Source organism: Corallococcus sp. BB11-1 (assembly GCF_026626625.1).
GTDB classification, from domain to species: Bacteria; Myxococcota; Myxococcia; order Myxococcales; family Myxococcaceae; genus Corallococcus; species Corallococcus soli.
This window is the reverse complement of the sequence record NZ_JAPNJY010000001.1, coordinates 230687-285673: the sequence shown is the minus strand read 5'-3', so window position 1 is coordinate 285673 and position 54987 is coordinate 230687. Positions and strand designations below refer to the sequence as shown.

Below are 54987 nucleotides of genomic sequence, written 5' to 3'. Positions count from 1 at the left end.
CGCCAGCAGGCACAGGTAGCGCAGCGTCCCGTCCGACAGCTCCGCCGCCGCCATGGGCCTCAGCAGGCCGGGCATCTGGACGAAGAGGCTGAAGCGCCCCTCCTGCGCGTGGATCTCCAGCCGCGCGCCTGGGAAGGCGTCGTCGAGGCCCTGCTCCAACGCGGCATCGTCCCCCACCTCCAGGATGGTCTGGAGCGCCGCCGCCAGGTCGCGTCCGTCGTGCGCGAGCACCGGCGTGCGCACGCCCACCTGGGGGTGCCTCAGGGGTGCGTCCGGGTCCGTGCGGAAGTGGTGGTAGAAGCGCCACGACGCCAGGGTGCGCCGCACCTCCATCAGCCGGGGGAAGCGGTGCGGATCCGAAAGCTGATCCAACACCGACTCCGCGGTCCACAGCTCCGTGGGGAACGTCACCTTCGCGCCGTCCGCGTCGCGCAGGAAGGCCGTGCGGTCCTTGCGCTCCATCAACACCCCGCGGCGGCCGCCCGAGTACGCCCACAGGTGCTCTTCCTTCACCTCTGGATCCAACGCGAAGGCCGTGCCCGACCCCGGCACGGGCCCGCATTGCAGTTCGTACCCGAGGTCGTCCAGGTCCACCGCCACCTTCAGCCGCAGCGGCTTCTTGAAGTCGCGCGGACCCGCCCACATCACGCTCGGCGTGCCGCCCTCCTCCGCCAGCGTGCGCGCGAGCCGCCCCTCCGCCGACGCCGCGAGCAGGTACAGCGCCCGGTACAGGTTCGTCTTGCCGCTGCCGTTGGGACCCACCACCACGTTCACCGGGCCCAGCTCCAGGTGGAGCTGACGCACGGAGCGGTAGCCTGCGATTTCCAGACGCGTGATGGGCATGGCGCCCACAGCCTAGCCGGCTCCACGGCGTGGAGGGTGAGGCCTGGGGGACCTGTCGCCCCCGGACCCGAAAAGCCGTCGACCGCCAGGAGGGCGCTCGGCCTGCTCATCCTGCGCGAACCTTGAGCCGGCCGCGCTCGACCTCCAGGCACGGCGTCTGGCCCGGCCCTGGCAGGTGCGTCATGATCCCCGAAAGCCCTCGCCGTCCGGAGCCCTCCCTCCCATGAAATCCCTTGCACGTCTGGCGCTGTCCACCGGCGCCCTGCTCCTGTCCGGCTGCTCCAAGGACACCCCCGAGGTTCCCGACGCGGGCCCTCCGGCCACGGGCACGGCGGTGGAGCGCACCGACTACGTGGACGTCCTCCCCGACGTGCCGTGCGCGGATCCGGACTACAGGGCGCCCCGCGCGAACTGCGAGGACCCGGGCAGCTTCAACCTGTCCGGCTGCGACCTGGCGGCCTTCGGGGCCCGGTCGCCCTACGGCACCTACCGCGCCATCCTGCGCTACCACGCCGAGAGCGCCTTTGGCGCCGGGTTCCGCCTGGGCCTCGATGGCACCCTCATGGGCCGCCCCCTGGTGCGCCAGCAGTCGGACGCCCGGGGGTTCTTCCTCACGGCGGAGTACACGATGCCCTCGAAGGCCGCGCAGCGCTACGCGCTCGCGGGCTGCCGCGTGCCGGAGCCGGGCCGCATCACCGGCTGCTTCGTGCGCTGCACGAACGGCGTGCCCGAATACGCCGGCACCTTCGACGCGCGGCGCATGAACTGGGAGAACGAGCCCAACAGCTCCTTCCCGCTGATCCCCGTCTCCGAGACGGCCGTCCCCCTGGGCGACCCGGTGGACGTCTACGTCACGAAGGACCATGCCTACGTGGTGTCCGTGCCCCGGGGCACGGAGGCGGGCGGCCTGTCCGTCTTCGACGTGACGGACAAGGCCCACCCGGTGCTGCGCACCACGCTGAACCTGCCCAATGACAGCTACTGGAACGGCGTCTGGGCGAAGGGCGACGCGCTCTACATCGCCAGCGCCAACTCCGGCGTCATCGTCTACGACATCACCGACCCGGCGGCGCCCCAGTACGTGCGCGCCCTGCCCGGCGGCGCCATCAACGTGCACACCGTGTTCGTGGAGGGGGACCGGCTGTACGCCATGTCCCCCGCGCCCAACGGGGAGACGCTCCTGTTCGACGTGGCGTCGCCGCTGGACCCGAAGCTCTTGAGCCGCATCTCCGTGCCGCGCGCGGACGCGACCAGCTACCCGCATGACGCGTTCGCCTACCAGGACCGCCTCTACGTCAATCACAGCACCGCGGGCTACGTCGTCCTGGACGTGACCCGTCCCGACGTGACGCCCGTGCTGGGCAGGTATGCCTTCGCCGGCCAGTACAGCCACGCGAACGCGGTGGGCACGATTGGCGGGCGCACCATCGCCTTCGAGGGCGGCGAGCGTTTCGGCGCGCACCTGCGCGTGCTGGACGTCACCGACCCGGCGCGCATCCGGCTGCTCGCCCAGGTGAAGAAGCGCGCAGAGACGTCCATCCACAACATGGTGCTCAAGGGCACGCGGCTCTACGTCGCCTGGTACCACGAGGGCGTGCGCGTCTTCGACGTGGCCGACCCGGCGCTCCCCCAGGAGATCGCGTCCTTCGACACCTTCGAGGAGTTCCACCCGCGCAGCACCGACAGCCTCTACCAGGGGGCCATCGGCATGCGCGTGCCGGGGGACGGGTACGTGTACGTCGTGGACCTGCCGAGCGGGCTGTTCGTGTTCCAGGAGCCCTGAGTCACAGCTCGATGCGGTTGCGGCCGTTGGACTTCGCCCGGTACAGCCGGGCGTCCGCGACGCGCAGCAGCTCCTCCAGGGTGGTGCCGTCCTGCGGCGCCACCGCGAGCCCCGCGCTGAAGGTGACGTGGAAGGACTCGCCCTGGTCGCCCTCGAAGGACATGCCCGCCAGCTCCTCCGCCGTGCGGGAGAGGATGTCGCGCGCGTTCTGCGCCGTCTCCCCCAGCAACGCGACGACGAACTCCTCCCCGCCCCAGCGGGCGCGCAGGTCCTCGCGGCGGAAGCGCGCGCCCAAGAGGCGCCCCAGCCGCATGAGCACGCGGTCCCCGGCGAGGTGGCCGTGCTCGTCGTTGACCTTCTTGAAGTGGTCCACGTCCAGGAAGCACAGCGCCAGCGGCCGGTCTACGCGGCGCGCCTCCGACAGCCGGGTGGTGACCGCCTCCACGAAGGGCCGGCGCATCATCAGGCCCGTGAGCGCGTCGCGCTCCGCCCGCTCGCGTGACAGCCGCGCCCGCTCCAGCCGCGCATGCACGCGCGCGCGCAGCTCCTCGCGCAGCACGGGCTTGGCCAGGTAGTCATCCGCGCCGGCCTGGAACGCCGCCAGCCGGAACTCCAGCCCCACCTGCGCCGTCACCAGGAGGATGGGCAGGTCCTGCCACTCCGGCGTCAGGCGCAGGATGCGGCACAGGTCGAAGCCGCTGGGCCCGGGCATCTGCACGTCCAGCAGCAGCAGGTCCGGGCGGTGCTGGGCGAGCGCGTCCAGCAGCCCGTACGCGTTCTCCAGCCCCACCACCTCCACCGCCTCGCTCACCAGCGCCTGGGAGAGGGCGCGCACCGCCTCCGGGTCGTCGTCCACCACCATCACCCGGGCGCGCTCCTGCCGCCGCGCCGTCACCAGCCGCTCCGCCGCGGTGGCGAAGTCCTGCTGCGTGAAGGGCCGGGGCAGGAACAGCGACGCGCCCGCGTGCGCCGCGACCACGCGCTCCTGGAGCCCGCCCCCCGCGCTGGAGAAGGCCAGGGGCAGCGACTGGTGCCCGTCCAGCGCCCGCAGCGCGTTCGCCGTGGTGATGCCTTCGGGGCTCATGGGCAGCAGCGCCCCGTCCACCCACTGGCGCTGGGCCACCGCGCAAGCCTCCAGGGCGGAGGTCGCCGTCACCACCCGCACGCCCTCCTGCTCCCCCATGTGCTTCGCGTCCTTCAGCAGGGCGGGGTCCCCGTCCATCACCAGCAGCGTGCCCATGGCGGCGGGGGGCTCCACGACCTCCGCCTCCGGCTCCACCTCCACCGGCAGGGCCACCACGTCCTCCAGCGCGCGGAGGGCCGCGTCCACCGCCGCCCAGTCCAGCGGGCCCCCGTTGCGCACGGGCTGCAGCACGTCCTCCAGCTTCCCCGCCGCGATGCTCACGTCCCGGAAGCCGTAGCTGCCCGCGGTGCCGTGCAGCTTGTGCACGACGCCGTAGGCCTCCTCCATCGCCGGGGCGTCCCCGCCGCGGCCCTGGCCGAGCAGCGACGCCAGCGTGGCCAGCCGCTCCGGCAACTTCGCGCCGTAGTCCGCGCTGAGCAGGGCGAGGCTCGCCGCGAAGGCGTCCTCCGGTTCGGGCGCCTCCGCCTCCAACAAGGCCTCCGGGGGCGGGGGCGGCGGCTCCGCCAGCGCGAAGAGCTGCTCCAGCCACACCGCCAGCTCCTCCGGGCGGTAGGGCTTGTGCACCACGCGCGCCACGCCCAATTGGCGCGTGAGCAGCTCGTGGCTCTTCAGGTCCTTCCAGAAGGCGGAGGCGAAGAGCACCGGCAGCGCGGGGCGCGTCTGGCGCAGCTCGCGGATGAAGTCCGCGCCCGTCATGCCCGGCAGCAGGCCGTCCACGATGGCGGCGTCCACCGGCTGGGTGCGCAGCACGTCGCGCGCCTCCGCGGCGGAGCGCGCGGGGGTGACCTGGTAGCCCTTGTCGCGCAGGAAGGTGCAGACCAGGGCCTGGAGGTCGCGGTCGTCCTCCAGGAAGAGGAGGGTCTTGTTGAGGGGACGCGCGGTGCTCATGGCAGCGCCTTTCTGGGTTCGGGGGCCGCGCTGTCACGGCGGGCCAGCAGTCCGTTGAGCAGCTCCCGCACGGAGTTCACCAGCTCCTCCTCCGAGGAGCGGGCCTTCGTCAGGTGCCGCGTGATGCCCAGCGTGAGCTGGCGCTGGTCCGTGCGCGACAGCTCCCGGCCGGTGAAGACGATGAGCGGGGTGGCGCGGCCCTTGCCCTGGCGCAGGATGTCCACCACCTCGAAGCCGTCCAGGCGGGGCAGCCCCACGTCCAGCACGATGAGGTCCGGGGGCGTGTCGCGCGCGAGCGCCACCGCGCTCTCCCCGTCCGCCGCCTCGATGCACAGCGCGCCCAGCCGTTCGAACTGCGCGCACAGCACCCGGCGCGTGGTGGCGTCGTCGTCCACCACCAGCACCCGCGCCTGCCCCGGCTGGCGCATGGCGTAGCGCAGTGTCTTCAGCAGCCGGGTCTCCTCCACGGGCCGGGGCAGCCAGTCCACCAGCAGCGGCGTGCCCACGTCCGCCGAGCCATCCCCGGCCCGGCCGGACAGCGCCAGCACGGGCAACTCACGGGTGCGCGGCTGTTCGCGCAGGCGGCGCACCCAGTCCAGCACGTTCCCGTCCGGCATCTGCGTGTCCACCACCAGCGCGTCCGGCGGCGCGGTGTCCACCGCCTGCACGGCCTCCGCGAGCGTGGCGGCGCGCACCACCCGGTAGCCCTCGTGGGACAGCAGGCCCCGCAGCAGGGCGGACAGGTCCGCGTCCGCGGTGACGATGAGCACGTTGTGGCGCGACTCGTCCCGGGGCAGCGGGGCGACGGCGCCGGGCACCGGGGCGGGGGCGCGCAGGGACTCCAGGCTGAAGTGGAAGGTGGCGCCGTGGCCGGGGCGGCTGACCACGTCGATGCGGCCCCCGTGCTGCTCCACGATGGCCTGCGAGATGGCCAGCCCCAGGCCCGTGCCGCCCTTGGAGCGGGTGTCGGAGGCGTCCAGCTGCTGGAAGCGGCCGAAGAGGCGGGAGAGCTTCTCCTCCGGGATGCCGGGGCCCTGGTCGGTGACGCTGAAGCGCACCCGGCCGTCCGCCGCCACGCTGGAGGACACCACCACGGAGGCGCCCTGGGGGGAGAACTTCACCGCGTTGGACACCAGGTTGGTGAGCACCTGGATGAGCCGGTCGCGGTCGCCCTTCACCTGCGGCGCGCCCTCCACGTCCGAGCGCAGCGTGACGTGCGCGGTGTCCGCCATGCCCTGGAGGCCCATCAGCGTGGACTCCACCAGGTCCTGCGCCGTCTGGGGTTGGAGCTTCAACTCCAGCATCCCCGACTCCATCTTCTCCAGGTCGAGGATTTCGTTGATGAGGCGGATGAGCCGTTCGGTGTTGGTGCGCGCGATGCGCACCATGTCCAGCGCCTGCGCGGGCAGGTCCCCCACGATGCCGCCCTCCAGCAGGCCCAGCGAGCCGCGGATGGAGGTGAGCGGCGTGCGCAGCTCGTGGCTCACGGTGGAGACGAACTCGTTCTTCATCCGCTCCACGGTCTTGCGCTCGGTGAGGTCGCGCACGAAGACGGTGGTGCGCGGGGGCCCGTCCGCGTGCACCCGCGCGAAGGTGAGCTCCGCGGGGAACACGTCGCCGTCCGCGCGCAGGCACGGGGACTCCACGCGCGCCGCGGGGCCGCCGTCCTGCTGGAGCGCGGCGTGGACGCCGTCGCGCTGGGCCGCCGGCAGCGTCGCGGGCAGCGCGAGCGCCAGGAAGTCCGCGCCCACCGCCCGGGCGGACGCCAGGCGGAAGTGGGCCTCCGCGGCCGGGTTGAACTCCGCCACGCGGCCGGCCTCGTCCAGCACCACGATGCCGTCCGGGGACGCCTCCAGGATGGCGGCCTTGCGCGCGTCGCTGGCGCGCGCCTCCGCGCTGGCGGCGGACAGCGCCTGGGTGCGCTCGGCCACGCGCGCCTCCAGGCCCCGGTTGAGCTCCCCCAGCGCCGCCGACGCCCGCGCCAGCCGCACCAGGACGACGAGCACGTAGAGGACCAGCAGGAACGACACGCCGAAGAGGACGATGCGCGTGCGCTCCGCGCGGGACTGGGACTGCTCCTGGAGCTGGAGGTAGGTGGTGATGAGGCGCTCGGCCTCGCTGCTGGCGCTGCGGTCCAGGAGCGTCTGGAAGGACGCGTCCGCCGAGCGCAGGAGCGCCGTCAGCTCCCGCGTCCGGGCCTCCAGCGCGTCCAGCGCGGCGACGGCGGGGGCGGACAGGGCCTGTCCTTCCCGGGCCCGGGCGATGCGCCCGAGCGTGCCCTCCACCCGCGAGCCGAAGTCCCCGCCCCGGCCCCGGGACACGGTGAGCACGTCCCCGCCCAGCACCTCCACCTGCTCGCGCAAGGGGCCCGGGGGCAGCGCGGAGGTGGCGGCGAAGACGCTCCGGGGGAAGGCCTCGCGCAGGGTGGCGAAGTGGTCGTCCTTCTGGCGGGCCTCCGCCAGCAGGGCGCGCGAGTCCTCCAGCACGCGCACGTAGGCGTCCAGGGACGCGGTCAGCGAGCGCAGGCCTTCGTCCGACAGGAAGGCGGGCGTGGTGCGCAGCACGCGGGCGCGGGCGACGAGCGCGTCGAAGTCGTCCTGGGTGGAGCCGTGGACCTCCCGCATGCCCATGCGCTGGCGCAGCACGTCCAGCTCCAGCTCCGCGGTGGCCACGCGCAGCTGGCGTAGCTGGGTGCGGTAGCGGTCGTGTTCGGCGGTGGAGCCCGGGCGCCCCAGCACGAACAGCGCGCACAGGAGCACCAGGGCGCCAGCGGCCAGCGCGGCGGAGCGTTTGGACAGGCGGGGTTCCATCAGGGCACCAGCTTGCGGATTTCCTGCGGCAGCGTCATGGGGTCGAACGGCTTGCCGATGACGCCCACCGCGCCCAGCTCCAGGTAGCGCGCGACCTCCTGCTTCTGGATCTTCGCGGTCATGAAGATGATGGGCGTGTTCGCGGTGGCGGGCTGGGCGCGCAGCCGGCCGAAGGTGGTGGGCCCGTCCATGCCGGGCATCATCACGTCCAGGAGGATGAGGTCGGGCGCCTCCGCGGCGGCCTTCTCCAGGGCCTCCGCGCCGGAGGCGGCGAGCACCGTCTGCCACTTGCCCACGCGGCTGAGGCTCAACTGACCGATGGTGCGGATGTCGTCCTCGTCGTCGACGAGCAGGACCTTCTGGATGGGGGCCATGGGAGGAGGTGCGCCTGGGGAGGGGGTTTGGATCGGCTTCAGGGGGCCGGGTCGCATTCGGGCAGGTCGAAGCAGAAGCGGGTGCCCTCCCCGGCGCGGGTGCTGAAGCGCAGGGTGCCGCCCATGCGGGCCACCAGCCCGTGGGCGATGCTCAGGCCCAGGCCGGTGCCGGGGCGCCGGCGGGTGTCGGAGGCGTCCGCCTGGGCGAACTTCTGGAAGACGCGGGCCTGGAAGGCCTCCGGGATGCCGGGGCCGTGGTCCGCCACCTCCACGCGCAGGCAGCCCTGCTCGCGCGAAAGGGAGAGGGTGACGCGCTCGCCCTGGGGGGAGAACTTGATGGCGTTGGAGAGCAGGTTGGCCAGCACCTGGTTGAAGCGGTCTTCGTCCACGCGGGCGCGGGCGCCGGGGGCGTGCACCTCCACGTCCAGGTGCACGCCGTATTCGGCCGCGTAGCCCTGGTGGGCCTGGAGCGCCTGGGCGAGCAGCGGGGCGACGTCGGTGGACTCCAGGTGGAGGTCCAGCCCGCCTGACTCCATCTTCTCCAGGTCCAGGATGTCGTTGATGAGGCGCAGCAGCCGTTCGCTGTTCTTGTGGGCGATGCCCACCATCTGCGCCACCTGCGAGTCCAGCGGGCCGGCGATGCCGCCGCACAGCAGGCCCAGCGAGCCCCGGATGGAGGTGAGCGGCGTGCGCAGCTCGTGGCTCACGGTGGAGATGAACTCGTTCTTCATGCGCTCCACGCGCTGGCGTTCCTCCTCCAGCAGGCGGGCCTGGGTGACGTCGCGGGCCACGGCGTAGAGCAGGCCCTCGTCGGGGTCCGGGACGGCGTTCCACTGGAGCCAGCGCCAGGAGCCGTCGGCGCAGCGGGCGCGGTGTTCGAACTGGAGGACGGGGGCGCCTCCGCGGGCGCGGGCCAGGTGCCGGGCGGTGGCGTCGCGGTCCTCCTCCAGGGCCAGGTCCACGAGGGAGGTGGAGTACAGCTGCGCCTCGGAGAAGCCGAGGGTGCGGCTCCAGGCCTGGGACAGGCGCAGGAAGGTGCCGTCCATGGCGGCGATGCAGAGCATGTCCACGGAGACTTCGAAGAAGCGCTCCTGCTGCTCCAGCGCCGTGCGGGCCTCGCGCTCGTTGAGGGCGTTGATTTCCACCTCAGCCCAGCCGGCCATGTCCGCGAGCGCGGCGAGGTCCGCGTCGGAGAAGTCGCGCGGGGCGTGGTCGATGAGGCACAGGGTGCCCACGCGGCTGCCGTCCGCGGCGCGCAGGGGGTGCCCGGCGTAGAAGCGCACGAAGGGGGCGCCCACCACGAGCGGGTTGTCGTGGAAGCGCGGGTCGCGCAGCGCGTCCGGCACGACGAAGCTGCTGGAGGACAGGATGGCGTGGCCGCAGAACGACACGTCGCGCGGCGTCTGGGCGGCGGCCAGGCCCTGGCGGGCCTTGAACCACTGGCGGTCCTCGTCCACCAGGGACACCAGCGCGATGGGCACGCGGAACAGGTGGGACGCGGCGCGCACGATGCGGTCGAAGCGTTCGTGCGCGGGCGTGTCCAACAGGCACAGCGAGCGCAGGGCCTGAAGCCGCCGGGGCTCATCCACTGGCGTCGGGGGAGGGAGCATGGCGTGGTCCCCGTGCTACCCCACCTGTCTGGCATTGGGGAGGGGGGCGCGCACGACGGCCCGGCCCCGGGTCCGCAGAGCGGGCGGGCAGACGGGAAATGGGTGGTGGGGCTGCACGGTGGTGGGTCGTGCGGGAACCGTCATGCAGAGATTACAGTCTTGACCCGGCCGAGTCGGCTTGTGCAGTGCTGTGCTTGCACGGATTGGATGCGAGCGTTGGCCATGCCCATGACGAAGTGCCTCTTGAACTCAGCCGTCGTCCTCCTTGGCCTGCTGCCCGGGTGTTCCTTGTTTGGTTACTACAAGTACGAACGGGCACCGCGAGGAACGCCGGAGGAAGCCGAGCGGATCGACTTCCCTGACTCGTATGAGGATGGGACACATCTCGACGGGCCCGCGCTGGCGGCCTTCATCGTCGCGCTCAACGAATTCATCCCGCCCCACAGCAAGGCGGACACTGGCAATGAAGCGCTGACGAAGTGCATGACCCGACGTGACACGTACGACGCGACCATCTTGAAGGCGAACGACGATCTCTACTTCGTCAGCTTCCTCCCCAAGGTTGAACGCTGTGGCATCCAGCTCGACATTCCCATCCTGGACGCGGGGGCGGACTACGCCATCGATCGCAACGGTCGCATCCTGGGTGAACGTTAGCGTCCACGGGCTTGCGTCCGTGAAATCAACCTAACCGGCGGGCCGGCGCTTCTTCATCGAGCCCTTCTTCGCCGCGCCCTTCTTCCGGGCCACCGGCGCGGGGGCCACCGGCACGGGCAGCACCGCCACCATCGCATTCACCACGCGCGACACGGCCTTCAGCCGCCGCGGATCCAGCTCCCGCAGCGTGCGCATGAGGCGCCGCAGCTCCGCGGGCTCCTCTTCGCGCCAGGGGGCTCGCGACAACACGGGCGTCGCGCCCCGCCCCACGCCCAGCAGCACGTCCGCGGACACCGCCAGCACGTCGCACAGCCGCCGCAGGTTCTGCGCCCGGGGCAACATCCGCCCGCGCTCCATGCGGCTGTAGACCTCCATGGCGATGCCCACCCGCTCCGCCACGTCCGCCTGCGTGAGCCCCAACCGCATCCGCGCATCCCGGGCGGCGGCTCCAAACACCGTGTTCAGCTTCTCGTTGACGGGCGCAGGCACCCCCAAAACCTTGCACCTCCCCCCTGGCACGCAAGTTTTCGCGCCAGACCCGCCAACGCTCAGCGCGCCCGGAACGCCAACACCCCCTGGATGACCAGGCCCAGCGCCTTGAGCTCCTCCTCGTTCAACGGCCGGAGCGCTCGCACCAGCCGCCGCAGCGTGGGCGGATCCTCCTCCCGGTCCGCCAGCGCCATCGTCAGCGCCTCCTGCGGCGGCGTGGGCCCGTCCAAGCCCAGGAGCGTGTCCGCGCGGATGCGCAACACCATGCTCAACCGGCGCAACGTGGTGGAGCTGGGCAGCACCCGCCCCCGCTCCATCCGGCTGTAGACCTCCATGGCGATGCCCACCTGGCTGGCCACGTCGCCCTGGGTCAGCCCCTGCCGCTCACGGGCCGCGCGCGCCGCCGTGCCCACCGTGATGGCCAGCTCCTCGTTCATTGCCGCTCACCACCTCTGACCGGAAAGCCACGTTCCTCGCGCAGTCAGGTGTCCGGCGTCCTACCCGACATTCCCCCGACACTACCCCAAGGGGCAGGTGCCATGCTATGGACCTCCCAGGTCCTACGGACCCTCCCAGCCATGCGTCCGCCCAGCCACATCCCTCCTCTTGAACTGAACCCTCCACGTCCTACAGCTGTTTCCCGCCCTGCGGGCCCTGGGAGGTGCCCGCGATGAGCATGGGAATCGAAGGCCATCCGCTGCTGCTCCAACCCCAGGAGGTGGTGGGCAGCTTCAAGCTCCTGAAGCGCCTGGCGACCGGGGGCTACGGCACCGTGTTCCTGGCGGAGACCGGGGGCGTGCCCGTGGCGCTGAAGTTCGCGCTCCACGGTCCCCAGGACGCCGAGGAGGGCTCGCAGGTGGACGCGCGCACGCTCAAGGAGGTGAGCGTCCTGCACCGCATGGCCCACCCCAACGTGGTGGCGCTGCGCGGCTACCACCGCTGGCCCCACCCCAGCACCGGCTACCTGTTCCTGGTGATGGACTACGTGGAGGGCCCCACGCTGTCCGAGTGGGCCCTGGAGTCGCGGCCGTCGCCCCGGCAGGTGGCCCGGCTGTTCGCGGAGCTGGCCCTGACGCTGGACTTCATCCACCGCGCGGGCGTGCGCCACCGCGACATCAAGGGCAGCAACATCATCGTGCGGGCGTCGGACGCGCGGCCGGTGCTGGTGGACTTCGGCTCCAGCGACCACGCCTGCGCCGCGCACATCACCGACGGCCGGCCCCCGCCGGGCACCCCCAGCTACCGCAGCCCGGAGCTGCTCCGGTACTGGCTGCGCTACCCCAAGAACCTGACCCGCTACGTCTACCAGCCCACCGACGACCTCTATTCGCTGGGGCTGGTCCTCTTCGAGGTGCTCACCGGCGACTTCCCCTACCCCACGAACGTGCCCGCGGAGGCGCTGCTGGGCCGCATCCGCGCCGCCCCCCACCGCTCCGCCCGGATGCTCAACCCGCGCGTGCCCCGCGAGCTGGATGCCATCTGCGAACGGATGCTCCGGCACGACGTCACCCAGCGCTACCCCATGGGCTCGGACCTCTACGCGGACCTGAGCACCGCCCTGGAGCGTGCCCCGTCCAGTTGGGACGTCCCCCTCTTCGAGGCCCCGCCACCCCACGACGCCGTCACGGAGGAGTCCGACGAGTTCTTCGACGGCAATGAGGAGGCCCGCGAGATGCGACGGTGGGCCCGCGCCCAGGAGATCCGCGTCCCGGGAGCGGCGCCCCACTCCAGCGCGTCCCCCGCGTCACCCGCCCCCTCCCAGGGGCTGGCCGCGCCCATCCCGCCGCCCATGCCCTGGCGCGTGGCCCGGAGGCTGGCGTGGCGGCGCCTGTGGGAGAAGTGGGCCCGGCGTCTGGGATTGCACCGGCGCCGCTGAACCCCCAGGGTCGCATGGACTTCATCCAACCCTGGAGGTTTTCCCCGCGACAGGGTTTGTGCTACCTGCGGGGTCGAGCGATTTCCGCTCGACCCTGGAGGTTGGACGCAGGACATGAAGACCCCCGATACGACGACGGAGGAGATTCCGGGCGTGCCGCGCCGGCCGCGCGTGCTGTTCACCGTGGGAGGCACGGCCTTCGAGTTCGTGCGAAAGCTGGAGGTGCGCGCCACCGGGGAGCTGTTGATGCTGGCGCGCCGGCGCTACCGGGGCGGGCTGGGCGGCCCGGTGGTCATCAAGCGGCTGCGCAACCCGTCCGGCTTCGTGGCGCGCAGGCGGCTGGTGGAGGAGGTGGAGCTGACGTTCCGGCTCAACCACCCCGGCATCGCGAAGGTCTACCACCTGAAGGCGTACCGGGGCGTGCCGCACGTGGTGATGGAGTACGTGGAGGGCCGGTCGCTGGACACGGTGCTCAACCTGGTGGCCATGCGCAGAAAGCCCATGTCCCCGGCCTTCGCCGCGTGGGTCGTCTCCGAGGTCGCGGAGGCCCTGCACCACGCGCACACGCTGCGCGACGAGTGGAACCGGCCGCTGCACATCATCCACCGCGACGTGAGCCCCCGGAACCTGAGGTTGGGCGTGCACGGCGAGGTGAAGCTCACGAACTTCACCGCCGCGTTCTCCACCCTGCCCGGCCGCGAAATCACCAGCCGGCCCCTGGTGAAGGGGGACGTGGCGTACGCGTCCCCGGAGGCCCTGCGCCGCGAGCCCATGGACGCGCGCAGCGACCTGTTCAGCCTGGGCCTGGTGCTCCTGGAGGTGCTGACGGGCACGCACCCCCTCACGCTGGGGGACGTGGCGCCCCTGCCCCCGTCGGACCTGCCGCCGGTGGAGGCGCAGGGCCCCACGTGGATGCCGATGACGGAGGTGGCCGCGCGGATGGCGCTGGTGGGCTCCCGGGAGGTGGAGCACCTGACGCGCGACGTGCCGGAGGGGCTGCGGGCCATCACCGTCCGGGCGCTGCGACAGGCGCCGTCGGAGCGCTTCGACTCCGCGGAGGCGCTGGCCGGGGCCCTGCGGGCGTGGCTGCGCGAGCACGCCCCCGGCTATGGGCGGCAGGCCGCGGCGGAGGAGGTGTCGGAGGCGGCGCGGGAGGCCACCGGCCGGCGCAACCAGGCGGAGCTGCTGGAGGGAGGCCTGCACCCGGCGGAGCTGACGTCCGACGAGGCCTCCATGGCGTCCGAGCCGGTGGCGCCGCCGCCGTTCCTGGGAGGCGACGACGTGACGCCCGACGTGAACGACGAGCGGCCGCTCCCCGTGGACATGGCGGGCCTGGACGAGCTGGCGGGGCCCGGTGAGGAGGCCCTGGACGAGGACGAGGACGACGACGGGCATGAGCCGGTGTGAGCCCGGTCGCCTGCCCTCCGGCCTCACCGTGGCCGGCTCCGAAGCAGGTTGCCGGACACGCGGACCGTTACGAAGCTCAGTCGGACGGAGGAATACATCATGGCCGACAGCACCAAGCGTCAGACGCCCCCGCAGCCCGCCGAGGACTTCTACGGGCGCCCGACCGCCGCGCCCGGGGACGAAGCCTCCGCGCCCCGCGAAGGCCAGGGCTCCACCGCCTCCTCTCCTCGCGACGAGGAGGCCGACCGCCATGCCCACCCGCGTCCCGACACGAACGATGACGAGGCAGCGCCCCGCGATGAGCTCACCGAGGCCGACGAGAAGGGCGTCCGCCCCCGGCAGGCCAGCGACGGGGACGACCCGGACCTGACGCCCCGCGACGCCAGCGGCCTGCACCCGTACGACCCGCGCGCGCGGGATTCCGGCGCCTCGCTGGACGACATGCCGGACGGCGACGGGCCCCGCAGCGACGCGGGCACCAATCCCCTCTCCGACGTGTACCGCTACGGCCACCCGGACCGGATTCCAGACCGCGACCGCTGAAGCCAGACGCCGCGCGCCAATGACAGACAGCCGGGCCAGGACCCGGGGCACGCCGCCCCGTCCTGGCCCGTGGCGCGTACGGCCTATCCCACGCGGCGCGGCGCGTGCTCCAGGCGATGGGCGTCCACCCACGCCTGCGCCTGCGTCATCGTGTCCACGAACACCGTGTCGAAGCTGGCCGCGTGCCCGGTGAGCAGCATGGCCACCGACATCGCCTTGCCCACCACCCGCTGCGTCAGGTCCGAGCCCACGTACACCACCGAGCGCATCCACTCCGCGCGCACGTTGTTGGCCAGGTACTTGCGCGACTCGGCCGGCAGCTCCGAGCCCGGCACCTCCGCCACCAGGTAGAACGGCCCGTGCGCCGCCATCTCCTCATAGACGCGCAGCACCCACTTCGCGTCCTGCAGGCCCACCAGCCCCACGTACCGCGTATGCAGGGCGTCCGGCGCCAGCATCCGGATGCGATGCGCGCCGCACGTCCATTCGCGTGATTGATCCATTCGATTCACTCCCCCCGGAAGTCTGCCCTTCCACCCTACGCCGACTGCCACCATCCCGGGAAAGGGCCCCCTCGCGAACCTGCCCTCCGGGGCAGGTGTTCCCTGTCGTTTGGATGTCAGACCCCCTCTGTACTGTGTACCCATTCCGACAGCCTTCCAGAGGGGGAATCACCGTGCCGGAAACCCGTGAACTGCCGCGAGTGTCGGTCAACAAGCTGGGCGAATACCTCATCGCGACGCCCGCCCGCAGGAAGCGCATCATCCACGACCAGAAGCACCCGCCGGACGCGCAGTACCTGCGCTACCCGGAGGCGTCGTACGCCGTCACCGACTTCCTCTGCCGCGGGCTGGACATGAACGTCCTGCGCGAAGCCCAGCGCCGCTTCGCCTGCGCGGTGCCCACGTCGGAGTTCGAGGCGCAGCGCATGCAGTTGTGTTCGGAGGCGCTGGAGCGCTTCGCGGACCTGGTGCCGTGGCTGGACCTGGACGACGCCATCATCAGCGCGGTGGGCGCGGAGCCGCCGGTGCTGGAGATGGCCGGCGTCACCATCAGCGTGCGCCCGGAGGTGGTGGTGCAGCGGCTGGACAAGCACGGCACCCCGCGCGTGGGGTTGATGAAGCTCTACTTCTCCAAGACGCACCCGCTGGACGAACGGTCCGGGCAGTACATTGGCACGCTGCTCCAGCGCTTCGCGGAGCAGCACCTGTGCCGGCTGGGCCCGGCGGACCACCGGCTGATGACCGTGGTGGACGTGTTCGCCGGGTCGCTCTTCGTCGCGCCGCGCGCGCACATCCGCCGGCTGGGCGACGTGGTGCTCGCGTGCGAGGAGATCGCCGAGCGCTGGGCCGTCCACTGAACCGGCGCAGCCCGCGCCCCCGCCCTCAGGGCAGGGCGCCGGCGGGCGGGAGCAGGTGGCGCTCCCGGTGCGACTCCAGCCACGCCCGGGCCTCCTTGGCCGTCTCCAGGAACTCCGCCTCCAGCTTCACGCGGCCGGTGAACTGGAGCGCCACCACCAGCGCGCGCAGCACCTCGCGCTGGGGGCGCTTGCCCCCGAAGAAGACGATGGCGCGGAACCACTCGGGGCGGACGTGCTCGGCCAGGTACTTGCGCGGCATCACCGACAGCGGGGGCCCGCTCGTCATGGGCCCCATGGAGCCGCCCAGGTCCACCACCAGGTAGAAGGGCCCGCCCAGGCCCGTCGCCAGCTCGTGGAAGACGCCCACCAGCTGCCGCACCTCCTCCTCCAAGAAAGCGCCTCGGATTTTCGCCCAGAGGATGTCCGAAGACTCCAGCGACACATGCTGTGCCCCGAAGGTCCATTCCCTTAGCGCTGCCATACCCTCTCCCACGCAGAGACTCCGAGGGTACTCAAAACCGGACCAACGTCACCAGCCCGTGACTCCCTCTTTCCCGGGTGACCTGGCCCCGGACGACCCTCCAGGTCCCCCGCGGCCACCCGTGCGGGTGGCCTGGTGGGAGGGGTGCGGTGGGTGCCGTCACGTCGTGGACACTCGTGCGCGGGGGAACGGCGCCGGGTGAACGCCGCGCGTCCGGCCCCCTGTTTTCCTGGGGGGGAGGGTCTGCCGGGTGGTGAACAGAAGCCGCTATGATTGCCGGCGGGCGGCCGTGCGGACGGTCGCCGGGAGGCGCGTCGCGGGCCGGTTGTCGGAACGCGCCTCCTTGCTCACTGTGAAGAGTCGCGCGCAGGCGCGGTGGATGGGGGCGTGGTGCTGGACTCCTTGTGGAACAAGCGCGCCGTGCTCGTGTCGGGCAAGGGCGGCGTGGGGAAGACGACGCTGTCCGCGGCCCTGGCCGTGGCGGCGGCGCGCTCCGGGCGTCCGGTGCTGCTGGCGGAGCTGTCCCCGGACGAGGGGGGCCCGTCCACCCTGGCGGGGCTGGTGGGGGCGAAGGAGGCCGGGGCGAAGGTGGTCGCGGTGCGGCAGCACCTGTCCTTCGTGCGCCTGTCCGCCTCCGAGGGGCACCGCCAGTTCCTGGAGGAGACGCTGCCGGCGAAGTGGCTGGCGGAGGCCGCGCTGCGCTCGCGCGCGCTGCGGCGCTTCCTGGAGGCCGGGCCCGCGCTCAAGGAGATGGGGCTGCTGTACCAGATGCTGACGCTGGTGCGGCGCACGCACCCGGACGGCCGGCCCCTGTACCCGCTGGCGGTGCTGGACCTGCCCGCCACCGGCCACGCCATGGCGCTGGCCACCCTGCCCCGGAGCCTGCTGTCGCTCATCCCGGGCGGGCCCATTGGCCGCGCGATGCGCGAGGGCCTGGACCTCTTGCAGGACCCCGAGCGCACCGGCGTGGTGCTGACGAGCCTGCCGGAGCCCCTGCCGGTGAGCGAGACGCTGTCGCTGGCCCGGGAGCTGAAGGACGTGGGGCTGCCCCTGTCCGTCGCGGTGCTCAACCGGATGCCGGAGGACCCCTTCACGCCGGAGTCGCGCGCGGCGCTGGAGCGGCTGCTGGAGGCGCATGGGCCGCACCGCGGGCAGCGCGCGCTGGAGCGGCTGGAGCGCGCCCGGGAGGCCCGGCAGCGGCTGCGGGCGGGCACGGCCGTGCCACAATGGGGGCTTCCGGACCTGCCCCTCACCGGGCAGGCGCTGGTGGAGCGGCTGTCGGAGCTGTTGGTGCCCACGTTTGAAGAGGCCGCCCGGACCGGCGGCCGGGAGGCCACGCCATGAACCTGGACGCAATGCTGCGCGACAAGCGGGTCATCGTCCTGTGCGGCGCGGGGGGCGTGGGCAAGACGACGACGGCGGCGGCGCTGGGCGTGGCCGCGGCGCGGGCGGGGCGCCACGTGCTGGTGCTCACCATCGACCCGGCGCGCCGGCTGGCGGAGGCCATGGGGCTGAAGGAGAACGGCCCGGAGCCCACCACCGTCCCGCCGGAGCGCCTGTACGCGGACGGCCCCCGGGGCGAGGGCCGCCTGGACGTGTGGATGCTGGAGCCGGGCGTCGTCTTCGAGCGCATGGTGCGCAAGCTGTCCGCCACGGAGAGCGCCGCGCGCGCCATCCTGGACCACCGGCTGTACCGCTTCCTGTCGGAGCTGGTGGCGGGCGTGCAGGAGTACGCCGCCGCGGAGGCCCTGGACGGCTTCCTCACGGACGGCCACTACGACCTCATCCTCCTGGACACCCCGCCCAGCCGCCACGCGCTGGACTTCCTGGAGGCCCCGGGCCGGCTGGCGCGCTTCCTGGACGACCGGGTGATCTCCCTCTTCGGTCCGGACTTCGGCCGCACCGGCCGGCTGTGGCAGGGCGCGCAGGCGCTGGTGGGCAAGGTGCTGGACGGCGTCTTCGGCGGGGGCTTCGCGCAGGAGATGCGCACCTTCGTGGGGGCCTTCGGCGGCCTGTTCGCCGGCATCCGCCTGCACACGGAGCGGCTGCGCACCCAGCTGGCGTCCAAGGACGCGGCCTTCCTGCTCGTCACGTCACCCGAGGCCGCCGCGCTGCGCGAGGCCACCTTCTTCAAGGAGACGCTCCAGGCGCGCGGGCTGCCCTTCGCGGGCTACGTGCTCAACCGCAGCTGGGCGCGCGAGGACGGCCTGGCGCCGGCCGGCGACCTGAAGTCCCACGCCAGCACCGCCGTGGACACCGACGCCATCGTCGCGCTGGAGCACCTGGCGGGCGTGGAGGACGCGCGCGCGAGCGCCCACCGCTCGCTGCTGGCCAGGCTGGCGGAGGGCCTGCCCCTGGGGGCCATGGCCATCGCCGCGCCGGACGCGGGCGCGGACCTGGAGGACTTCCGGGGGCTGGTGCACCTGGGCGAGGCGCTCACCGTCGCCTGAGGGCCCCCGGGCCCTTCGCGCAGGGCGGACGGGCAACCGTCGCCGCTCCCGGTCGGCTGGAGCTTTGCGCGCTCCGGAGGACTTCCCATGTTCGTCAGGCCAGGAGGCTCGCGACGCACATGGGAACCAAGGACTACAGCAACGGAAACGGCCGGCAGGACCTGGGGCGCGCGGACCGCTCCACGCCTCCCACCGACGCCATGGCCACGCACCGCGCGCCCGACACGGCCCCTCCGGGCTCGCGGGAGCGCTCCGAATCCGACGTGAGCGGGTGGAGCCCCGCGCGTGACGAGGAGGCCTCCGCGCGCCAGGGCCGCTTCCACCGCGCCGCCGCGTGGCGCCTGGGCCAGGTGCGCACCCAGGTGGACGACAGCGGCGCCTGGAGCGGGGACCGCGAAGGGGAGCGCGGCGGCTCCGCGGGCCCCTACGGCCGCGATGACCGGGACGTGCGCTCCGCCACGGGCCAGTGGCCGCGAAGCAGCGACGACCGGGACGCGCGCGCCTCCGCCGGACAGGCGCCCGGGAGGACGGCGGGCGACCAGGAGCTGGAGATGCCCCGCCAGCGCGCCGACTACCGGGACTGGGACCGCACCGGCTACGGCGGCGAGGAGCCCCTCTTGCGCGACCGCCGGCCCCAGGCCCCGCGCGAGCAGCCCGCCCGGGCCACCCCGTCCTCGGCGTCCACCCCCTCGCGGCGGCGCTGGCAGCGCGAGCCGCTCACCGCGCGCGACATCATGACCCGGGCGGTGCGCACCGCCCGGCACGACAGCACGCTGCGGGAGGTGGCGCAGTTGATGAAGGACGAGGACTGCGGCGTCGTGCCCATCGTGGACGGCGAGGGGCGCCTGCTGGGGCTCGTCACGGACCGGGACCTGGCGCTGCGGGCCTTCGCGGGCGGGCGCGCCGTGGACGGCCTGCGCGCGGCGGACGTGATGACGGAGGACATCGAGGCGGTGCTGCCGGAGGAGGCCCTGCACGGCGTCATCGACCTGATGGGCCGCAGGCAGGTGCGGCGCGTCCCCGTCGTGGAGCCCGACGACCGGCTCGTGGGCATCATCGCGCTGGGGGACATCGCCAGCCGCGCGGACCAGGACGAGGAGCTGCAGGACGCGCTGGAGCGCATCTCCTCGCGGCGCTCGTTCTGGAGCCGGCTCCGCTAGGCCGCGCCGGGAAGGGCGCGGGCCCGCGAAGCCCGCGCCTCACGCGATGGTGACGACCACCCCGGACGCATCCGCGGCCACGGTGAACTTCTTCAGGTCGCTGGTCGCGGCCCCCGTCCCCGGCGTCAGGACGCCCGTCTTGCTGAACTGGGACGCGTGGCAGGGGCACAGCAGCCCGTCCAGGCCCGACTCGAAGCCCACTTCGCAACCCTGGTGCGGACAGACGGAGTCCACCGCCGAATAGGTGCCGTCCTCCAGTTTGAAGACGAACACCGTCTTGCCGTAGCCGGTGGGCGTGCCGCTCACCATGCCGCCGGTGTCCTGGAGCGCGGGGAACTGCGCGAACGAGAGCGTCAGCGTCCCGTTCACCACGGAGGGGAAGTTGTCGTCACCGGACTTGAGCGAGATGCTCAGCACCTCGGTGCCCGCGTTGTACGTGGCCACGTACGCCTTGAGCGGCACCGTCGCGGGCGCGTTCGTCACCGCGCCCGTGAGGTCGTAGCGCGACAGGTGGCAGGGGCACACGGCCTCCTGGCCGTCGAAGCCCATGGGGCAGCCCACGTGGGTGCAGGTGGCGGACAGCACCGCGAAGACGCTGTCCGCGGGGTGCACCACCAGCAGGTTCTCCTGCCCGGAGCCGCCCGGGAAGCGCAGCGTCACGGAGCCGCCCACGCGCGCCAGGTCCGGGTAGCGCGGCACCACCAGCGCCACGATGCCGTCCTCGCCCGGGGTGGGCACGTCCAGCAGCGGCGAGGGGTCGATGTCCGGCGCGCACGCGGGGATGCCCGCGACGACGACGCCCGTGCCCAGCAGCTTCTTGAAGAAGTCGCGACGCGACGAGCTCACGTGCCCTCCTGGAAGACGAGGTGGTTCTCCAGCACCAGCTTGTCGTCCACCTTCACCATCAGCAGCGAGGGGCGCTCAATCTTGTAGCCCTCCAGGCTGATGTCGAAGGTGCCGTCCGCGGTCACCTGCCTGGCGGACGCGAAGTTCACCGTCATGGGGACCACCACGTCCTTCGTCACGCCGTGGAAGGTGAGCTTGCCCTTGAGGACCACCGACACGGTGCCCGGGAAGGTCGCGGGGGGCTTCACGCCCGTGGCCACGGCCTTCAGTTCGATGAGCGGGTACTTCGCCGCCTCCGTCACCTCCAGCATGTGCGTGTCGCGGTTGGAGTTCTGCGAGTCGAAGTCCTTCACCTGCGCGCGCACGGCCACCTGGAGGGTGCCGTCCGGCTTCAGCACGGCCTTGCCCTCGCTGGGAGCGGCCTTGCCGGACACCTCGTGCAGCTTGTGGATGAGCTTGTAGGTGAGCGAGCTGGCGTCCTTCTTCACCGAATACAGCCGTGCGGCGTCCTGCGCGGCGGCGGGGAGCGCGAGCATCAGGGCGGCAAGCGTGGCGAGTCGTCGAACAATCACGGCGTCCTCCAGAGGGGGTACGGCTCTGCTTCCGCACAACGGCCGGCGCGCGGAGACATTCACGGCAGGGGGGTGAGGTCAGAAGGTCAGCGTCACGATGCCCGCGGCGACGCAGCCCAGCGTGGCATAGCCAACCACCTGGTGCGCGGTGGCGTACTTCGGCTCGGAGAGCTCGCCGTAGCTCTGCGTGGCGAGGATGCCCAGCACGGCCTGCGCCACCATGCCGGCGGTGGCCAGGCTCATGAAGATCTTGTGGAACGTCACCGAGTCCCACTGGAAGTCGCGCTCCACCGGATCCGGCGCCAGGAGGCCCAGCGTGCCCACGGTGGCGAACAGCAGCGACGTGCCGATGACGACGCCCCGGTGCCACGCGAGCAGGGAGCGATCATCCCCGCCGCCCCGGAACGAGCGGTTGAACTGGATCTGCCCCAGCACGGTGGCCGCCGTGAGGCCGCCCGCCATGCCCAGGCCCAGGCCCTGGTGCAGCTTGAGCATGGTGCGCCGCGTCTTGAGCTGACCCTCCAGCTCTGGATCCAACAGGCCCGCCGTCGCCTCCGCCTCCGGGGTGAGCAGGTCGAAATCCAGGCCAGGCTCCGACGGGGAGCCCGCCGCGTCCTGCGGCTCCGGGGTGGCGGACACCGGCGGCGCCACGTCCGGCGTCACCGGCGGGGGCGCGGCGGGGGCGGGGGTGGGGGCCGCGGGCGCTGCCTCCTGGGGAGGGGGCGCGGGCGGGACGGGCTTGCGCTTCGAGGACTTTCGCTTCGTCGCCGCGACCAGCACGGGGGCGTCCGACGCGGGGGCCGCGCTGGCAGGGGAGGCGGCCAGGAGCAGGACGGCCAGGAGGGGGGCAATGACGCGGGTCATCATGGGATTCCCAGAGGGGGACGACGCGGCCCGTCGTAATGGGGGGCGGCCGCCCCTCCACGCTACCCCGGCTCGCGGGTCGAGTGCACGGGAGTGCACACAGGGTCCCGGAGCCACTTGCGGCAGCGATAAGCGGCCCGGGGGTGGAATCCCCTTGAACCCCCGGGCCCTGAAAGTCGCGCGGCGCGCTACGCCGGGGTGGTCGCCGGGACCTCCGACCGGGGCGCGGTGCCGTGGGAGAGTTCCTGACCCAGGGCGTGCGGGTCGAAGTAGGCGAAGAAGCGCCGGACGCGGTCGCCGTCCCACTCGATGATGGAGACGCCTTCGTAGGCGATGGCGGCGCCGTTGTCGGCCTGGCCCTGCGTCTCCCACTCCAGGGCCACGCGGTCACCGGATTCAATCACGTTGCGGAAGGTGGACTTCACCCTGCCCAGGGTGCCCTTGTATTCGGTCCAGAAGCGGCGGGCGCCGTCGAGGCCGGTGAAGACGCTGGACGAGGCGATGTTGCTCACCTGGGCGTCATCGGCGAAGAGGGCGACCAGCGACTCCACGTCACCGTCCGCCTCCAGTTTCAACAGGGCGTCCACGAACCGCTGCGCTCGTTCCATCGGCATCCGCGTCCTCACGGGGTTGGAAGGTGTTTAGGGGAAGGGTGCGCATGGGGGGGTGCAGGTGTCCGTCGCGCGCGGCCGCCCCCCTGCCCCCCAGACGGCGCCTCCACCCCCCTGCCGCCGGGCGCCTCATAGGTGGCTGAAGTCCCGCGAGCGGCCACGCCCGCTGCGAGGGGGCCGGTTGCGCCGGAGTATCGGGTCGGAGCATGACTGTCGGTGAGGAGCACCCCATGTCCCAGCAGGCCCACCGTCCCGCGCCGCCTGGCGCCGACACGACGACCGACCTTCCCGAAGCCGTGGCGGCGGACGCGATGACCGACCTGCCCACCCCGGGGGCCACGGATGCGATGACCGGACGTCCCGAGCCCGTGGACGCGGCCGCACGGATCCGACAACCCGTGCCCGTGGCCACGGAGACGTTCCCACCGCTCACGGAGCTGCTGGACGCGGTGCGCTCGCCCGGCATGGTGCGTGCGGACATCGACGCGCTCATCGCGGCGCTGGGCCGGCCCCTGCCGGCGGATGAGTCGCCTCGCGCCCGCGCCGACGTGCTGCTGTACCTGATGGACCGGGACAATCCCCTGGGCCACCACCGGGGCCGCGACAGGACGACGGTGCGGCATGCGGCGAAGGACGCCCTGTTGTCCCTGGGCTATCCGTACGCACTGGAGCTGCCGCCCGAGCTGCTGGAGACCCCCGCCCGCGCCCACCCCGTCCCATCCAAGCCCTACACGGGCCCCGGGGCAGTGGGCATCGCCGCGACGCTGCTGTCCGCGCTGTACCAGTCGGGCGTCGTCGCCGTCGCGCAGCTGGTCATGAGCTTCGGGCACTTCGACTGGGAGCGCCCGTGGACGGAGCCCTTCCTCCCCGCCCTGCTGGCGGTGTGGATCCCCACGCTGAGCGCCCTCTTCGGCCACGGCCTGGGGAATCGGACGGCGCACGTCGTCGGCTCGTGGGGACTGTGGCTGCTGGCGGCGGCCTGGAGCGTGGCGGCCCTCGTCGGGCTCTCCGCTTCGCAGCCCTTCTGGCTCTTCGTCCTGCCCTGGCACCTGGCGCTGTGGTCCGCCTGGACGATGCGCCCGGGACCTGATCCGCAGGCGAAGCCGGAACCACCCACGGAGCCACGGACGCCCCTGGCCGGGGCCTGACCGCGCGGTGATCAGCGCCGCGAGTCCTCGGCCCACTCCTCGCGCGTCCAGCCCTGCCGTTCGTAGAGGGCGCGGCGCTCCGGGGGGAGCGCGTCCCACGAGGTGCCGGGATCCAGGTCCTTCGGGCGGCTGAAGACACCGGGGACGTCGCTCCGGAGGGCCTGGGCGGCACGCTCCGGGGTGAGGCCGCGCAGGCCGTAGCCCAGCTTGAGGGTGGCGTGGTGCTGGTGGGACTTGTCGGAGAGTTCAAAGGCCACGCCGCCACCGAACTCCGCGGTGCGGGGGTTGAGGTTCGCGTGCGCCCGGGCGTGCGAGCCCGCTCCCAGGGACAGCTCCACCTTGCCCTCCGAGTCGCGCCCCACGCTGGCGATGCCCACGCTGAGCTGGAGCTCCGCCTCGGTCCTGCCGTGCGCGTCCGTCATCAGCTCCAGCTCCAGGGGTCCTCCCTTGGCGACCACGCCCCCCTGCGTCTGGACCTCGGCGGTGCCGCGCGCATCGAGGTGGGCTTCGGACTTCAGCTTGAACCGGTCGAGGGACGCGCTCGCTTCGGCGGTGAGGAACGCGCCGGCGGGCTGCTGGCCGGTGAGGACCAGCGCGCGGGCGGTGGCCTTTTCGTAGGCCTGGACCTGCGAGGCCTGGGGACGGCCAAGGCCGGTCTTCCATTCGGCTTCGTAGCGCTCGCGCCGGGGGTCGGCCCAGGTGAGCCCGAGCACTGTTTCGCGCAGGTCCAACGCCTGGGGCGGCCCGAGCGTGCGCAGTGCGCGCAGGCTGTCGGCCTGGCCCACGGCTTCGCCATAGCGGCGCAGGTAGGCGTCGTAGGCCTGGACGGCGGCGTGGCCGGCGTCGGTGGCGTGGGCGTTCACCGCGTCCCGCAGCGCCCCGGGCAGCTTCGGATCATTGACGAAGACCTCCGGTCGCCCGGGCATGCCCAGCGCCCCCGAGACGCCGCCTGGACGCCGCTGGAGGACACCGTTCGACGCGGCCTGTTCCAGGAAGGACTGGCGAGCAGGTGCATCCATCCGGGACACGTACGTGCTGAGCAGGCCGTCGCGGTCCATGCGATCCAGCGTGGCGCGGTATGCGTCCCGGAGAGCGGAGCCGAGCACGGCGTGCGTGGCCTGGACGTCGCTGTCCGTGAGGAAGGGGTTCGACAGGCTGCGCGTCAGGTGCGACTGGAGCGTGGCGTAGACGTCCTCGGGGACGGGAGCGGACGCGGGACGCAGGCGACCGCCCAGCGCGGCGAGCTCGCGGGCGGACACGGCTGGGCCCGCGAGGCCTCCCGGCGCTGGAGCCACGGGGGACTGCCCGGGAGTCCCGGGCGGACCGTCATAGGCCCGCAGCTCGTTGCGCGTCGGTGAGCCCGGGACTGCGGCGGGCTTCAGGGACGTGGGCGCGGAGCTGCTGCTCTCCGCGACGGAGGAGCGCCTGGACGCGGGTCGCGGAGCATCCAGGGCCTCACGGGGCTTCGGTCCGGGGACGTCGGGAAGAGGGCTGTCGAGGGGAACAGGGCTGCTGCCGGCAGAATCGATTCGGGACATCGGGCTCGCTCCGAAGGAGGAACCCGGACGTCTTGCAGCGGGTGCGCCGTGGGCAGGTGCCCGGAATCACGGCACCACGCCGCGTCCCCGGGCCCTTTCACGGGACCTGGCGTCCGACGTCACAGACGGGCGTTACCCTCACGCCCGTCCGCGAGGAGACGCAGTCTCCGCTCAGCCCAGCACGTCCTGCGCGCGGCGGTAGTACATCTCGCGGCTGGCCAGGCCGTTGTAGCCGCCGTTGATGCGGCGGGTGACCTCGCGGAAGTTGCCCGCGTCCGCGTAGCTGTTCAGGTTGCGCGAGCCCCAGTACCAACCCGCGATGCGGAACGCGACGTCCGGATCCTTCGCGCGCTCGGGGTTGCCTTCCAGGTCGATGCCCAGCGCCTTGCCCGCGGCCCGGTAGTTGGCGCGCCCCGTGAGCTGGATGGGGCCCCGGCCCTTGTAGCGCTTGCCGTCGCCCGGCTGCGTGTTGCCCAGGTCCTTGCGCCCCTCGTACGCCGCGCCAGAGGCAATCTCCTCCATGTAGCGCAGCTCGCCGCTCTCATGCGCCAGCTGCGCCAGGAACATCTCCTGCCGCTGGGGCGTGTTGATGTTCGCCTCCGCCATCGCCTTGTTCAGGTGCGGCAGGTACTGCTCCGCCTTCGCCTGCGACAGGTTCGGCATGATCCTCCGCAGCTGCGCCACCGACACGCCACCCTTGCCGCCCGACGTGCCCGGCGTGCCGCCCACCCCGCCCGTCGTCGGCGGCGGGTTCGCCGTCCCCCCACCGCCGCTCCTGCCCGGAATCGTGAGCTTCTGGCCCACGTAGATCTTGTTCGCGTTGGCGATGTTGTTCGCCTGCTGCAACGCGTTCACCGTCGTGCCGTGACGCCCCGCGATGCCGCTCAGCGTGTCCCCGCTGCGCACCGTGTACGTCGAGCCCCCCGACGTCGGCTTCTGCGTCACCGGCGCCGCGCCGCCCTTGCCCGGAATCGTGAGCCGCTGGCCCACGTAGATCTTGTTCGCGTTGGCGATGTTGTTCGCCTTCGCCAGCGCCGCCGTCGTCGTGCCGTGCCGCCCCGCGATGCCGCTCAGCGTGTCCCCGCCGCGCACCGTGTAGCTGCCCCCCTTGGACGGAGCCGCCTGGAACGAGTCCGGCACCGTCAGCCGCTGCCCCACCCGGATGAGGTTCGCGTTCGCGATGCCGTTCGTCTTCTGGAGCGAACCCACCGACGTGTTGAAGCGCTGCGCGAGGCCGCTCAACGTGTCGCCGCTGCGAACGGAATAGGTCGTCACGGTTGAAACTCCGGGAAAAAGTGGAAACCAATGCCCGGATTTTCGTGACGCCTGAGAATTAGTTTCCCAGGAAGACTGCCTTTTCAGGTTGTTGAATCAATCCACTACGGCTGCATCCGCGACTCCCGCAGGCGCTGCTGGAGGTCGCGGGCCGCGTCGGTGTCGTGCATCACGAGGAGGCTCTGCACGTAGTAGGCGAGCGCCCAGAGGTTCTCTTCCGGGATGGCGCCCTTCCACGACGGCATGGCGGCGCCACCGACGCCCGCGGCCATGACGCGGTAGAGGTCCTCGCGCTGGGCCTCGGCGGTGTACGGCTGGCCATCCACGCGGGTGCCCTGCGGCCACACGGTGCGCAGGCGGTGGAAGAGGAAGTCGGGGGGCAGCACCTTGGAGAGCTGCGTGGCCTCACCCTTCGCGTCCACGGTGAGCGAGTAGTCCGAGTCCCTTGCCAGCGCGGTGTACGGATCCGCGTTGGCCAGGTTCACCTTGCGACCGGTGACGCTCTCCGTGAGCGCGGCGAGCTCCGCGCGGGGCAGGTACGCGACGTGGCAACTGGCGCAGCCCGCGTTGCCCTTGCCGGCCACGTGGTAGACGGTGCTGCCGCGCGCCACGGCCTCCGCGGCGCGGCCCTTCCACGGGTCCTCCGACATCGCGAGCGGCGCGCCCGGCGCCTCTTCCTTCCAGCGCGGACTGAAGGTCTTGAGGTACTGCACCACCGCGTCCACGTCCGCCGGGGGCACGTCCCACCCGAACATCGGGGTGCCGTGCAGGCCGCGGCGGAGGGTGCGCTTGAGCGCGTCGTCCGTGGGCAGCTCCCCGGCCGCCACGCCGCCGAACTTGTACAGGCCCTGGTGGAAGTTGCGCGGCACCGGACGCATGCCCGAACCGGCGGGCCCCTGGCCGTCGCCCTTCTCGCCGTGACAGGAGGCACAGTAGTGCGTGTAGACGTCCCAGCCGCGCGCCAGCGTCGCGGCCGGAACGACGGTGCCGTCCGCGAGCTTCAGCGGTTCGAACTTCGGCGCCTCCTTGCGACACGCCGGGGCGAGCGCCCCCAGCGCGAGCACGGCGAGCAGGCGGAGCACGCGGGGCGTGGAGGACCGGGGGATTCCAGCGGAGCAGGGAGTGGGCTTCATGGGAGGTACACCACCGCGAAGAGGACACCGTACATCACCGTCGTGCACCACCAGCCGGGCAGGACGCGCCGCGCGCCAGCGCGTGCATCCAGGCCCCGCAGGGCGCGCAGGGTGGCACGCAGCAGCCCCCCGAGCACGACCGCCGCGTGCGCGGCCTGCACCGCGGACAGGCCATACAGCACGGAGGCGAAGACCCCGCCGTCGGGGATGCGCAGCTCGCGGTGCCACCACAGGACATGGAGCCACGCCGCCTGCGTCGCGAGGAACCCCGCGCCCGCCACCACCGCGCCGGACAGCCAGCCGCGTGCGCGCCGGGGGCTGACGAGGCGCCGGAGCGCGACGTGCAGCAGGACGCCTCCGACGATGAGCGACACGCCCGCCAGGGCCGGGACCAGGCGCCCCGGAAGCGCGGACGCGGGCGGCCAGAAGCCCCGCATCCGGTAGAAGTCCGCGGCGAAGGCCACCGCGCAGAAGAGCATCGCCGCCGCCGCGTGCGCGAGGACCATCCCGAACCACAGGTTGGCCTCGGCGCGCTGGGGGGACACCGGGGCCAGCACCCCGGTGGAATCGTCCGTGCTCACGGGGGTGACTCTCGCATGCCTGGGCCTGGAGAGAAGCACCGGGGAACCAGGCCGCTCCCCTGCTCCCAGCGACGCCCCCGCGCCTGGTGTGGATTCACCGCGAGGAGGTCTTGGTGACCGAGGCTCGCGCTCCCTCGCTTTCGGTCCCACCGAATGAGGCCCCCGAGGGTGGCGCATGGCAGACCTGTCCGACTGTCGGGCAGGTTCTGGCGAGCAGCCCCCGGAGGGGCGCCCTGAGCCCCACGGGAACAAGAACCCCGCGTGCGACCGGCCCGGCCGGTAGTAGCGTCGCGGCCCCGCTCCGATGCAATCCGCCCCCACTCCGCTCGCGACGTCGTCCCTTCCCAGTTCCCCGCGCTCGTGGCGGGACCGGCTCCCCTGGCCGTTGGTCCTCGTGGCGCTCGGCGCCTGGGTGCTCCGCGCGCTGGCGTTCTTCCATCGCACCGGCCCGCTCGGCTACCCGATGGACTACGACGAGGGCGTCTACTTCTCCGCCGCGTCGCTCCTGCTGCGCGGGGACCTGCCCTACCGCGACTTCATCTTCGTCCACCCTCCGGGTGCCCTCCTGCTGTGGGCGCCCGGCGCCGCGCTCACCCTGGGACTCGACGCGGCCACGGCCTATGGCGTGGCCCGCTACCTCGCTGTCACCGTGGGCGCCCTCTGCGTGTTCCTCGCGGGCCGCGTCGCCTGGCGCGCCTGGGGTCCCCTCGCCGGCTGCGTGGCCGCGCTCGCCTATGCGGCGTACCCGGAGGCCGTCCTCGTCGAGCGCGGCACCTTCCTGGAGCCCCTGCTCAACGTCCTGTGCCTGGGCTTCGCGAACCTCTGGCTCGCCTCCGACACACCCTCTCGCGCACGGCGCATCGGCGCGGGCGTGCTCGTCGGCCTCGCGGTGTCCGTGAAGCTCCCTGGCGGACTCTGGCTCGTCGCCGCGCTGCTGGCCCGACCGTGGAAGGAGTCCTGGCGCGACACCCTCACGCTCGCGCTCATCGCCTTCGCCACGTTCGTCGTCGTGGTGGCCCCGCTGGCCGCGCTCGCCCCTACCGAGTTCTTCCGCGACGTCATCGCCTTCCAGGCCCTGCGCCCCGCGGACGGTGAGCCGGACCGCTGGGTGCGCCTGCACGACATCTTCCACGAGCGCCGCCTGGGCGGAGTCGTGCTCGCGCTCGTGGGCCTGGGCACCGCCTGCGTCCAGGCCCTCCGCGCCCCTACCCCGGGCCGCCCCGCCGCCCGCTTCTTCGCCACCAGCTTCGTGCTCACCGTCGCCCTGTTCCTGGCGTCGCGCACCTACTGGAACCAGTACAACGCGCACCTCGCCGCGTCGGAGGCCGTGCTCGCGGGCCTGGGCGCCTCCGCGCTCCATGCCTTCAGCCTGCGCTGGGGCCACGTTGCCTCACGGACCGTGGCGGGGCTCGCAATGGTCGCCGCGCTCCTGCCCGGCGCGTGGCACGCCTTCCAGAGCTCGAAGCTGCAGGCCCCGGACGTCGTGGCGCTCGCCCGCTACCTGCGCACGGACGTGCCCTCCAACGCGTGCCTGTTCTCGTTCGAGCCCGGCTGGGCGCTCGCGGCCGGCCGGCTCCCCCAGGGGGCCACGCCCGTGGTGAACGTCTACGCCACGATGATCCAGGACTCCATGAGCACCGGCGACCGCTTCGACGACACCGCCGAGGCCTTCACCGCGCCGGAGGCCCAGCAGGCCCTGCGCGTCATGCTGGAGTCCTGCCGCTTCGTCGTCCTCGGCTGGCGCGGTACCTGGCAGCTCACCCCGGAGAGCCGGCCCTGGTTCAAGCAGCGCTTCGTCCGGCGCTTCCCCACCGGAGACGCTGGCGGCGTGGACGTCTGGGAGCGCCGAGCCCCCTGACGTCACCCCGCGCCTTCCACGCCGGAGGGCTCGGGCGCGTCCGCCACCTCCACCGGGACGGCCACGGGCAGCGGCTCCGCCTGACCGATCCAGTCGCGACCCAGTTGCTGTTGTACTTCGGGTTGCGACAGCTCATGCGGCCCGCGCAGCACCACCGGCGAGGCTCCCGCGTCCGTCCACTCCAGCGTGCCCACCTTCCACGGGTTGGGCTCCGCGGCGCGGCCCCACCCGAGCGTGCGCACCAGGTTCACCACGAACAGCAGCTGCGCCGCGCCCAGCAGGAACGCGGCGAAGGTGGTCCACCGGTTCAGCGGGAGCAGGTGCGCGAGGAACGTGTACTGGTACGGGTCATAGAGCCGCCGCAGCTGCCCGGCGTACCCCGCCACCAGCTGGCCTCCGAAGACGGCGATGAACAGCACCGCGCTGGACAGGACGTGCGCCTTGGCCAGGCCCTCGTGCAGCGAGCGCCCGTACATCCGGGGGAACCAGAAGTAGAGCCCCGCGAACACGGCGAGGAAGCTGGCCGCGCCCATGGTCAGGTGGAAGTGGCCCACCACCCACAGCGTCCCGTGCAGCGGCACGTCCGTGGCCACCGCGCCCAGGGCGAGTCCGGTGATGCCGCCCAGACCGAAGACGATCATCGTGGCCAGCGCCGCGATCATCGGCGACGTGAGCCGCACGCTGCCCTTCCACAGCGTCATCAGCCAGTTGAGGAACATCACCTGCGCGGGCAGGGAGATGAGCAGCGTCAGCACCATGAACGTGCGCCCCAGCACCGGGGCCATGCCGCTGGTGAACAGGTGGTGCGCGTACACCGCGCCGCTCAGCGCCGTCACCGCGCCCATGGCCCCCGCCGTCAGCCGGTAGCCGTGCGCGGGCTTGCGGCTGAAGAAGGCCACGAAGTCCCCCACCATGCCCCAGGCGGGCAGGATGAGGATGTAGACCTCCGGGTGGCCGAACAGCCAGAACAGGTGCTGGTACACCAGCGGATCACCGCCTCCGCCCACCGCCGCCGCGCCCGCGATGAAGAACTGCGTGCCCGCCACCCGGTCCAGCAGCAGCAGCCCGGTGGCCGCCGCCAGCACCGGCACGAACAGCACGTTGAGCACCGCGCCGTAGAACAGCCCCCACACCGTCAGCGGCAGCCGCCCCCACGTCATCCCCGGCGCGCGGCAGCGCACCACCGTGACGACGAAGTTGAGCCCGTACAGGAACGCGGACACGCCCACGCACAGCACCGCCACCGTCACCAGCGTCTGGCCCAGGCCCGGCGTGAACGCGGGCGTGGACAGCGGAGGGTAGGCCGTCCACCCGGCGCTCGCCGCGCCCAGCCGCACGCAGAACGACGCGAGCATCAGCGCGCCGCCCACCGCGTACGCCCAGAACCCGAGCGCCGACAGCCGGGGGAACGCCATCCGCGGAGTGCCGATGGCCAGCGGCAGCACCAGGTGCCCCAGCGCCCCGAAGAGCAGCGGCGTCACCGCGAAGAAGATCATCAGCAGGCCGTGCATCGTGAACACGGCCGTGTACGTGGGCGGCGTCAGCGCCCCCTTCGACTCAGGCAGCGCCCACGCGAGCCCCGGCACCGGCTGCCCCGGCCACGCCCACTGGAAGCGGATGAGCATGGCCAGCAGGCCGCCCACCAGCAGGAACAGGAACCCGCCCCACAGGTACTGGCGGGCCACGCGCTGGGGGTCCGTCGTCCACAGCGACTTCAGGAGCGCGCCGGGCTTCATGGCGTCCTCCACGCCCAGCCCCAGTGGGCCGCGGTGTCGTCCGCGTCGTAGGCCTGCACCGCCTGCCGGCCGGCCTCGCGCAGCCAGGCCGCGTACGCCTCCGGGGACAGGGCCGTCAGCACCCCGCGCATGCGGTAGTGGCTGGTGCCGCAGTGCTGGTAGCAGGCGACCTCCCAGGCGCCCTCGCGCGCGGCCTGGAACCAGGTCTGGTTCACGCGGCCAGGAATCGCGTCCAGCTTCACGCGGAAGGCCGGCAGCGCGAAGCCGTGCACCACGTCCGTGGACACGAGCTGCACCCAGACGGGCACCCCGGCCGGCACGCGCAGGTCGTTCCACGTCACCACGTCGTCCTTCGTGCCGAACGTGCCGTCCTGTCCGGCGTAGCGCGCCTCCCACGACCACTGGTGCGCGTTGATTTCGATGCGCACGGTGCGGGGGTCCTCGGTGGGGACGCGGAAGTTCCAGAGCACGTCGCGCAGGTAGCTCTCGGAGCCCAGGAACAGCGACCCGTCCACCACGCCGAACACGCCCAGCGCCAGCCCCAGCACCCAGGCCCGTGAACGGCGCGTGCCTCCATCCGGCGCCACCTTCCGGGCGCCCCGGAAGCGGACCACGGCCACCAGCAGCCACCCGAGCATCACCGCCGCCAGCGCGAACTCGAAGCGATGGCTGGAGGCCAGCAGTGCGTCGATGCGGTCGCCGTGCGCGCTCGCGTTCTCCGGAAGCGACAGGCTCCACGCGCCCCGCGCCGGAGCCACCGCCAGGGGGGCCTGCGCATCCGGCGGCGCGAGCGCGGTCGAAGGCCGCGCGGGCATCGCGGGCTCAGCAGACCCCGCAGGCGCGGTGGACGCGAGCAGCGCGGACACGGGAGGTCCGGACACGGGCTTCACGGGTGCTCCTGTTCCACGGGGGCGGAGGCCCGCTCCTCGCGCATCAGCCGCCGGGCCGCCCAGATGCCCACGCCCACCAGGACGAAGGGCACCAGCATCAGCGCCAGCAACAACCCGCCCGCGCCTCCGGGGGACTCAGGCGCCCGGGCCGTACACGAAGGGCAGGCCAGCGCCTCCACCGGCACGAACCCCCACAGCAACACCAGGGCCCCGAGGAGCCAGCCCGGGAGCGACCGGATGCCTCCCCGCTGGCCCGACACAAGGCTTCCACCATCAGGCTGCGACGAGGCGGGACGCATGGGCTTCCGGGTAGCACGCACCCGGGGTCCCCTCAAGACACACCCCGTCGCGAAGGGGCCCCCCTCCTGAACGGCCACTCTCCCTCATGCCTCGCATGCGGCCAGCCCCTACCCCCGACGCGCCCGGCGCTTGTGCCCTCCCCGGCGATGCCGTTACGTGCCGGTCCATGTCCGCTGAATCGCCTTCCTCCCTCCAGGCTCCCCGTCCCCGGAACTTCCGGCGCTCCCTCCTCTGGGCGGGCGTCGTCGTCGCGTCGCTCGGACTGGTCGCGGTGACGGCCCGGGAGCTGGCCATGGGCCCCACTCCCCCGCCGCCGAAGCTGGGCGCCCTGCCGGACTTCACCTTCACGCGGCAGGACGGGCAGCCCTGGGGCCTGAAGCAGCTCCACGGGCGCCCCTTCGTCGCCAACTTCATCTTCACCCGGTGCCCCACCGTGTGCCCCGTCTTCACCCAGAAGATGGCGCGCCTGCAGGAGAACACCGCGACGCTCGGGCCCCGGCTCCAGTTGGTGTCCTTCTCCGTGGACCCCGCCTACGACACCCCGGAGAAGCTCGCCGAGTACGGCCAGAAGTACCGCGCCGACTTCACCCGCTGGAGCTTCCTCACCGGCGACTACGCGCAGCTCAAGGACACCATCGTCCAGGGCTTCAAGATCAGCATGGGCCGCGAGCCCGGCGCCCCCGAGGACGACCTGCTCTCCATCTTCCACGGCACCCACTTCGTCCTGGTGGATGGCGCCGGCGACATCCGCGGCTACTACGACAGCGCGGATCCCGAAGCGACCGCGCGCCTCGAAAAGGACGCCCAGCGGCTCACCCGCGACGAGGGCTGAGATCCTCCAGGCCCGCCGCCACGCCTGAAAGCACCGGCAGGCCCGGAGGGCCGCGCCCACACCCGGAGTGCCACTCCGAGGTCGCGCGCACCCCAATCCCTCTCAATTTGTGATTGTTTGAAAAGGGCCTCGCCACCAGGGCTCCCGAGCCCGGGGACCCCGGCCAGGCCTCCAGCAACGGGCCCCGGAGCAGGGGCGGCCACCGGAGCCAGCAGGCCCCACCCAGGGCCCGGGGCGTGGCCCGCAAAGCCGAAAGGCCGGCCCCCACCTCGCGGTGAGTACCGGCCTCCGGACCTGAGCCTCACGCCAACTTCAGCGTGAAACTTAGTTGATCAGCGCAGCCTGGGCGTGAGCGAACAGGTTCTGCACGTTCTGCTGCGCGGGCTGGCTGGCCATGGCGCCGACCTTGTCCGCGCCCTGCTTCACGGTGGTCGCGATGTCCGCGATGGACTTCACGGTCGGGGCGAACTTGGTCAGCTGGGACAGACCGGCCAGGGGGCCCTTGGAGAGCAGCGACGCGCCGGAGTCGATGAACTTGTCGACGAACGGCTTCGCCAGCTTGCCCAGGCCGAACGGGAGCTTGTCCAGGAGGCCGCCCGCCAGACCCTTCAGGCCGCCCGTGATGGCGCCCATGGGGTTCTGCACGAAGTTCAGCGCCTTGCCCGCGATGTTCGCCACGCCGCCGGCGATGTTCGAGACCGTCTTCGCAACGCTGCTGACAATCTTGCCGATGCCGCCCATGGTAATACCCCCTGCTTAAGTCTGGTTTGGAGAGTGTGCGCCGAAGTGAAGCTACAAAAGGATTCTCGGAGGCAGGAGGAAAAGGTTTCCTCCTGAATTTCCGATCGAATTTCACGGCGGATGCGGGCTGGCCTCAGCCCCGCGGTCCGCCGCCACCCTTCTTGAGCTGATCCATCAGCTCCTGGCGCTTCGCCTCGTCCTGGGGCGCCTTGGCGCTCTCGCCCGCGGGGTTCAGGCTGGGCTTGCCGGACGCATCCCCCTTGGAGCCCTCGAACTCGGACTTCGCGAAGGGGTTGCCCTGACCGGGCAGCTCTCCCTTGGCGCCGGCGACCAGGAACTCGCCGACCTCTTCCACCGTGTGCACGGGGAAGCCGTTGGCCTTCAGCTCCTCGTCGGACACGACGTTGAGCATGGGCTCCTTGTCCTTGTCCTGGGCGTACTCGAGCACCAGCTCGACGTAGTCCTCCAGCTTCATGCCCACCGCGTCCGCGATGCGCTTCGTCTCAGGATCCTTGAGCAGCTCCGCGCGGACGACTTCCACGGGACGGGACAGACCACGCTTCTTGCCAGGGCTTTGCTGGGACATGTGATTTCGCTCCGAAGTGGAGGGGAGATGAGGACCGCGCGACTCTAGCCCATCTTTCCAGTACTACCCATTCCCTGCCCCTGGACGTGCCCCTCCCCCTGTGACAAGCCCATCCTGCCGGGGTTCCCACGAGCCTGGCCGCTGCTCCAGCCGGGGGCCGTGACCACCTTGGGCCTCGACGGACAGGCCCTTTCCAGATGAAAAGAGGCTGCGGATGGCGACGTCGAAGCGTGGGTTGGTGGAGCAGGTGAAGCGCGCGGTGACCCGGGTGGGCACGCGAGGGGCGCGGGCGCTGGTGGAGACGGCGCTCGGGACGGCCTCGGCGACGGTCCGCACGGTGGACTCGCTCCAGGCGAAGCTGGGCAGGAAGAAGGCCGCCCCCGCTTCGCGCCGCAACGCCACCACGGTCCGCAAGCTGGAGGTGGCGAAGGCCACCCCCGCCATGCCCAAGGCGGTGAGCCCTGCTCGCAAGGCGGCGGCGCCCGCTCGCAAGGCCGCGGCCCCCGCTCGCAAGGCCGCGGCTCCCGCGCGCAAGGCGGTGGTTCGCAAGACGGGCAGCAAGGTCGTGGCGGCGCCCGCCGCGGCGAAGCGCCGCACCGCCAGCAAGGCCACGGCGGCGAAGAAGTCCGCTGGACCGGCCCGGAAGGCCGCGAAGACGGCGCGCCGCAAGTAGCGGCAGGCCCCCCGCGCGAGGCCCTGCCCCTGAACGATGCGGGGCAGGAGGTTCCGCGCGCGGGAGCCGGACTCGGGGACCGGAGCCGGGGACTGCCTCCGGGTCCGCGAGGTCCGGCCCGGAAGCTCAGCGGACCGCGTTGCGGGTCGCGCTCTTGCGCACGGGCGGCGGCGCCTTGCGCTTGGGGACGGTGCGGGTGACGGAGCCGGGACGCCGGGCCACGGCCGCGGCGCGCTCCTTCTCCTCGGCGGCCTTCAGCGCCGCGTTGCGCTCGGCCAGCTGCTCCGCCTGCTGCGCCCAGCGCCGCTTGAGGAGCTCCCTCAGGCCGTCCGTCTGGAGGTCCACCTGCGCCTGGTTCAGCCGGTAGTGCAGGTCCTCGCGCAGCGTGCCGCGCCCCAGGGCCGCGCTCGCCGTGCCCGACACGCCCACCACCACCTTGGGCCGCTCCTCCTGCATCTGCAGGCAGCGCAGGATGAGCCCCTGGGCGTCCAGCGGCAGCTTCGCCACGTCCGCGATGAACAGCACGCCGTTGGGTTGCCGGAGCGCCCCCGCGAGCTCCGCGGCCTGGCGCACCTCCGTCAGCGGAACGCCGAAGTGGAGCGCGGCTTCCTCCGCCCAGGCCCTGCGCTCGTCCTCGGTCCCTCCATGGATGAGCAGCGATGCACGGTTGGAGACGAGGTCTTCTTCTCGATAGCCTCGGAGAGCCACGGATGCCCTACCCTTCTGGGAAAACGGGTCCTCCTAAAGTCTAACGCCCTGATGGGTCGCCTGTTCAATCCCTTACTTGAGGGAAATGAGCAGGGACCCGTCTCACGGCGGGCGGAAACCTGGACATCCGTTCATCGGACAAGGGGACCGCGCGGCATCCTCCGCGTCATCGCCGTACGACGTACGTCCTTGTTTCAGGCGCCGGGCACCACCATCACGGGGCGGCGGCAGCGCACCACCAGCTCGCGGGCCACCGCGCCCGCCAGCGCGTCCGGGACGACCTCCGGGCGCTCCGACGTGCCCACGCACACCAGGTCCACGCCCTCGCGCTCCGTGGCCTGGCAGATGGCGAGCGCCACGTCGTCCCCGCTGACGCCCTCCACGCTCCAGTGCACGGACAGGGCGACGGCGTCCCGGGGCACCTGCTCCCAGAGCCTCGCGAGCACCGTGTCCCGCTCCGCCGCGGGCTCCGGGAGCACGCCGTGGAAGTCCCGGGGGCCCCGCTCCCGGCCCCGCAGGCGGTGCACGTGCAGCAGGTGCACGCGCCCGCCCGGGCCCACCAGCGTGCACGCCTGCGCGATGGCCTGCACGGAGGCGAGGGTGAAGTCCACCGGCACCAGCGCGCTGCGGGGCGGGGGCAGGCGGCGCGGCTCCCTCAGCGTGGGCGGCACGCACGCCACCGACCGCTCCGCGTGGCGCAGCACGCCCTCCGACACCGAGCCGTGCCACAGCCGCTGCACGCCGCCGCGCAGGTGCATGCCCACCACCGTCAGGTCCACGCGCTGCGCGTGGGCCACGTGCAGCAGGTGGTCCGCCGGGCGGCCGTAGCCGGGCTCCAGCACCACCTCCACGCGGCCCTCGCCCTCCAGGTCCCCCACGCGCTCGCGCACCTCGCGTTGCAGCACCCGCTCCACCACGGGGTCCAGGGCTTCGATGTCGCGCTGCTGGGGCCCCAGCAGCTCCACGTGCACCGGCGTGTGGATGCCCAGCCGCTGGCGCTCCTCCGCGGGCGAACACACGTAGGTGGCCAGCACGTCGCACCCGCCCATCCGCCGCAGCTCGCGCAGGAAGGTGAGCGCCGCGTCGGACGTGGAGGAGCGGGGGTCCACCCCCACCATCACGGACAGCCGGCGCCGGCCCCGGGCCCAGTCCAGGAGCGCCGTGTCCTGTCGCACCACCAGCACCGGGGCGCAGCCGTGACGGGCCAGCCGCTCCGCCAGGGACGTCTTGCGCCAGGCCGACGTGCGCCAGCCCCCCGCGGCCACCACCACCAGCCGGGCGCTCCGGCACTCCTCGTCCCCCAGCAGCGTCTCCACCGACGCGCCCCGCTGCATCCGGGGCTGCACCGTGCCGGCCAGGGCCCCAAGGCGCGCGGCCTCCGCAGCGAGGCCGGCCTCCGCGCTGGCCAGGGCGTCAGGGGCCTCCGCGTCCGGGACGTCGTCGTCCACGCCGAGCAGGAGCAGGGGCTCCCCCAGCCGCCCGGCGAGCGTCGCCGCGACGGTCGCCGCATGCGCGGCTTCGGCGGACAGGTTGGTTGCGCAGATGATGGCCATGGCGGACCCCCTGGGAGGAAGCGATGCCCGCTCGGGCTTCCCCGTCGGAAGATGCGCACGCTCCCTGTCCGGTGGCGACCCGGCGGCCATGCCGGCCTGCTTGCCCTCCAGGACGCGAGGACGCGGTGCCCTCCAGGCCAGGCCGCCGGCCCGTGCCCGGGTCCGCACCACCGGAGCCAGGGCACCACCGGAGCCAGGGCAGCGCCCCCCTGGATGAACCGCCTAGCGCAGCAGCTGCTGGTGCCCGTCGTGGTTGGTGTGGTCCTGATCCTCGCCCACGCCGCCGCGCCCGTTCTCCCGGCCGAAGGTGGCCAGGAACACGCCCTGCGAGTTGCTCGCGTACTGGTACGGCCGCCCCCACGGGTCCAGCGGCACGACGGGCAGGTACCTGGGCACCAGCATCTCCTCCAGGTTGCCCTCCTCCGGCAGCCGGCCCTGGTGCTCCCCCCGGTAGCGCTCCAGCGCGTCCAGGAGGGTGGCGAAGTCGGCGTGGATGCGGTGGGCCTGCTCGTCGTCGCGGCGGTGGAAGGCGGTGAGCACCACCGCCACGACGAGCCCCAGCGCGAACGCCACGGCCACCCACGGCAGCGGCGAACGGCGGGACTTCTCGGGGGCGTCGGAGGCGTGGGACGGGGCGGCGGACATGGCCCGCCCACCCTACCGCTCCCGGCAGCTCCGGTCATGAAGCGACTTCATCCGGGGGACGCGGCCTCAGAGGGCCCGGTACAGCGGCACCGGCTGCTGCTTGCCCTTCAGGCGCACCGGGGGCAGGTCCTCGAAGGCCGTCTCGTTCGCGTTCACCAGCTCGCGCGTGCGCTCGCCCACCAGGATCTCCCCCGGCCCGGCCAGCGCGCACAGCCGCGCGGCCACGTTCACCGCGTCGCCAATGCAGGTGTACTCGGCCCTGAGCGCGCTGCCGATGTTGCCGGACACCACCACGCCCGAGTTCAGCCCCACGCCCAGCTCCAGCACCAGGGGCCGGCCCTCGCGGCCGTGGGCCACCCATTCGGACTCCGCCACCGCGCGCAGCTCCACGAAGGCTTCCATCATCATCTTCGCGCACTGGAGGCCCCGGAGCGCGTCGTCCGAGCGCCCCACCGGCGCGCCGAACACCGCCATCAGCCCGTCGCCCAGGAACTTGTCCAGCGTGCCGCCGCAGGTGAGCACCGCGTCCGACAGCCGGCCCAGCACCTGGTTGAGCACCGCCACCACCTGCTCGGGCGGGAGGCTCTCCGCCAGGCCCGTGAAGTTGCGGATGTCCGCGAACAGCACCGTCACCTCGCGCTTCTCACCGGCCAGCACCGCCGCGTCCGCGCTCTTCAGAATCTCTTCCACCACCGCGTCGGACGTGTAGCGCGCGAACAGCTTGCGCATGCGCTCCGTCTCGCCCGTGCGGCGCACCACGCTCTCGATCCGCGCCGCCAGCTCGTCCATGGACGCGGACTTGTTCACATAGTCGTCCGCGCCCGCGCGCAGGCCCCGCACGCGCTCCGCCTCCCGGTCGTTCGCGGTGAGCACGATGATGGGGATGGCGCTGCGCGGGCCCTCCTTCAGCCGCCGGCACAGCTCCACGCCGTCCAGCCCCGGCATCTCCAGGTCGCTCAGCACGATGGCCGGTTGCAGCCGGCTCATGCCCTCCAGCGCCTCGTATGGGTCCTGGAAGCACAGGACCTCATAGCCCAGCGCCACCAGCCCCTCCTGCACGAACGCGCACGCGAGCGGGCTGTCGTCCACCACCACCACGCGGCGGCGACCCTCCATGGCGGGCCGGGGCAGGTCCTGCCGTCCGGCGATGCGGTTCTGCAGGCCCAGCGCTTCGTAGATCTGCTTGTACGTGCAGTGGCCCTGCTCGACGAGGATCTCCCCCAGCCGCCGCCCGTCCCGGCGCTGCCGCGTCAGCGATTCGCCCAGCTGCGCGAGCGTCACGTACTTGAGCCCCACCAACAGCTCGCCCAGCGGCGGCTGCGCGGGCCCCTTCTCCTGGTTCAATCCCAACGCCTCCCCCAACGCGTCTTGAATCTGCTCGCGCGACACGTAGCCCAGGGAGATGAGGGCCTCGCCCACGCGCTGCCCGGTGAGGGCCTGCAACGCGAGCGCCTCCTGCACCTGCCCCGGTGAAACCACGCCCAGCTTGAGCAGCAGGTCACCGAAGAGGGGGTTTGAAGCACTCATGCGGCAACCTCCGCCCCCAGACGACCCGACCCCGGGGCGAGACACGGACGGCTCGGCGCACGCCCTGTCCCACAGTGTAGCCCAACCCCGTCCTCCAGCGATCCTCCGCCCCCGCCGGGCCCATGCCCCCGCGCTTCATGGGCCCGAATCATGGCGGGTCCGTCTGACTTCCGACGGCCGCCCCCTCCTTCCGGGTGGATTGAGACTCCGGCCTAGTTGCCCCGGTGCGCCTCGCCCGCGAGCAGCAGCTCGTTGTAGGCGGACGCGAACTCCGGCATCGACTGCTTGAGGTTGTTGAGGATGCGGTCGAAGTCCGCGGACGTCTGGGCCACGCCCGCCTGGAGCGACAGGTTCTGCAACACGACGTAGGTCGTGTGGGCTGGATCCTCGGTGCCGTCGCCCATCGTGGACAGCAGCTCATAGGCCTCGTGGCCCTGGATGCCGTAGGCCTGGAACAGCTTCACCGTCGCGTCCAGGTTCAGCCCGTTGCCGCTGCCATCCGTCAGGAGCCACGGGTACTGCTGGGCCAGCCGCTGCACGTCCTCCGGCGGGATGCCCAGCTCCTGGGTCAGCTCCTGGATGCGCTCGAAGTCCGCGTCGCGCAGCGTCTCGCTGAGCGCGGGGTCCACGCCAATCTCCTCCAGGTAGCGCTTCTGCTCGTCGTCCATCCTGCCGGACTCCACGACGCCCGCCCACAGCTCGCCAATGGCGGTGATGGCCGCGCCAATGCCGCTGAGCAGCAGGCCCGCGGGCGCCGCCGGGGTGAGCTCCAGCGCGGAGCCCAGCACGCCCACCACGTCTCCGAACGCGGCCAGCAGGTAGCCCGGGTTGTGGTCCTGCGCGAACTGGTTGAGGTGGATGCCGGCGGAGACCGCGTTGGCCACCAGCCCCAGCGCGGGCGCGAGCTTCGCCGCGAAGGAGGCGCCCCGGGCCACGTCGCCCGCGGAGGCCATGGACTGCAGGATGCTGGCGGTCAGCTTCGCGCCGCTCTCCCCCGCGCTGGCGATGCCCTTCACCATCGCCGCGTAGTCGCCCTCCCTGCCCGCGGAGACGGCGCCCACCGCGCCGAAGGCGAAGCCCGCCACCGTCAGGCCCTTGAGCAGCGGGCTGGCCGAATCCCACTTGTTCGCCAGCTGCGTGAGCCGGTCGAAGTTGCCCGCCTTGGCCTCTCGGATGGCGTCCAGGCCGTCCTTGATGTCCGAGTACGCCGCGATGCCCGCCGCGCCCGCCTTCTTCAGCGGCTCGAGCATCCCCTCCAGCTTCGCGAGCGCCGCCTCCGGGTCCCCTTCCGCGAGCAGCTGCGAGGCCGCGTTGGGGACGCCCGTCTCCAGGATGGCCTTGGAGAAGTCCTCGCCCCAGCCCGCCGCCACCTGGCCCATGGGGCTCGAGGGGTCCCCCAGGTACTTCGAGCCCAGCTCCACCGCCACCGCGGCCTGGCTGGAGTCCGCGAGCAGCTCCAGCGACTTGCGCAGGACGGCGCCGTCCTTCTCCGGGTTCGCGTACGCGGCCGCCTCCAGCACGGAGGCGTTGTCCTGGACCACCCGCGCCAGGGCCGCGGCCTTGGCATCCAGGTCGTCGTAGATGGCCTTGTTCTCAGGGTCGTTGTGGTACGCGTTGATGTACGCCTGCTTCTGCTCCGGCGTGAGCGTGTCCCCCAGGCCCGCCAGCTGCTGGGCCAGCCACTCATCCCGCTCGCGCGCCGCCGCCTGCGCCTCCTCGTATTCGGCCGTGGCGCCCTCCACCTGCTCGATGGCGGCGTCCGCGCCCTCCGGACGCTGGGCGGCCGTCACGCTGAGCTCCGCCAGGATGGGCTCCCAGATGTACGGCGAGGCCTGGCTCAGGCCCTGGAGGTCCGCCTGCGTGAGCGTCCCCGCGTCGAGCGCGGCCTGGAGCCCGTCCGTCACGGCCTGCCGCTGCTCGGCGGTGCCCCGGTACTCACCGGCGCCGGAGATGATGAAGAGCCCCTCCATGCCCGTCACCACGTTCTGCAGGACGCCGTCCGAACCGCCCTCCGCGAGCATGCCGATGAAGGCCGCCTGGAAGTCCGGGTCGTCCGCGTGCTCCAGCAGCATCTCCGCGGCCAGGGTGGGCTGGCTCAGCCAGTGCGCCTGCTCCAGCTCCGCGACGCACGCCTCCGCCCGCGCCACGGACTCCGGGTTGAGCTCACGCGGTCCGCTGGCCGTCGTCGGGGCCACGGTGGCGCCCTCCACGGGCGCATCCGCCACCAGCAGCTGTTGCAGCGCGGGCGACACCCGGGCCTGCGCGAGCGCGGCCTGCCGCTCCGGCGAACCCGGGGGCGTGGAGAAGATGCGCGAGGCCTGCGTCGCCGGCAGCGAGCCCACCTCGCGGTACTGCGGCTGCGCGCGCTGGTAGTCCGCCAGCGAGTCGTAGCCCTTGTTCGTGGACGGGTCGAACACGCGCTCGCCCTGGCGCACCACCACGTGGCCCGCCTGCCCCTGCGCGCCGGGCCGCGTGTCCTCCAGGAACACCAGCTCACTGCGCGCGCGCAGCTGCGGGCCCGCCTTCTCCACCCAGTCCGCCGCGCGGTCCAGGCAGTTGACGCTGCCGTCCCCGGTGTCCTCGTTCAGCAGCGACGTCGCGGGCGCGGCGACCGCATCCAGCCGGGGCTTGCGCGCATCCGCCTTCGCCGCGTCGAAGCGCGAGGCCCCGCCCGCATCCGGGCGCACGGTGTTGGCCGCCGCCTTCGCAGCGGCCTCCGCCGCCTTCCGGGCCGCTTCCGCCGCGGCCTTCGCCGCCGCCTCCGCCGCCTTGCGCGCCGCCTCCGCCGCCGCCTGCGCAGCATTGGACGACGTAGGGGTGCCCGAGCCGTTGACCGCCATGTGCCTGCTCCTGAAAGTCGAAGACCTCTCGCTCAACAGGTATCGGGCGGAACCCCGCGGAAGTTACGCGCGGCTCTCATTTCCTGAAAAAGGGAAGCCCTGGCGCGCCCCGCCTTCACGGGGGGCCTGCGTCAGTGCTCGAACACCCGACCGAAGGCCAGGAGGATCTCCAGGATGATCAACGCGACGATCATCACCTCCAGGATGTGGGAGCGGTCGATGTCCACTTCGCCCTTGAGCAGGCCATACGTCTGGGCCAGCAGTTGCTGCTTGCGGGTGACGGAGGCCTGCCACGCGGGGATGCGCATGCGGCGCACGGCGCCCTCGTAGACCTTGGCCAGGTAGAAGTCGCCAATGATTTTCAGGCTGTTCTCCACCCGCTCCACGAACTCGTTGAGGTCCACCAGCGTGCCCAGCGTCTCACGCGCGAGGTTGCGGTAGGGGCTGCGGAACAACGTCAGCCAGCCCCGCTTGCGCGCCTGCACCCGGTCGTGGATGCGCGCGATGTGTTCGTCCAACCGCTCGTCGTAGTAGCGGAACTCCAGCAGCTGCGCGTTGGCGATCTCCAACAGGTCCGGGATGTCCCGCGAGCCGGACGGCTCGTAGACGAACGCGGAGTTCCAGTCCACGACCACCAGGTCGTTGGCCGTGTAGCTGAAGCGCACCTGGGTAACGGCCTCCCGCTCGCGCGGGGCCAGGTCCTGGGTGCCCACCTCCCCCAGCAGCAGCCGGGCGATGTCCGCGCGCTGGAACAGCTCCTCCGCGGACGGGTTGCCCTGGATGCGCTCGGCGAAGATGACGGTGTAGCTCTCGCTCTGGTCCCACAGGTGCGGCCCCTGCACCGCGGTGGCGATGGTGCGCCGCACGCCCTCCACCAGCTCCAGCGCCAGGTCCTCCAGCGCCTGGCTGTCATAGAGCTCGTCGGCGACCTCCGTGAGCCGCTCCCAGGTGGTGCCGGGCGTCACCGGCACGCGCAGGATGATGGACGCGGCGCCGTGGTCGAACAGGCGCGCGGTGGCGTCCACGGTGACGGGGCCGCCGCGCAGCGCCAACGGCTTGCGGCCCAGCTCGTAGGCGACCGGCGGGTTCGGCAGCTGGATGTACTGGCTGTTCTCCCGCGACAGCTTCAACCGGCGCGAGTCCTCCGACAGCGCCTTGCGCGTTCGCTCCAGGTCGATCTCCTCCGCGATGTCGAACGTGCGGTAGCAGAGGATGTGGGCCTGTTCGAAGAGCAGCGGGAGCTCCGTGGACACGGACATGGTGCACGCAAGCCTACTCCTCGACGTCCTCCCACAGGACGCGAAGTTCCAGCGCGAGCGCCTCGAAGGGCTCCACCTGGACAACCGCTTCCTCCTCATGGGTCGCCAGCAGGAGGTAGTGCGGACCTTCCAGGCGGAAGACCTCCAGGGTGCGCTGGAGGGGGTCCACCAGCCATACGTGTTTCACGCCCTCCCGCGCATAGGCCGGCAACTTCCGGGCTCGGTCCAGACGGGCCGTGGAGGGGGACAGCACCTCGCACAGCCAATCCGGCGCGACCGCGCTCCCCAGCACGACATGGGACGAAAGCGCTTCGAGGTCGGCGTAGGTCGCGGGCTTTCGGGTCATCTCTGGAGCAGCCAACCTGTCAGGTAGGGCCATGCGCGGACACTCTCATGGCCCCCTGACACGCTGTCCACCGGTGTACCCCGGCGCCCGGATGTTTCACGGACGGCTCACGTCAGTCCCCGCCGCCCTCCGGCAGGGTGATGCCAATGCCACCGGGCCCCCGCGCGTCGTCTGGCAGATTGCCAATGTGCCCGGGCGTGGGGACGGGGCGGTCCCCGGCCTGACGCTTGTTCTTCTGTTCATCCTCCGGAAGCTGCGGTTCCTTCCGGGGGCTTTCGTGCTCGCCCATGGGGAGACTCCTTCGCATGATGAGAGGGTTTACCTCTCCCAAGCTAGGGAGCCCGCGCCGTGTCCGGCAGGCACCCCGCCCTCACAAGGTCGCGGGGCGTGCAGGGAGGCAGCGGCCCTACGCCGGACCCCGGGGGCGTGCCGGCGGCGTCAGGGTCGTGCGCACGTCCCACAGCTCCGGGAAGAAGCGCAGGTCCAGCGCCTTGCGCAGGAAGCCCACGCCGGACGAACCGCCCGTGCCCTGCTTGAAGCCGATGATGCGCATCACCGTCATCATGTGGCGGTAGCGCCAGAGCTGGAAGCGCTCCTCGGTGTCCACCAGCTTCTCGCACATCTCATACGCATCCCAGTGCTTCTCCGTGTCCTGGTAGATGCGCCGGAACACCTCCATCACCTGGGGGCTCTTCTCATACGGCTGACGCCAGTCGCGCTCCACGTGGCTCGCCGGCACGTCGTGCCCCTGGCGCGCCAGGTGGCGCAGGAACTCGTCGTAGATGCCGGGCGACTCCAGCAGCCGCTCCAGCTCCGCGTGCACGTGCGGCACGTGCTGGAAGGGCCCCAGCGTGCCCGCGTCCTTGTTGCCCAGCAGGAACTCCAGCGCCCGGTACTGCGCGCTCTGGAAGCCCGACGCGTGGCCCAGCGTGTCGCGGAACTCCAGGTACTCGTTGGGCGTGAGCGTCTCCAGCACGCTCCACTGCTCGAAGAGCATCCGCTGGATGTGCGCGACGCGCGCGAAGATCTTGAAGGACGGCTCCAGCCGGTCCGCCTGGATGTAGCGGATGCAGGCGGACAGCTCGTGGATGAGCAGCTTCATCCACAGCTCGCTCGTCTGATGCTGGACAATGAACAACAACTCGTCGTGGTGGGGAGGCTGGGAGCGGGGCACCTGCGCGGACAAGAGGCGGTCCAACTGCAGATAGTCACCGTAGGTCGTCCGGCCCGCGAGGTCCGTGACGATTCCAGGCTCCAGGTCGCGTTTGTTCATGGCCCGGGCATTCATGCGCACCAACCCCCTCGCGGCGCAAGCACATCCTCCGCGCGGATAATCCTCCCACGCCCCCGTTCGGGAGTGTGGTTCACCTACCTCTGCCCGGGCCGGGGCAACGTACTGCTTAAGCGTTCTTCTGTGCGGCTTCAGCCAGCGCCTTGGAGGCGGCGCGGCCACGGGGCAGCTTGATGTCCTCCACGCTGTTGGGGTTCGCGTAGTCGCCCCAGGCCTCCGGGCGGCGGTTGGTCTTCTCCAGCATCCGCAGCTTCTGGTAGTGCGCCGCGCAGTAGCCCTTGGTGCGGCTGGGCTTGCCGCAGCCCTTGATGGCGCACTCACGCGAGCCGCCGTCCACCGCCGGCTTGCGGCCGCGACGCTTGCCACCGGCCGGGGCCGCCACGGGCGCGCTCACCGCCGCGCGGGCCGGACGACCGACGGGGCGACGCCCCACCTTGCCAGCCGCGGGCGCCTGCGCGCCGAAGAGCGGACCCACCACCTGCGCCAGGGGCGCCAGGCGCTCGGCCACGCTGCGCAGGGCATCCAGGTCCGCCGTGCCCGCCTCCAGACGAGACACCACGTCGCGCAGGGGCTTGAGCTGCACTTCAATTTCGTTGCGAATCATCTCGCGGAACGCCTTGTCAACTGACATTTCTAACAATCCTCGGTTTAGGGGGGAGCATTGCCTTGGCGTGAACCGGCACGCCGGACTACCAATACCTCCCAGAAAGGCAATTGTCGAAGGAACCGATAAAAAGTTGTGACGGGAGTGCGTATCAGCCGCCCTCGACGGGCCGGAAAACCGGCCCGGGAGGCGCTTTCACGCCGGCCTTCATGCATCCCAATGCAGGGCTTCCAACAACGCACCACGACCCGCGGCGGGGGTGCGTTGCGAGCGCTCCAGCAGCTCCTCGCACGTCAGGGCGAGGTCGTGTTCCAGGGAGTCCAGTTCCTCGGCGTCCAGGGAGGTGGCCAGTCGGGGCAGCAACAGATGCTCCGTGGCCTGGACGTGCGCGACCAGCAGGTCCTGCAAGGTGAACAATCGCGCCTGCCATGCGTCGCCGCGCGGCGTCAGCTCCTGCAATTCCTCCATCAGCTCGCCCAGGGCCAGGTGGTCCTCGGCCTCCTCGCGGGCCCGGCCGCGGCCCTCCACGCGCGCCACCAGCGGGTACACGTGGCGTTCCTCCAGACGGGAATGCAGTTGGAGCAGGCGGGACAGCTCCTCCTGTCGCAGCCGCAGCTCGTCCTCGTCCGGCTCCGTGTTCAGCCGCTCCAGCGAGGCTTCCAGCGCCCGGTGTTGCTCCACGAGGATGTCGAAGGGCTCCGCCATGCGCCAAGCATCGACACGCCCCTGGAGGCAGACAACCGCACCGGTCCCCTCCGGCCCGCGGCCGTGAAAGCCAGCCTGCTGGCAGGCAATTCCGTCCTTTCACGCGCCCGGCGCCCGCCGCCCGGACGTGTCGCGCAAGCCCGTTGATGACAGCGGCTTGAGCCCCTGACCGGCTGCCTGCCACCGCGCTGCCGGCAGGCGGGGGCGGTCGCATCTTGGCTCCACCGTGGAAAGCCCTCTCGCCAGCGTTCGTCAGGCCGTCTTCCGTTTCGCCGAGACCGGCGCCGCCCTGTCGGCGCGCTACCACCGCGCCCGACTGGTCGGTGGCGAACACCTGCCCCGGACGGGGCCGCTGCTGCTGGTGGGCAACCACGGTGTCTGGGGATACGAGACCCCGGCCTTCTTCCACCTGCTACATGCCGCTACAGGCCGTTATCCCCTGGGGCTGGCGGAGCGGGGCTTCTTCAAGATTCCCCTCGTGCGCACGGTGCTGCCGTGGCTGGGCGGGGTGGAGGGCACGCCGGAGAACGCGCTGCGCTCGCTGGAGGAGGGGCAGCTGGTGGTGTGCTACCCGGGCGGCGCCCGGGAGACCTTCAAACGCAGCCAGGGCCGCTACCGCCTGCGCTGGGAGCGCACGCTGGGGTTCGTCCGGCTGGCCATGCGGGCCGGGGTGCCGGTGGTGCCCTTCGCCGGCTTCGGCGTGGATGACACCTTCTTCTGGCCCCCGGGCGAGGACCGGCTGTGCTGGCAACTGTCGCAGGAGGAGAAGTACCGCATGCCTCTGGTGATGGGATTGGGCCCGCTGCCCCTGCCCGTGCAGCTCACCTTCGCCGTGGGCGAGCCCCATGAGCCGCCGCCGTCCGGTGCGCCGGAGTCGCGCATCCGGGCGTTCCGCGACCGGGTGGCCGCCAGCGTCCGCCGCCTGCTGTTGAGGGCCTGCCATGCTTGACGCCAGCGCCGACACTCCCGCCGCCACGCCTGTCAGGGCGCCCCGCGAGCGCACCCCACCCCTGGTCCCGGAGGTGGAAGACATCCAGCGCGGCTATGACCAGCTGGTCTGTGAAGAGCGCGGCATCCGGGGCACGCAGGTGCGGCTGTTCACCTTCCCCCACGGCAGCACGGATGTGTCACGCACGGTGGTGTGTCTTCCGGGCCTGGGGGCCAGCGGCCGGTCCTTCGCACCCATGGAGCCGCTGGCGGACGCGTACCGACTGCTCCTGTGGACGCCGCCGCTCAAGACGCCCGCGACGCACACGCCATTGCAGTGGAACCTGTCGGTGCTCGACCACCCGGAGTCCCGGCTTCCGGAGCGCTTCGCACTGCTGGGGTCCTCCTATGGCAGCCTGCTGTCCATCGCGTATGCGCTGGAGCACCCCGCGCGGGTGAAGGCGCTGGTGCTGGTGTCGCCCGTGGCCAGCGTGCGCCGGGTGCGGCGGCTGGCGCTGACGCTGTCCACGCTGGTGCGCGCGCCCCGGCCGCTGGCGTATGTCTTCGCGCCCACGGTGGCCCGGGTGCTGGGCGGCCCGTCGCTGCCCCCGGAGGGGCGGGCGGAGATCGTCCGCGAGGCCCGGCGGCTGTCGTCCCTGGAGCTGCTGCGCCGGCTGCGCGACATCCTGGCCGCGGACTTCCTGCACCGGCTGGGGGAGCTGCGCGTGCCCACGCTCATCATCGAGGGAGGGCGCGACCTGCTGGTGCCCCCGGCGGCCGCGCGCGACGTGGCGGCGCACGTGCCGGGCGCGGAGCTGGAGTTCCTTCCCACGGCCAGTCACCTGCCGTACATGAGCCATCCGGAAGCGTTCAATGCCCGCGTGTCGGACTTCCTCGCGCGGCACCCGGACTGAACAGGCGTTATCTCTTTCAGCGGGAGATGACACCTGCATGACGACCGCCGCCGACCAACTGTCCCGCTCCGCCCTGCTGTTCCTGTCGCGCCAGTCCAACCTCAAGGACGTGGCCACGCGGCTCAAACCCTTCCGTGAGCTGGCCGCGCGCTTCATCGCCGGTGAGACGCTGGAGGAGGCCGTGGACGCGGTGAAGGCGCTGACCGGGCGCGGGCTGATGGCCAGCTTCGACCACCTCAACGAGGCGGTGCGCACGCCCGAGGAGACGCGCGACGAGGTGCGCCACTACCAGCGGCTGCTCGCGCGCATCGACCAGGTGGGCGTGAAGGCCAACGTGTCCATGAAGCTCACGCAGTGCGGCCTGTTGTTCGACAAGGGCCTGGCGCTCCAGAACGCGCGCGCGGTGGTGGCGGACGCGGCGGCGCGCGGGTCGTTCGTGCGCGTGGACATGGAGGAGAGCGCGGTCACCCAGGCGACCCTGGACATCGTCAGGGAATTGCACGCGGAGTTCGGAGAGCCCCACGTGGGCGCCGTCCTCCAGAGCTACCTGCGCCGCACGGAGGCGGACGCGAAGGCCCTGTGCGCCGAGCGCATCCGCATCCGGCTGTGCAAGGGGGCCTACCTGGAGCGGCCGGAGGTGGCCTTCCCGGACAAGCGGGACGTGGACGCGAACTTCGTGCGCTGCATGCGCATCCTGTTGGACAGCGGCGTGTATCACGGTATCGCCACGCATGATGAGCGGATGATTGACGCCACGCTGGAGCACGCCACCCGGCAGGGCCTGCCGCGCGGGGCGTTTGAATTCCAGATGCTGTATGGCATCCGCCGCGACCTGCAGGAGCGGTTGGTGAAGGAGGGCCATCCGGTGCGTGTCTATGTCCCGTATGGGAAACACTGGTACCCGTACTTCATGCGACGGCTGGCCGAGCGCCCGGCCAACCTGTGGTTCGTCATGCGCAACCTGATGAAGGGATAGGGCCCCCGGGGCATGAGGAACCGATTCGCCGCCGCGCTGGTCGCCGGGGCCGTGGGCGGAGGGGTGCTCCAGGCGCTGGTGGCCGTGCGCAACCGCGCCCTGGGCCGCCCGCCGCCCTACGCGGCCCGCCACATCGCGCGCCGGCTGCTGGGCCGCGTGCTCCACCGCGACCCTGGCGAACGCGCGGCGCGGGGCTGGGCCTGGGCGATGCGCGCGGGGTACGCCCCCCTGCTGGGGCTCGCCTGGGAGGTGGCGCGGCCCGGGGTGGCCGGCGGACCCCTGGTGCCCCGGGGCCTGGCGCTGGGCCTGGGCGTGCTGGCGTTCGAACACCTGGCGTTCCCGCTGCTGGAGGCCACGGCCCCGGCGCGCACCTGGACGGGCGGGGAGCACGCCTGGCTCGTGGCGCAGACGGCCGTGTTCGGCGTGGCCACGGAGGCGGCGCTGCGCGCGCTGGGGGCCCGGAGCGCGGCTCAGGGGGGCTTGGGCGGAGGGGCCTTGCGCGCGAAGGGGTTGCGCTGACGGGCCCGCTCCTCGGCGGTGTCCGGGCGGCCTTCCGCCAGCCAGGCGATGGCGTGGGCGGAGCTGGGGATGGTGAGCAGCAGGAACGCGGCGACGAGCAGGCCCCGGAGGATGAGCTTCAGGTCCCCGGTCGCGAGCGTCGCGCCGATGACCACGAGCACCGCGCCGAAGGGCACCGCGCCCGCGGCGTGCACCCGCGTGAGCACCGAAGGCAGCCGGTACATCCCGATGACGGCGGCGGTGATGACGAGCAGGCCCAGCACCACCAGCGCGCCCCCTCCCCATTGCAGGAGCGTGGAGATCACCGTGAGTCCCCCTTCGCTTCCTCGCGGAAGGCACGACCGTGGTGCAGGTAGCGCGCTCCGGCCACCGTCTGCACGAAGGACAGCAGCGCGAGCACCAGCGCCGCGTCCAGGTAGCCGGCCTCCCTGCGCGTGGCGCCGTACAGCGCCAGCACCGCGCAGATGACCAGCCCCAGGGTGTCCACCGCCATCAGCACGTCCGCGGCGGAGCGCTGCCTCGAGGCCAGCAGCACCAGCGCGCCCAGCAGGCCCACCAGCCAGACGATGTCCAGGGTGAAGAAGATCTCGTGCACCGTGGCCCCCTTACGGAAACACCGCGCGCTGGTAGCGCTGGTAGAAGTTCTCCTGCTCCTGGCGGAGCTTGTCCGGATCCGACGCGTCCAGCGCGTGCATCCGCATCACCCGGCGCTCCCAGTCCAGCTCCAGCAGCACGGTGCCGGGGGCCAGGGACATCGCCCACGAGGACACCTGCACGCCCCGCGCGGTGCGCTCGCCCATGGGCACGTCCACCACGCCCGCCTGGTCCACGCGGCCCCGCCCGAAGATGATGCCCAGCACGTGCGCGCTGCTGCGCACCAGCAGCACCCCCAGCGCCCAGACGAAGCGCGGCATCCGCAGGAGGCGCCGCCAGCGCTCGCGCTCGCTCACCACGGGGGGCAGGCCCGCCAGCGGGAACAGCCGCATCACGCCCACGGCCAGCGCGGCGCCCACCGCGAGGTCCACCGGATGGAAGCTGCCCACCATCACGGCGTACAGCAGCGTCAGCCCCAGCACCTGGGCGACCGCGCGGCGGCTCATGGCAGCACCCCCAGGCCCGCGATGGCGTCACGCCCCGCGCGCAGCAGCGGCTCCGGCCACAGGCCCGTGGCGACCAGCGCCAGGGACAGCGCGAACACCACCGCGCCGGTGCCCCGGTGCAGGGCCGCGCCCTCCCGCAGCCACGCCTCCCGCTGGTAGGCACGGAAGAGGGCCAGCAGGGACAGGACGCTCGCCAGCACCACCAGGCCCGCGAGCCACGGGTGGCCCCGCTCCAGCGCCGCCCGCAGGAGCCACGCCTTGGACCAGAAGCCCGCCGTGGGCGGCACGCCCGCCGTGCTGAAGGCCGCCACGGAGTACGCCCGCCTCGCGCGCTCGCCGCCCCGGTCCTGCGCGAGGAACAGCGCGGTCTTGTCCACCGACCCCGCCAGCGCCAGGGCCACCGCCGCGGCCAGGCCCTCGCGTCCGCCCAGGCCCAGCGCCGCGATGATGAGCCCCGCCTGGGTGATGGACGCGTACGCCAGCACCTCGCGCGTGTCGCGCCGGGAGAGCGCCAGCACGGAGCCGTAGAGGATGCTCATGGCGCCCAGCACCTCCAGCAGCGGCCGGGCCCGCTCCATCACCTGCGGCATCACGTCCGCGCCGAAGCGCAGCAGGCCATAGCTGCCGATGTTCGCCAGCGCCCCCGCGAGCAGCGCCGCCACCGTGGGGCCCGCGTCCCGGTACACCGCCGGCGCCCAGAAGTGGAACGGGAAGAACCCCAGCTTCACGCCGAACGCGCAGAGCAGCAGCACGCCCGGGACGTCCAGCGCGTACGGCGTTCCGGCCCGGCCCCACGCGACGATGGACTGCATGTCCAGCGTGCCGGTGGTCAGGTACAGCACCACCACGGCGGTGAGGAACAGCGAGGAGCCCATCAGGTTCACCACCACGAAGGTGAACGCGGCGCGCAGGTTCCGGGCCTTCTCGCCATAGGACGCCAGCGCGAAGGCGGACGTCATGGCCAGCTCGAAGAAGACGTAGAAGTTGAACGCGTCGGACGTGAAGAACACGCCCGTGAGCCCCGCGCCCAGGAAGACCACCAGCGCGGGGAAGGCGCGCGACGTGATGCCCCCCGCGACGTGCTCGTAGACGAGCGTGCACAGCAGCACCCCGGTGGACACCAGCGTGTACACGATGGACAGCGGATCCGCCCGCAGGCGGATGCCCACGCCCACCGGCCAGTCCCCGGTGATGAACTCAGGCGGGTGCGCGCTCCAGGCCTGGGGCAGCAGCAGCCCCGTGCACACCAGCGTCGCCGCGAGGCTCGCGATGCCCAGCCACGCCACCCACGCGCGCCGGCCGTCCAGGAACGCCAGCACCGACCCCATCACCCACGGCAGGAGCAGCGGCGCCCAGAGCGGCATCAGGGCTTCTCCTTCTCAGTGTCGTGCACGCGATTCAGCTCCGCTTCCACCAACCGGTCCGTGCGCAGCGAGCCGTGCGCGCGCTGCGTGCGGTGCACCAGCGTGAGCAGCAGCGCGGACACCGCGAAGCCGATGACAATGGCCGTGAGCGCCAGCGACTGGAGCACCGGGTCCGTCACCGGCGCGCCCAGCTGCACGTTCACCGCCTCGCCGCGCTCCGGGAACGAGCCCGCGAGGATGAGCAGGACGCTGGAGTTGGTGATGAGCACCGTGCCGCACGCCACGCGCACCAGCTCGCGCTCCAGCACCATGCGCACGCCACACCCGAACAACAGGCCCACCACCAGGGATGCGATGAGGATCACGAGGCGTCCTCCTCCCCCTGCGCCGTGCTGAGCGCGAAGCGGTCGATGACCGTCACCACCAGACCGAAGACGATGAGCATCAACCCCCCTTCGAACACGAGCGCGGTGTGCAGGTGGAACGCGCCCGCGCCCAGCTCCGGTTGTCCCGGACGGGGAAAGAGGCTTACCGGCGTGTAGCCCGCGAGCACCGGCAGGAACGCGGTGCCCACCAGCAGCAGCAGGCCCACGCCCGCGAGCGGCGCCGCGTACCGCACCGCCACGTAGCGCCGCGCCTGCTCGCGGCCCGACGCCACGTACTGCAACAGCACCGCGAGCCCCGCGAGCGCCCCGGCCGGGAAGCCGCCGCCCACCTGGCCGCCGCCCTTCATCCACAGGGACAGCGCGATGATCAACGACGGCCACAGCAGCATGCGCGACAGGGGCGGGACGAACGAGCGCATGGGTCAGCCCCTCCCCTTCGCGTTCAGCTTCAAGAGGCTGGTGACGCCCAGGAGCGCGGCCAGCACGACGCTCATCTCCCCCACCGTGTCCAGGCCCCGGAAGTCGGTGAGCACCGCGGCGACGACGTTGGGCGAATGCGCGACCTCCGCCAGCTTCACCGTCTGGGTCCCCACGCGGTCGGCCTGCAGATGGGACAGCGCGCTCCAGCTCAGCAGGAAGGCGCTCGCGCCCGCGATGCCGGCGGAGATGCGGTCCCGGCCCCGGGGCTTCTGGGCCTCCTGCTGCGCGCGCTCCAGCCGCCGGCTGGGCAGCAGCGCCAGCAGGCCCGCGAAGAGCAGCGTGAAGGTCGTCTCCACCAGCACGGACGTGAGGGCCACGTCGGGCGCGGCGGCGAAGGCGAACACCATGGCCAGGCTGAAGCCCACGCAGGAGATGAGCAGCACCAGCATCAGGTGGTTGCGCGCGCGCAGCGTGGCCAGCGCCGCCGCGGACGCGAACGCCAGCGCCATCACCAGCGTCACGTCCGCCCAGTGCACGGTGCCCGGGACGAAGCGGTCGCGCAGCGGCGTCACCCACAGCACCGTCATGCCCAGCAGGCCCGTGGGCACCAGCACGGACGCCACCCGGTCGCGCAGGTCGCGCACCTCCTTCTCGTGCAGCCACGTGGACAGCCGGTCCAGTTGGTGCAGCAGCAGCCGGTAGCCGTGCGCGGGGCCGAAGTGCGAGCCGCCCTCCACCAGACGCGTGAGCCCCGGCGTCCACGCCCGGCGCGTGGCGAACAGCGCCGCGCCCAGGACCCAGGCCCCCACGGCCAGCAGGTTCTCCGCGCGCGCGTCCAGGTGGT

At 72.3% G+C, this 54987-nt stretch carries 57 protein-coding genes (2 of these 57 only partly in view); 17 read left to right on the top strand and 40 right to left on the bottom strand.

Annotation, left to right across the window (positions count from 1 at the left end):
* Positions 1-843 carry the 5' portion of an AAA family ATPase gene (locus OV207_RS01255; protein WP_193429297.1) on the bottom strand. Its footprint begins 264 nt before the window's first position, so 843 of the gene's 1107 nt are visible here — the first part of the coding sequence; the start codon lies at positions 841-843; the stop codon falls past the left edge of the window.
* Between the two features lie 223 nt (positions 844-1066).
* On the opposite strand from OV207_RS01255, the gene OV207_RS01250 reads away from it, so the two are divergent.
* Positions 1067-2626, top strand: a complete 1560-nt coding sequence (locus OV207_RS01250) for an LVIVD repeat-containing protein (RefSeq protein WP_267551868.1) — start codon at positions 1067-1069, stop codon at positions 2624-2626.
* Between the two features lies 1 nt (position 2627).
* Here the strand turns inward: OV207_RS01250 and OV207_RS01245 are convergent, their stop codons facing one another.
* The 4 genes from OV207_RS01245 to OV207_RS01230 are packed head-to-tail and all read right to left on the bottom strand — an operon-like array spanning position 2628 to position 9452.
* Positions 2628-4658 (bottom strand): response regulator, encoded by a 2031-nt coding sequence (locus OV207_RS01245; protein ID WP_193429299.1) that lies wholly within the window; start codon positions 4656-4658, stop codon positions 2628-2630.
* Entirely contained in the window at positions 4655-7468 is a 2814-nt protein-coding gene (locus OV207_RS01240; protein ID WP_267551866.1) for an ATP-binding protein, read from the bottom strand. The genes OV207_RS01245 and OV207_RS01240 overlap by 4 nt, the downstream gene beginning before the upstream one ends.
* Positions 7468-7842, bottom strand: a complete 375-nt coding sequence (locus tag OV207_RS01235) for a response regulator (RefSeq protein WP_193429301.1) — start codon at positions 7840-7842, stop codon at positions 7468-7470. Before OV207_RS01235 ends, OV207_RS01240 begins: the two co-directional genes overlap by 1 nt.
* A 38-nt stretch (positions 7843-7880) precedes the next feature.
* Positions 7881-9452 (bottom strand): ATP-binding protein, encoded by a 1572-nt coding sequence (locus tag OV207_RS01230; RefSeq protein WP_324291482.1) that lies wholly within the window; start codon positions 9450-9452, stop codon positions 7881-7883.
* A gap of 222 nt (positions 9453-9674) precedes the next feature.
* Here OV207_RS01230 and OV207_RS01220 point away from each other — a divergent pair, with 222 nt between their 5' ends.
* Entirely contained in the window at positions 9675-10109 is a 435-nt protein-coding gene (locus OV207_RS01220; protein ID WP_267551864.1) for a hypothetical protein, read from the top strand.
* Positions 10110-10139: 30 nt separating this feature from the next.
* On the opposite strand, the gene OV207_RS01215 is transcribed toward OV207_RS01220, so the two are convergent.
* Together OV207_RS01215 and OV207_RS01210 are read right to left on the bottom strand one after the other, a co-directional pair.
* On the bottom strand, positions 10140-10598 hold the full coding sequence (locus OV207_RS01215) for a helix-turn-helix domain-containing protein (protein WP_267551863.1): 459 nt from the start codon (positions 10596-10598) through the stop codon (positions 10140-10142).
* Positions 10599-10657: 59 nt separating this feature from the next.
* A complete protein-coding gene (locus tag OV207_RS01210) occupies positions 10658-11035 on the bottom strand; it encodes a helix-turn-helix domain-containing protein (RefSeq protein ID WP_193429305.1) in 378 nt (125 codons plus the stop codon).
* Between the two features lie 233 nt (positions 11036-11268).
* Here OV207_RS01210 and OV207_RS01205 point away from each other — a divergent pair, with 233 nt between their 5' ends.
* The 3 genes from OV207_RS01205 (at position 11269) to OV207_RS01195 (ending at position 14424) form a co-directional block, all read left to right on the top strand.
* Positions 11269-12474: a serine/threonine protein kinase gene (locus OV207_RS01205; RefSeq protein ID WP_267551861.1), complete on the top strand. Its 1206-nt coding sequence runs from the start codon at positions 11269-11271 to the stop codon at positions 12472-12474.
* A gap of 114 nt (positions 12475-12588) precedes the next feature.
* A complete protein-coding gene (locus OV207_RS01200) occupies positions 12589-13881 on the top strand; it encodes a serine/threonine protein kinase (RefSeq protein ID WP_267551860.1) in 1293 nt (430 codons plus the stop codon).
* A 99-nt stretch (positions 13882-13980) separates the two neighbouring features.
* Positions 13981-14424: a hypothetical protein gene (locus OV207_RS01195; RefSeq protein WP_267551858.1), complete on the top strand. Its 444-nt coding sequence runs from the start codon at positions 13981-13983 to the stop codon at positions 14422-14424.
* A gap of 83 nt (positions 14425-14507) precedes the next feature.
* Here the strand turns inward: OV207_RS01195 and OV207_RS01190 are convergent, their stop codons facing one another.
* Positions 14508-14927, bottom strand: a complete 420-nt coding sequence (locus OV207_RS01190) for an STAS/SEC14 domain-containing protein (RefSeq protein WP_193429307.1) — start codon at positions 14925-14927, stop codon at positions 14508-14510.
* Positions 14928-15100: 173 nt separating this feature from the next.
* On the opposite strand from OV207_RS01190, the gene OV207_RS01185 reads away from it, so the two are divergent.
* Entirely contained in the window at positions 15101-15784 is a 684-nt protein-coding gene (locus OV207_RS01185) for a hypothetical protein (protein ID WP_193429308.1), read from the top strand.
* Between the two features lie 25 nt (positions 15785-15809).
* Here OV207_RS01185 and OV207_RS01180 read toward each other — a convergent pair whose 3' ends face one another.
* Entirely contained in the window at positions 15810-16163 is a 354-nt protein-coding gene (locus OV207_RS01180) for a hypothetical protein (protein ID WP_267551855.1), read from the bottom strand.
* Between the two features lie 489 nt (positions 16164-16652).
* Here OV207_RS01180 and OV207_RS01175 point away from each other — a divergent pair, with 489 nt between their 5' ends.
* The 3 genes from OV207_RS01175 (at position 16653) to OV207_RS01165 (ending at position 19875) form a co-directional block, all read left to right on the top strand.
* Positions 16653-17609 carry an ArsA-related P-loop ATPase gene (locus tag OV207_RS01175; protein ID WP_267551853.1) on the top strand — a complete coding sequence of 319 codons (957 nt, stop codon included), beginning with the start codon at positions 16653-16655 and terminating at the stop codon, positions 17607-17609.
* Positions 17606-18715 (top strand): ArsA family ATPase, encoded by a 1110-nt coding sequence (locus OV207_RS01170; protein ID WP_267551852.1) that lies wholly within the window; start codon positions 17606-17608, stop codon positions 18713-18715. Before OV207_RS01175 ends, OV207_RS01170 begins: the two co-directional genes overlap by 4 nt.
* 119 nt (positions 18716-18834) lie before the next feature.
* Positions 18835-19875: a CBS domain-containing protein gene (locus OV207_RS01165; protein ID WP_267551851.1), complete on the top strand. Its 1041-nt coding sequence runs from the start codon at positions 18835-18837 to the stop codon at positions 19873-19875.
* 39 nt (positions 19876-19914) lie between these two features.
* Here the strand turns inward: OV207_RS01165 and OV207_RS01160 are convergent, their stop codons facing one another.
* The 4 genes from OV207_RS01160 to OV207_RS01145 form a co-directional block, all read right to left on the bottom strand.
* On the bottom strand, positions 19915-20721 hold the full coding sequence (locus OV207_RS01160) for a ubiquinol-cytochrome c reductase iron-sulfur subunit (protein ID WP_267551850.1): 807 nt from the start codon (positions 20719-20721) through the stop codon (positions 19915-19917).
* Entirely contained in the window at positions 20718-21293 is a 576-nt protein-coding gene (locus OV207_RS01155; RefSeq protein ID WP_267551848.1) for a YceI family protein, read from the bottom strand. The genes OV207_RS01160 and OV207_RS01155 overlap by 4 nt, the downstream gene beginning before the upstream one ends.
* Positions 21294-21371: 78 nt before the next feature.
* The gene (locus OV207_RS01150) at positions 21372-22160 is read right to left on the bottom strand and encodes a hypothetical protein (RefSeq protein WP_267551846.1); all 789 of its coding nucleotides are present in this window, start codon (positions 22158-22160) and stop codon (positions 21372-21374) included.
* A gap of 185 nt (positions 22161-22345) precedes the next feature.
* Positions 22346-22771, bottom strand: a complete 426-nt coding sequence (locus OV207_RS01145) for a nuclear transport factor 2 family protein (RefSeq protein ID WP_267551844.1) — start codon at positions 22769-22771, stop codon at positions 22346-22348.
* Positions 22772-22998: 227 nt separating this feature from the next.
* Here OV207_RS01145 and OV207_RS01140 point away from each other — a divergent pair, with 227 nt between their 5' ends.
* Entirely contained in the window at positions 22999-23916 is a 918-nt protein-coding gene (locus OV207_RS01140; RefSeq protein WP_267551843.1) for a hypothetical protein, read from the top strand.
* 11 nt (positions 23917-23927) lie between these two features.
* Here the strand turns inward: OV207_RS01140 and OV207_RS01135 are convergent, their stop codons facing one another.
* From OV207_RS01135 to OV207_RS01120, 4 genes are all read right to left on the bottom strand, one after another.
* On the bottom strand, positions 23928-25175 hold the full coding sequence (locus OV207_RS01135; RefSeq protein ID WP_267551841.1) for a hypothetical protein: 1248 nt from the start codon (positions 25173-25175) through the stop codon (positions 23928-23930).
* A gap of 450 nt (positions 25176-25625) precedes the next feature.
* A complete protein-coding gene (locus OV207_RS01130) occupies positions 25626-26729 on the bottom strand; it encodes a LysM peptidoglycan-binding domain-containing protein (RefSeq protein ID WP_267551838.1) in 1104 nt (367 codons plus the stop codon).
* A 104-nt stretch (positions 26730-26833) separates the two neighbouring features.
* Positions 26834-27862, bottom strand: a complete 1029-nt coding sequence (locus tag OV207_RS01125; RefSeq protein WP_267551836.1) for a cytochrome c — start codon at positions 27860-27862, stop codon at positions 26834-26836.
* Positions 27859-28443 carry a hypothetical protein gene (locus OV207_RS01120; protein WP_267551835.1) on the bottom strand — a complete coding sequence of 195 codons (585 nt, stop codon included), beginning with the start codon at positions 28441-28443 and terminating at the stop codon, positions 27859-27861. Before OV207_RS01120 ends, OV207_RS01125 begins: the two co-directional genes overlap by 4 nt.
* Positions 28444-28837: 394 nt before the next feature.
* Here OV207_RS01120 and OV207_RS01115 point away from each other — a divergent pair, with 394 nt between their 5' ends.
* On the top strand, positions 28838-30301 hold the full coding sequence (locus OV207_RS01115) for a glycosyltransferase 87 family protein (RefSeq protein ID WP_267551834.1): 1464 nt from the start codon (positions 28838-28840) through the stop codon (positions 30299-30301).
* Between the two features lie 2 nt (positions 30302-30303).
* Here OV207_RS01115 and OV207_RS01110 read toward each other — a convergent pair whose 3' ends face one another.
* Genes OV207_RS01110 through OV207_RS01100 form a run of 3 tightly spaced genes read right to left on the bottom strand, consistent with a single transcriptional unit; the run spans position 30304 to position 33187 of the window.
* Positions 30304-32037 (bottom strand): cytochrome c oxidase subunit I, encoded by a 1734-nt coding sequence (locus OV207_RS01110; protein WP_267551833.1) that lies wholly within the window; start codon positions 32035-32037, stop codon positions 30304-30306.
* Positions 32034-32927: a cytochrome c oxidase subunit II gene (locus OV207_RS01105; RefSeq protein ID WP_267551831.1), complete on the bottom strand. Its 894-nt coding sequence runs from the start codon at positions 32925-32927 to the stop codon at positions 32034-32036. Before OV207_RS01105 ends, OV207_RS01110 begins: the two co-directional genes overlap by 4 nt.
* Positions 32924-33187, bottom strand: a complete 264-nt coding sequence (locus tag OV207_RS01100; RefSeq protein WP_267551829.1) for a hypothetical protein — start codon at positions 33185-33187, stop codon at positions 32924-32926. The genes OV207_RS01105 and OV207_RS01100 overlap by 4 nt, the downstream gene beginning before the upstream one ends.
* 206 nt (positions 33188-33393) lie before the next feature.
* Between OV207_RS01100 and OV207_RS01095 the strand changes: the two genes are divergently transcribed.
* Complete coding sequence (locus OV207_RS01095; protein ID WP_267551828.1) at positions 33394-34059, top strand: SCO family protein; 666 nt, start codon at positions 33394-33396, stop codon at positions 34057-34059.
* Positions 34060-34383: 324 nt separating this feature from the next.
* Here OV207_RS01095 and OV207_RS01090 read toward each other — a convergent pair whose 3' ends face one another.
* Positions 34384-34800: a hypothetical protein gene (locus OV207_RS01090; protein ID WP_193429324.1), complete on the bottom strand. Its 417-nt coding sequence runs from the start codon at positions 34798-34800 to the stop codon at positions 34384-34386.
* 133 nt (positions 34801-34933) lie between these two features.
* Complete coding sequence (locus tag OV207_RS01085; protein ID WP_193429325.1) at positions 34934-35386, bottom strand: hypothetical protein; 453 nt, start codon at positions 35384-35386, stop codon at positions 34934-34936.
* A 214-nt stretch (positions 35387-35600) separates the two neighbouring features.
* Here OV207_RS01085 and OV207_RS01080 point away from each other — a divergent pair, with 214 nt between their 5' ends.
* Positions 35601-36059 carry a hypothetical protein gene (locus OV207_RS01080; protein ID WP_267551825.1) on the top strand — a complete coding sequence of 153 codons (459 nt, stop codon included), beginning with the start codon at positions 35601-35603 and terminating at the stop codon, positions 36057-36059.
* Between the two features lie 126 nt (positions 36060-36185).
* Here OV207_RS01080 and OV207_RS01075 read toward each other — a convergent pair whose 3' ends face one another.
* The 11 genes from OV207_RS01075 to OV207_RS01025 form a co-directional block, all read right to left on the bottom strand.
* Positions 36186-36767: a sigma 54-interacting transcriptional regulator gene (locus OV207_RS01075; protein WP_193429327.1), complete on the bottom strand. Its 582-nt coding sequence runs from the start codon at positions 36765-36767 to the stop codon at positions 36186-36188.
* 194 nt (positions 36768-36961) lie between these two features.
* Entirely contained in the window at positions 36962-38320 is a 1359-nt protein-coding gene (locus OV207_RS01070) for a universal stress protein (protein WP_267551822.1), read from the bottom strand.
* A 222-nt stretch (positions 38321-38542) separates the two neighbouring features.
* On the bottom strand, positions 38543-38965 hold the full coding sequence (locus OV207_RS01065; RefSeq protein ID WP_267551820.1) for a type II secretion system protein GspG: 423 nt from the start codon (positions 38963-38965) through the stop codon (positions 38543-38545).
* A 66-nt stretch (positions 38966-39031) separates the two neighbouring features.
* Positions 39032-40492 (bottom strand): adenylate/guanylate cyclase domain-containing protein, encoded by a 1461-nt coding sequence (locus OV207_RS01060; RefSeq protein ID WP_120537800.1) that lies wholly within the window; start codon positions 40490-40492, stop codon positions 39032-39034.
* Between the two features lie 212 nt (positions 40493-40704).
* The gene (locus tag OV207_RS01055) at positions 40705-43332 is read right to left on the bottom strand and encodes a hypothetical protein (protein WP_267551816.1); all 2628 of its coding nucleotides are present in this window, start codon (positions 43330-43332) and stop codon (positions 40705-40707) included.
* A gap of 131 nt (positions 43333-43463) precedes the next feature.
* Positions 43464-44591: a hypothetical protein gene (locus OV207_RS01050; protein ID WP_193429331.1), complete on the bottom strand. Its 1128-nt coding sequence runs from the start codon at positions 44589-44591 to the stop codon at positions 43464-43466.
* Between the two features lie 13 nt (positions 44592-44604).
* Positions 44605-44937, bottom strand: a complete 333-nt coding sequence (locus OV207_RS01045) for a Uma2 family endonuclease (RefSeq protein ID WP_267551811.1) — start codon at positions 44935-44937, stop codon at positions 44605-44607.
* A 112-nt stretch (positions 44938-45049) separates the two neighbouring features.
* Positions 45050-45226, bottom strand: a complete 177-nt coding sequence (locus OV207_RS01040) for a hypothetical protein (protein ID WP_158620380.1) — start codon at positions 45224-45226, stop codon at positions 45050-45052.
* 117 nt (positions 45227-45343) lie between these two features.
* Positions 45344-46210, bottom strand: a complete 867-nt coding sequence (locus OV207_RS01035) for a tryptophan 2,3-dioxygenase (protein WP_267551807.1) — start codon at positions 46208-46210, stop codon at positions 45344-45346.
* A gap of 127 nt (positions 46211-46337) precedes the next feature.
* Entirely contained in the window at positions 46338-46859 is a 522-nt protein-coding gene (locus OV207_RS01030; protein WP_267551804.1) for a cell wall protein, read from the bottom strand.
* A 180-nt stretch (positions 46860-47039) separates the two neighbouring features.
* On the bottom strand, positions 47040-47537 hold the full coding sequence (locus tag OV207_RS01025; protein WP_267551802.1) for a hemerythrin domain-containing protein: 498 nt from the start codon (positions 47535-47537) through the stop codon (positions 47040-47042).
* 226 nt (positions 47538-47763) lie between these two features.
* Here OV207_RS01025 and OV207_RS01020 point away from each other — a divergent pair, with 226 nt between their 5' ends.
* The 4 genes from OV207_RS01020 to OV207_RS01005 are packed head-to-tail and all read left to right on the top strand — an operon-like array spanning position 47764 to position 50873.
* A complete protein-coding gene (locus tag OV207_RS01020; RefSeq protein ID WP_193429337.1) occupies positions 47764-48486 on the top strand; it encodes a lysophospholipid acyltransferase family protein in 723 nt (240 codons plus the stop codon).
* Positions 48479-49378, top strand: a complete 900-nt coding sequence (locus tag OV207_RS01015; RefSeq protein WP_267551798.1) for an alpha/beta fold hydrolase — start codon at positions 48479-48481, stop codon at positions 49376-49378. The genes OV207_RS01020 and OV207_RS01015 overlap by 8 nt, the downstream gene beginning before the upstream one ends.
* 37 nt (positions 49379-49415) lie before the next feature.
* The gene (locus tag OV207_RS01010) at positions 49416-50354 is read left to right on the top strand and encodes a proline dehydrogenase family protein (protein ID WP_267551796.1); all 939 of its coding nucleotides are present in this window, start codon (positions 49416-49418) and stop codon (positions 50352-50354) included.
* 12 nt (positions 50355-50366) lie between these two features.
* The gene (locus OV207_RS01005) at positions 50367-50873 is read left to right on the top strand and encodes a hypothetical protein (RefSeq protein ID WP_267551794.1); all 507 of its coding nucleotides are present in this window, start codon (positions 50367-50369) and stop codon (positions 50871-50873) included.
* Here the strand turns inward: OV207_RS01005 and OV207_RS01000 are convergent.
* The 7 genes in view from OV207_RS01000 to mbhE are tightly spaced (at most 10 nt apart) and all read right to left on the bottom strand, a layout consistent with a single transcriptional unit that may run on beyond the window.
* On the bottom strand, positions 50825-51178 hold the full coding sequence (locus tag OV207_RS01000) for a cation:proton antiporter (protein ID WP_267551792.1): 354 nt from the start codon (positions 51176-51178) through the stop codon (positions 50825-50827). The genes OV207_RS01005 and OV207_RS01000 overlap by 49 nt on opposite strands.
* The gene (locus OV207_RS00995) at positions 51175-51468 is read right to left on the bottom strand and encodes a monovalent cation/H+ antiporter complex subunit F (protein ID WP_267551790.1); all 294 of its coding nucleotides are present in this window, start codon (positions 51466-51468) and stop codon (positions 51175-51177) included. The genes OV207_RS01000 and OV207_RS00995 overlap by 4 nt, the downstream gene beginning before the upstream one ends.
* A 10-nt stretch (positions 51469-51478) precedes the next feature.
* Complete coding sequence (locus OV207_RS00990; RefSeq protein ID WP_267551788.1) at positions 51479-51973, bottom strand: Na+/H+ antiporter subunit E; 495 nt, start codon at positions 51971-51973, stop codon at positions 51479-51481.
* Positions 51970-53337, bottom strand: a complete 1368-nt coding sequence (locus OV207_RS00985) for a complex I subunit 5 family protein (RefSeq protein WP_267551784.1) — start codon at positions 53335-53337, stop codon at positions 51970-51972. The genes OV207_RS00990 and OV207_RS00985 overlap by 4 nt, the downstream gene beginning before the upstream one ends.
* On the bottom strand, positions 53337-53702 hold the full coding sequence (locus OV207_RS00980; RefSeq protein ID WP_267551782.1) for a sodium:proton antiporter: 366 nt from the start codon (positions 53700-53702) through the stop codon (positions 53337-53339). Before OV207_RS00980 ends, OV207_RS00985 begins: the two co-directional genes overlap by 1 nt.
* On the bottom strand, positions 53699-54142 hold the full coding sequence (locus OV207_RS00975) for an MnhB domain-containing protein (RefSeq protein WP_267551780.1): 444 nt from the start codon (positions 54140-54142) through the stop codon (positions 53699-53701). Before OV207_RS00975 ends, OV207_RS00980 begins: the two co-directional genes overlap by 4 nt.
* A gap of 3 nt (positions 54143-54145) precedes the next feature.
* Positions 54146-54987 carry the 3' end of a hydrogen gas-evolving membrane-bound hydrogenase subunit E gene (mbhE, locus tag OV207_RS00970; RefSeq protein ID WP_267551778.1) on the bottom strand. It continues 1453 nt past the right edge of the window, so the window shows 842 of its 2295 coding nt (coding positions 1454-2295); its start codon lies off the right edge, out of view; the stop codon is at positions 54146-54148.

Excerpts from the sequence above, each read along its gene's own strand:
- OV207_RS01085 (WP_193429325.1), bottom strand. The coding sequence starts at position 35,386 with ATGTCCCAGCAAAGCCCTGGCAAGAAGCGTGGTCTGTCCCGTCCCGTG.
- OV207_RS01060 (WP_120537800.1), bottom strand. The coding sequence starts at position 40,492 with ATGAGTGCTTCAAACCCCCTCTTCGGTGACCTGCTGCTCAAGCTGGGC.
- OV207_RS01235 (WP_193429301.1), bottom strand. The coding sequence starts at position 7,842 with ATGGCCCCCATCCAGAAGGTCCTGCTCGTCGACGACGAGGACGACATC.
- OV207_RS01110 (WP_267551833.1), bottom strand. The coding sequence starts at position 32,037 with ATGAAGCCCGGCGCGCTCCTGAAGTCGCTGTGGACGACGGACCCCCAG.
- OV207_RS01040 (WP_158620380.1), bottom strand. The coding sequence starts at position 45,226 with ATGGGCGAGCACGAAAGCCCCCGGAAGGAACCGCAGCTTCCGGAGGAT.
- OV207_RS01015 (WP_267551798.1), top strand. The coding sequence starts at position 48,479 with ATGCTTGACGCCAGCGCCGACACTCCCGCCGCCACGCCTGTCAGGGCG.
- OV207_RS01050 (WP_193429331.1), bottom strand. The coding sequence starts at position 44,591 with ATGTCCGTGTCCACGGAGCTCCCGCTGCTCTTCGAACAGGCCCACATC.
- OV207_RS01030 (WP_267551804.1), bottom strand. The coding sequence starts at position 46,859 with ATGTCAGTTGACAAGGCGTTCCGCGAGATGATTCGCAACGAAATTGAA.
- OV207_RS01250 (WP_267551868.1), top strand. The coding sequence starts at position 1,067 with ATGAAATCCCTTGCACGTCTGGCGCTGTCCACCGGCGCCCTGCTCCTG.
- OV207_RS01245 (WP_193429299.1), bottom strand. The coding sequence starts at position 4,658 with ATGAGCACCGCGCGTCCCCTCAACAAGACCCTCCTCTTCCTGGAGGAC.
- OV207_RS00985 (WP_267551784.1), bottom strand. The coding sequence starts at position 53,337 with ATGCCGCTCTGGGCGCCGCTGCTCCTGCCGTGGGTGATGGGGTCGGTG.
- OV207_RS01240 (WP_267551866.1), bottom strand. The coding sequence starts at position 7,468 with ATGGAACCCCGCCTGTCCAAACGCTCCGCCGCGCTGGCCGCTGGCGCC.
- OV207_RS01005 (WP_267551794.1), top strand. The coding sequence starts at position 50,367 with ATGAGGAACCGATTCGCCGCCGCGCTGGTCGCCGGGGCCGTGGGCGGA.
- OV207_RS01065 (WP_267551820.1), bottom strand. The coding sequence starts at position 38,965 with ATGTCCGCCGCCCCGTCCCACGCCTCCGACGCCCCCGAGAAGTCCCGC.
- OV207_RS01025 (WP_267551802.1), bottom strand. The coding sequence starts at position 47,537 with ATGGCGGAGCCCTTCGACATCCTCGTGGAGCAACACCGGGCGCTGGAA.
- OV207_RS01230 (WP_324291482.1), bottom strand. The coding sequence starts at position 9,452 with ATGCTCCCTCCCCCGACGCCAGTGGATGAGCCCCGGCGGCTTCAGGCC.
- OV207_RS01220 (WP_267551864.1), top strand. The coding sequence starts at position 9,675 with ATGCCCATGACGAAGTGCCTCTTGAACTCAGCCGTCGTCCTCCTTGGC.
- OV207_RS00975 (WP_267551780.1), bottom strand. The coding sequence starts at position 54,142 with ATGCGCTCGTTCGTCCCGCCCCTGTCGCGCATGCTGCTGTGGCCGTCG.
- OV207_RS01190 (WP_193429307.1), bottom strand. The coding sequence starts at position 14,927 with ATGGATCAATCACGCGAATGGACGTGCGGCGCGCATCGCATCCGGATG.
- OV207_RS01210 (WP_193429305.1), bottom strand. The coding sequence starts at position 11,035 with ATGAACGAGGAGCTGGCCATCACGGTGGGCACGGCGGCGCGCGCGGCC.
- OV207_RS01090 (WP_193429324.1), bottom strand. The coding sequence starts at position 34,800 with ATGGGCGGCATCGGCAAGATTGTCAGCAGCGTTGCGAAGACGGTCTCG.
- OV207_RS00990 (WP_267551788.1), bottom strand. The coding sequence starts at position 51,973 with ATGAGCCGCCGCGCGGTCGCCCAGGTGCTGGGGCTGACGCTGCTGTAC.
- OV207_RS01165 (WP_267551851.1), top strand. The coding sequence starts at position 18,835 with ATGGGAACCAAGGACTACAGCAACGGAAACGGCCGGCAGGACCTGGGG.
- OV207_RS01045 (WP_267551811.1), bottom strand. The coding sequence starts at position 44,937 with ATGACCCGAAAGCCCGCGACCTACGCCGACCTCGAAGCGCTTTCGTCC.
- OV207_RS01145 (WP_267551844.1), bottom strand. The coding sequence starts at position 22,771 with ATGCCGATGGAACGAGCGCAGCGGTTCGTGGACGCCCTGTTGAAACTG.
- OV207_RS01195 (WP_267551858.1), top strand. The coding sequence starts at position 13,981 with ATGGCCGACAGCACCAAGCGTCAGACGCCCCCGCAGCCCGCCGAGGAC.
- OV207_RS01125 (WP_267551836.1), bottom strand. The coding sequence starts at position 27,862 with ATGAAGCCCACTCCCTGCTCCGCTGGAATCCCCCGGTCCTCCACGCCC.
- OV207_RS01170 (WP_267551852.1), top strand. The coding sequence starts at position 17,606 with ATGAACCTGGACGCAATGCTGCGCGACAAGCGGGTCATCGTCCTGTGC.
- OV207_RS01095 (WP_267551828.1), top strand. The coding sequence starts at position 33,394 with ATGTCCGCTGAATCGCCTTCCTCCCTCCAGGCTCCCCGTCCCCGGAAC.
- OV207_RS01205 (WP_267551861.1), top strand. The coding sequence starts at position 11,269 with ATGAGCATGGGAATCGAAGGCCATCCGCTGCTGCTCCAACCCCAGGAG.
- OV207_RS01055 (WP_267551816.1), bottom strand. The coding sequence starts at position 43,332 with ATGGCGGTCAACGGCTCGGGCACCCCTACGTCGTCCAATGCTGCGCAG.
- OV207_RS01200 (WP_267551860.1), top strand. The coding sequence starts at position 12,589 with ATGAAGACCCCCGATACGACGACGGAGGAGATTCCGGGCGTGCCGCGC.
- OV207_RS01070 (WP_267551822.1), bottom strand. The coding sequence starts at position 38,320 with ATGGCCATCATCTGCGCAACCAACCTGTCCGCCGAAGCCGCGCATGCG.
- OV207_RS01150 (WP_267551846.1), bottom strand. The coding sequence starts at position 22,160 with ATGATGACCCGCGTCATTGCCCCCCTCCTGGCCGTCCTGCTCCTGGCC.
- OV207_RS01035 (WP_267551807.1), bottom strand. The coding sequence starts at position 46,210 with ATGAACAAACGCGACCTGGAGCCTGGAATCGTCACGGACCTCGCGGGC.
- OV207_RS01140 (WP_267551843.1), top strand. The coding sequence starts at position 22,999 with ATGTCCCAGCAGGCCCACCGTCCCGCGCCGCCTGGCGCCGACACGACG.
- OV207_RS01080 (WP_267551825.1), top strand. The coding sequence starts at position 35,601 with ATGGCGACGTCGAAGCGTGGGTTGGTGGAGCAGGTGAAGCGCGCGGTG.
- OV207_RS01010 (WP_267551796.1), top strand. The coding sequence starts at position 49,416 with ATGACGACCGCCGCCGACCAACTGTCCCGCTCCGCCCTGCTGTTCCTG.